At 58.2% G+C, this 56,893-nt stretch carries 51 protein-coding genes, 1 tRNA gene and 4 pseudogenes (1 of these 56 cut by a window edge); 30 read left to right on the top strand and 26 right to left on the bottom strand.

Annotated elements, in window-relative coordinates; translation table 11 throughout:
• The 6 genes from G518_RS0117520 to G518_RS0117495 form a co-directional block, all read left to right on the top strand.
• Positions 1–1,225, top strand: the 3' portion of a protein-coding gene (locus tag G518_RS0117520) for a di-heme oxidoreductase family protein (protein ID WP_084651934.1). 344 nt of this gene lie to the left of the window's left edge; 1,225 of the gene's 1,569 nt are visible here — the last part of the coding sequence; its start codon lies off the left edge, out of view; it ends in the stop codon at positions 1,223–1,225.
• Complete coding sequence (locus G518_RS35640) at positions 1,222–2,418, top strand: imelysin family protein (protein ID WP_051236928.1); 1,197 nt, start codon at positions 1,222–1,224, stop codon at positions 2,416–2,418. Before G518_RS0117520 ends, G518_RS35640 begins: the two co-directional genes overlap by 4 nt.
• Positions 2,402–3,637, top strand: a complete 1,236-nt coding sequence (locus G518_RS35635) for a DUF1513 domain-containing protein (RefSeq protein ID WP_084651933.1) — start codon at positions 2,402–2,404, stop codon at positions 3,635–3,637. The genes G518_RS35640 and G518_RS35635 overlap by 17 nt, the downstream gene beginning before the upstream one ends.
• 361 nt (positions 3,638–3,998) lie before the next feature.
• Positions 3,999–5,360, top strand: coding sequence for an NTP/NDP exchange transporter (locus G518_RS0117505; protein ID WP_028603665.1), 1,362 nt, complete (start codon positions 3,999–4,001; stop codon positions 5,358–5,360).
• 16 nt (positions 5,361–5,376) lie between these two features.
• Positions 5,377–6,324, top strand: coding sequence for an aldo/keto reductase (locus tag G518_RS0117500; protein WP_028603664.1), 948 nt, complete (start codon positions 5,377–5,379; stop codon positions 6,322–6,324).
• A 136-nt stretch (positions 6,325–6,460) separates the two neighbouring features.
• Positions 6,461–7,993, top strand: coding sequence for a vWA domain-containing protein (locus tag G518_RS0117495; protein ID WP_028603663.1), 1,533 nt, complete (start codon positions 6,461–6,463; stop codon positions 7,991–7,993).
• Here the strand turns inward: G518_RS0117495 and G518_RS0117490 are convergent.
• Positions 7,987–8,940 (bottom strand): D-2-hydroxyacid dehydrogenase, encoded by a 954-nt coding sequence (locus G518_RS0117490; RefSeq protein ID WP_036595103.1) that lies wholly within the window; start codon positions 8,938–8,940, stop codon positions 7,987–7,989. The genes G518_RS0117495 and G518_RS0117490 overlap by 7 nt on opposite strands.
• A 409-nt stretch (positions 8,941–9,349) precedes the next feature.
• On the opposite strand from G518_RS0117490, the gene G518_RS0117475 reads away from it, so the two are divergent.
• The 5 genes from G518_RS0117475 to G518_RS0117455 all read left to right on the top strand — a co-directional run bounded on the left by G518_RS0117475 (position 9,350) and on the right by G518_RS0117455 (position 13,862).
• Positions 9,350–10,297, top strand: a complete 948-nt coding sequence (locus G518_RS0117475; protein ID WP_036595129.1) for a Bug family tripartite tricarboxylate transporter substrate binding protein — start codon at positions 9,350–9,352, stop codon at positions 10,295–10,297.
• Between the two features lie 131 nt (positions 10,298–10,428).
• Entirely contained in the window at positions 10,429–11,577 is a 1,149-nt protein-coding gene (locus tag G518_RS35630) for an alpha-hydroxy acid oxidase (protein ID WP_051236923.1), read from the top strand.
• 46 nt (positions 11,578–11,623) lie between these two features.
• Positions 11,624–11,700 (top strand) — tRNA-Met (locus tag G518_RS0117465).
• A gap of 426 nt (positions 11,701–12,126) precedes the next feature.
• A complete protein-coding gene (locus G518_RS0117460; protein WP_028603660.1) occupies positions 12,127–12,561 on the top strand; it encodes a LexA family protein in 435 nt (144 codons plus the stop codon).
• 2 nt (positions 12,562–12,563) lie between these two features.
• Positions 12,564–13,862 (top strand): Y-family DNA polymerase, encoded by a 1,299-nt coding sequence (locus tag G518_RS0117455; protein WP_028603659.1) that lies wholly within the window; start codon positions 12,564–12,566, stop codon positions 13,860–13,862.
• Between the two features lie 225 nt (positions 13,863–14,087).
• Here the strand turns inward: G518_RS0117455 and G518_RS0117445 are convergent, their stop codons facing one another.
• Both G518_RS0117445 and G518_RS0117440 read right to left on the bottom strand, forming a co-directional pair.
• Positions 14,088–14,828 carry a sulfite exporter TauE/SafE family protein gene (locus G518_RS0117445; RefSeq protein ID WP_028603658.1) on the bottom strand — a complete coding sequence of 247 codons (741 nt, stop codon included), beginning with the start codon at positions 14,826–14,828 and terminating at the stop codon, positions 14,088–14,090.
• A gap of 11 nt (positions 14,829–14,839) precedes the next feature.
• Entirely contained in the window at positions 14,840–15,736 is an 897-nt protein-coding gene (locus tag G518_RS0117440; protein ID WP_028603657.1) for an oxidoreductase, read from the bottom strand.
• An 85-nt stretch (positions 15,737–15,821) separates the two neighbouring features.
• Between G518_RS0117440 and G518_RS0117435 the strand changes: the two genes are divergently transcribed.
• Entirely contained in the window at positions 15,822–16,706 is an 885-nt protein-coding gene (locus tag G518_RS0117435) for an SIS domain-containing protein (protein WP_028603656.1), read from the top strand.
• On the top strand, positions 16,706–17,566 hold the full coding sequence (locus G518_RS0117430) for a DMT family transporter (RefSeq protein ID WP_028603655.1): 861 nt from the start codon (positions 16,706–16,708) through the stop codon (positions 17,564–17,566). The genes G518_RS0117435 and G518_RS0117430 overlap by 1 nt, the downstream gene beginning before the upstream one ends.
• A 98-nt stretch (positions 17,567–17,664) precedes the next feature.
• Here the strand turns inward: G518_RS0117430 and G518_RS0117425 are convergent, their stop codons facing one another.
• The gene (locus G518_RS0117425; RefSeq protein ID WP_028603654.1) at positions 17,665–18,630 is read right to left on the bottom strand and encodes a Bug family tripartite tricarboxylate transporter substrate binding protein; all 966 of its coding nucleotides are present in this window, start codon (positions 18,628–18,630) and stop codon (positions 17,665–17,667) included.
• Positions 18,631–18,753: 123 nt separating this feature from the next.
• On the opposite strand from G518_RS0117425, the gene G518_RS0117420 reads away from it, so the two are divergent.
• On the top strand, positions 18,754–20,295 hold the full coding sequence (locus G518_RS0117420; protein ID WP_028603653.1) for a recombinase family protein: 1,542 nt from the start codon (positions 18,754–18,756) through the stop codon (positions 20,293–20,295).
• Between the two features lie 579 nt (positions 20,296–20,874).
• On the opposite strand, the gene G518_RS0117415 is transcribed toward G518_RS0117420, so the two are convergent.
• Both G518_RS0117415 and G518_RS0117410 read right to left on the bottom strand, forming a co-directional pair.
• Positions 20,875–21,321 carry a hypothetical protein gene (locus G518_RS0117415; RefSeq protein WP_028603652.1) on the bottom strand — a complete coding sequence of 149 codons (447 nt, stop codon included), beginning with the start codon at positions 21,319–21,321 and terminating at the stop codon, positions 20,875–20,877.
• A gap of 49 nt (positions 21,322–21,370) precedes the next feature.
• The gene (locus tag G518_RS0117410) at positions 21,371–22,126 is read right to left on the bottom strand and encodes a hypothetical protein (protein ID WP_028603651.1); all 756 of its coding nucleotides are present in this window, start codon (positions 22,124–22,126) and stop codon (positions 21,371–21,373) included.
• Between the two features lie 82 nt (positions 22,127–22,208).
• Between G518_RS0117410 and G518_RS0117405 the strand changes: the two genes are divergently transcribed.
• Complete coding sequence (locus G518_RS0117405; RefSeq protein ID WP_245597999.1) at positions 22,209–22,586, top strand: helix-turn-helix domain-containing protein; 378 nt, start codon at positions 22,209–22,211, stop codon at positions 22,584–22,586.
• A 204-nt stretch (positions 22,587–22,790) separates the two neighbouring features.
• Here G518_RS0117405 and G518_RS0117400 read toward each other — a convergent pair whose 3' ends face one another.
• Positions 22,791–23,249 carry a DUF421 domain-containing protein gene (locus G518_RS0117400; RefSeq protein ID WP_028603649.1) on the bottom strand — a complete coding sequence of 153 codons (459 nt, stop codon included), beginning with the start codon at positions 23,247–23,249 and terminating at the stop codon, positions 22,791–22,793.
• Positions 23,236–23,448 carry an isochorismatase family protein gene (locus G518_RS39400; protein ID WP_425414292.1) on the bottom strand — a complete coding sequence of 71 codons (213 nt, stop codon included), beginning with the start codon at positions 23,446–23,448 and terminating at the stop codon, positions 23,236–23,238. Before G518_RS39400 ends, G518_RS0117400 begins: the two co-directional genes overlap by 14 nt.
• Positions 23,449–23,910: 462 nt before the next feature.
• On the opposite strand from G518_RS39400, the gene G518_RS40030 reads away from it, so the two are divergent.
• Together G518_RS40030 and G518_RS0117385 are read left to right on the top strand one after the other, a co-directional pair.
• Positions 23,911–24,087, top strand: coding sequence for a hypothetical protein (locus tag G518_RS40030; RefSeq protein WP_156909443.1), 177 nt, complete (start codon positions 23,911–23,913; stop codon positions 24,085–24,087).
• A gap of 607 nt (positions 24,088–24,694) precedes the next feature.
• Entirely contained in the window at positions 24,695–26,041 is a 1,347-nt protein-coding gene (locus G518_RS0117385) for a hypothetical protein (protein WP_028603647.1), read from the top strand.
• A gap of 602 nt (positions 26,042–26,643) precedes the next feature.
• Here the strand turns inward: G518_RS0117385 and G518_RS41050 are convergent.
• Positions 26,644–27,076 (bottom strand): annotated as a pseudogene (locus tag G518_RS41050) (transposase family protein); the annotation flags it as partial.
• Positions 27,077–27,232: 156 nt separating this feature from the next.
• Positions 27,233–27,544: a hypothetical protein gene (locus tag G518_RS0117370; RefSeq protein ID WP_156909440.1), complete on the bottom strand. Its 312-nt coding sequence runs from the start codon at positions 27,542–27,544 to the stop codon at positions 27,233–27,235.
• A gap of 429 nt (positions 27,545–27,973) precedes the next feature.
• Between G518_RS0117370 and G518_RS40445 the strand changes: the two genes are divergently transcribed.
• Positions 27,974–28,150 carry a hypothetical protein gene (locus G518_RS40445; protein ID WP_169457961.1) on the top strand — a complete coding sequence of 59 codons (177 nt, stop codon included), beginning with the start codon at positions 27,974–27,976 and terminating at the stop codon, positions 28,148–28,150.
• Between the two features lie 553 nt (positions 28,151–28,703).
• On the opposite strand, the gene G518_RS35625 is transcribed toward G518_RS40445, so the two are convergent.
• From G518_RS35625 to G518_RS0117335, 6 genes are all read right to left on the bottom strand, one after another.
• Positions 28,704–30,245: a YfjI family protein gene (locus G518_RS35625; RefSeq protein ID WP_051236920.1), complete on the bottom strand. Its 1,542-nt coding sequence runs from the start codon at positions 30,243–30,245 to the stop codon at positions 28,704–28,706.
• Positions 30,239–30,685, bottom strand: coding sequence for a hypothetical protein (locus tag G518_RS35620; RefSeq protein ID WP_156909439.1), 447 nt, complete (start codon positions 30,683–30,685; stop codon positions 30,239–30,241). Before G518_RS35620 ends, G518_RS35625 begins: the two co-directional genes overlap by 7 nt.
• Before the next feature lie 382 nt (positions 30,686–31,067).
• Entirely contained in the window at positions 31,068–31,862 is a 795-nt protein-coding gene (locus G518_RS0117350; protein ID WP_028603642.1) for a hypothetical protein, read from the bottom strand.
• A 112-nt stretch (positions 31,863–31,974) separates the two neighbouring features.
• Entirely contained in the window at positions 31,975–33,411 is a 1,437-nt protein-coding gene (locus tag G518_RS0117345; protein WP_028603641.1) for a tyrosine-type recombinase/integrase, read from the bottom strand.
• Between the two features lie 1,212 nt (positions 33,412–34,623).
• A complete protein-coding gene (locus tag G518_RS0117340; protein ID WP_028603640.1) occupies positions 34,624–35,499 on the bottom strand; it encodes a DNA adenine methylase in 876 nt (291 codons plus the stop codon).
• A gap of 25 nt (positions 35,500–35,524) precedes the next feature.
• Positions 35,525–37,198: an AAA family ATPase gene (locus G518_RS0117335; protein ID WP_084651927.1), complete on the bottom strand. Its 1,674-nt coding sequence runs from the start codon at positions 37,196–37,198 to the stop codon at positions 35,525–35,527.
• A 262-nt stretch (positions 37,199–37,460) separates the two neighbouring features.
• Between G518_RS0117335 and G518_RS38580 the strand changes: the two genes are divergently transcribed.
• Both G518_RS38580 and G518_RS0117325 read left to right on the top strand, forming a co-directional pair.
• Positions 37,461–38,255, top strand: coding sequence for a GNAT family N-acetyltransferase (locus G518_RS38580; protein WP_028603638.1), 795 nt, complete (start codon positions 37,461–37,463; stop codon positions 38,253–38,255).
• Positions 38,256–38,504: 249 nt separating this feature from the next.
• Positions 38,505–39,629, top strand: coding sequence for a serine hydrolase domain-containing protein (locus tag G518_RS0117325; protein WP_028603637.1), 1,125 nt, complete (start codon positions 38,505–38,507; stop codon positions 39,627–39,629).
• A 173-nt stretch (positions 39,630–39,802) separates the two neighbouring features.
• Here the strand turns inward: G518_RS0117325 and G518_RS41555 are convergent.
• Positions 39,803–40,150, bottom strand: a pseudogene (locus G518_RS41555) (IclR family transcriptional regulator domain-containing protein); the annotation flags it as partial.
• Positions 40,151–40,475: 325 nt separating this feature from the next.
• On the bottom strand, positions 40,476–40,706 hold the full coding sequence (locus tag G518_RS0117315) for a hypothetical protein (RefSeq protein WP_156909438.1): 231 nt from the start codon (positions 40,704–40,706) through the stop codon (positions 40,476–40,478).
• Here G518_RS0117315 and G518_RS40680 point away from each other — a divergent pair.
• A complete protein-coding gene (locus G518_RS40680) occupies positions 40,687–40,881 on the top strand; it encodes a hypothetical protein (RefSeq protein WP_211231732.1) in 195 nt (64 codons plus the stop codon). The two genes, G518_RS0117315 and G518_RS40680, sit on opposite strands and share 20 nt — an antisense overlap.
• Positions 40,882–40,932: 51 nt before the next feature.
• On the opposite strand, the gene G518_RS0117305 is transcribed toward G518_RS40680, so the two are convergent.
• Positions 40,933–42,030: an AraC family transcriptional regulator gene (locus tag G518_RS0117305; RefSeq protein ID WP_211231731.1), complete on the bottom strand. Its 1,098-nt coding sequence runs from the start codon at positions 42,028–42,030 to the stop codon at positions 40,933–40,935.
• Positions 42,031–42,124: 94 nt separating this feature from the next.
• On the opposite strand from G518_RS0117305, the gene G518_RS0117300 reads away from it, so the two are divergent.
• The 5 genes and pseudogenes from G518_RS0117300 to G518_RS39370 all read left to right on the top strand — a co-directional run.
• Complete coding sequence (locus tag G518_RS0117300) at positions 42,125–42,856, top strand: SDR family oxidoreductase (protein WP_028603634.1); 732 nt, start codon at positions 42,125–42,127, stop codon at positions 42,854–42,856.
• Between the two features lie 11 nt (positions 42,857–42,867).
• On the top strand, positions 42,868–43,203 hold the full coding sequence (locus tag G518_RS0117295; RefSeq protein WP_028603633.1) for a hypothetical protein: 336 nt from the start codon (positions 42,868–42,870) through the stop codon (positions 43,201–43,203).
• A gap of 546 nt (positions 43,204–43,749) precedes the next feature.
• Entirely contained in the window at positions 43,750–44,367 is a 618-nt protein-coding gene (locus tag G518_RS0117290; RefSeq protein WP_028603632.1) for a hypothetical protein, read from the top strand.
• Between the two features lie 30 nt (positions 44,368–44,397).
• Positions 44,398–48,516, top strand: coding sequence for a choice-of-anchor Q domain-containing protein (locus tag G518_RS41315; protein ID WP_051236916.1), 4,119 nt, complete (start codon positions 44,398–44,400; stop codon positions 48,514–48,516).
• 181 nt (positions 48,517–48,697) lie between these two features.
• Positions 48,698–48,928, top strand: a pseudogene (locus tag G518_RS39370) (transposase); the annotation flags it as partial.
• A 10-nt stretch (positions 48,929–48,938) separates the two neighbouring features.
• Here the strand turns inward: G518_RS39370 and G518_RS0117275 are convergent.
• Positions 48,939–49,394, bottom strand: a complete 456-nt coding sequence (locus G518_RS0117275) for an IS5 family transposase (RefSeq protein WP_156909437.1) — start codon at positions 49,392–49,394, stop codon at positions 48,939–48,941.
• A gap of 182 nt (positions 49,395–49,576) precedes the next feature.
• On the opposite strand from G518_RS0117275, the pseudogene G518_RS35605 reads away from it, so the two are divergent.
• A pseudogene (locus G518_RS35605) lies at positions 49,577–49,750 on the top strand (IS5/IS1182 family transposase); the annotation flags it as partial.
• A 351-nt stretch (positions 49,751–50,101) separates the two neighbouring features.
• Here the strand turns inward: G518_RS35605 and G518_RS0117265 are convergent.
• Positions 50,102–50,737 carry a hypothetical protein gene (locus tag G518_RS0117265; RefSeq protein WP_156909435.1) on the bottom strand — a complete coding sequence of 212 codons (636 nt, stop codon included), beginning with the start codon at positions 50,735–50,737 and terminating at the stop codon, positions 50,102–50,104.
• Positions 50,738–50,978: 241 nt separating this feature from the next.
• Here G518_RS0117265 and G518_RS0117260 point away from each other — a divergent pair, with 241 nt between their 5' ends.
• A complete protein-coding gene (locus G518_RS0117260) occupies positions 50,979–51,281 on the top strand; it encodes a hypothetical protein (RefSeq protein WP_028603629.1) in 303 nt (100 codons plus the stop codon).
• Positions 51,282–51,350: 69 nt separating this feature from the next.
• On the top strand, positions 51,351–51,920 hold the full coding sequence (locus G518_RS35600) for an ankyrin repeat domain-containing protein (RefSeq protein ID WP_084651921.1): 570 nt from the start codon (positions 51,351–51,353) through the stop codon (positions 51,918–51,920).
• 84 nt (positions 51,921–52,004) lie between these two features.
• On the opposite strand, the gene G518_RS0117250 is transcribed toward G518_RS35600, so the two are convergent.
• The 5 genes from G518_RS0117250 to G518_RS40005 form a co-directional block, all read right to left on the bottom strand.
• Positions 52,005–52,391: an immunoglobulin domain-containing protein gene (locus G518_RS0117250; protein WP_028603628.1), complete on the bottom strand. Its 387-nt coding sequence runs from the start codon at positions 52,389–52,391 to the stop codon at positions 52,005–52,007.
• Between the two features lie 48 nt (positions 52,392–52,439).
• Positions 52,440–53,162 carry a YwqG family protein gene (locus G518_RS0117245; RefSeq protein ID WP_028603627.1) on the bottom strand — a complete coding sequence of 241 codons (723 nt, stop codon included), beginning with the start codon at positions 53,160–53,162 and terminating at the stop codon, positions 52,440–52,442.
• A gap of 142 nt (positions 53,163–53,304) precedes the next feature.
• The gene (locus tag G518_RS0117235; RefSeq protein ID WP_156909434.1) at positions 53,305–54,063 is read right to left on the bottom strand and encodes a zinc metalloprotease; all 759 of its coding nucleotides are present in this window, start codon (positions 54,061–54,063) and stop codon (positions 53,305–53,307) included.
• A 407-nt stretch (positions 54,064–54,470) separates the two neighbouring features.
• Positions 54,471–54,926, bottom strand: a complete 456-nt coding sequence (locus G518_RS38570) for a hypothetical protein (protein ID WP_245597997.1) — start codon at positions 54,924–54,926, stop codon at positions 54,471–54,473.
• A gap of 199 nt (positions 54,927–55,125) precedes the next feature.
• A complete protein-coding gene (locus tag G518_RS40005) occupies positions 55,126–55,497 on the bottom strand; it encodes a DUF6678 family protein (RefSeq protein ID WP_211231730.1) in 372 nt (123 codons plus the stop codon).
• Positions 55,498–55,964: 467 nt separating this feature from the next.
• Here G518_RS40005 and G518_RS35595 point away from each other — a divergent pair, with 467 nt between their 5' ends.
• Positions 55,965–56,486 carry a hypothetical protein gene (locus G518_RS35595; protein ID WP_051236912.1) on the top strand — a complete coding sequence of 174 codons (522 nt, stop codon included), beginning with the start codon at positions 55,965–55,967 and terminating at the stop codon, positions 56,484–56,486.
• The last annotated feature ends 407 nt before the right edge of the window (positions 56,487–56,893 follow it).

The following is a 56,893-nucleotide window of genomic DNA, read 5'->3' as shown; positions in this document are numbered from 1 at the left end:
CCGAGTACGCGATGGACTAGGGCCCCATTTCATTGCACGCAGTTGCGCAGGCTGCCATGTGCTGGACGGTCGCGGTGAGCCACCTGATTATTCCCGCACGCTCGGCCCGGAGCCCGAGCCCACGGTGGCCCTGCTCATACGCTTGTCTGTTCCCGGAAAGGCTGATCCGCGCGCGGGCGTCGTACCCGAACCCACCTATGGAGACCAATTTGGCAACGCGGCGGTACAAGGCGTGAAGCCCGAAGGCGTGGTGCGTATTCACCAGGAGCCTTTGCGTGGTCGTTTTGCGGATGGCACCAAGTACGAGCTGATCAAACCACTCTACAAGTTGACCGACTTGGCCTACGGCCCCATGGCCAAAGACGTGATGATCAGCCCTCGCATTGCCCCGCAAGTAATAGGCGTGGGCTTGCTCGAAGCCATTCCCGACACCGAAATTCTGGCCAATGTCCGTGAACAGGCTGCGCTGGGCGGCCCCATCAAAGGGCAGGTTAACCGCGTTTGGGACGCCGTCAGCCAGCGCGAGTCGATTGGCCGTTTTGGCTGGAAAGCGAATGCGCCTAGCGTCGCACATCAGACAGCACATGCTTTTTTAGGCGATATCGGCATCACTTCAAGCGTGGCTCCCAACGAAGCCTGCACATCTGCCCAGACCGATTGCCTGGCCGCACCTCATGGAGGCGGCTCTTCCAAGGGACTGACCGCCAAGCAGGCCAGTGCAAAGTCTCCTGAAATAGACGACAAAACTCTGCATGACGTGATCTTCTATCAGGCCACCATAGCACCCCCCGCACGCCGAAATGTGCACGACCTTGCCGTCAAACAAGGGCAAGCGCTGTTTGCCAACGCGCAGTGCGCGGTTTGCCACAAGCCGAGCTATGTCACCCGCGAAGGGCCCTTCCCCCACCTGACGGCCAAGTCCATCGCGGGCGAGCGTATCTGGCCGTATACGGACCTGCTGCTGCACGACATGGGCAAGGATCTGGCTGACGGCCGGCCCGATTTTCTGGCCAGTGGCCAACAGTGGCGCACCCCTCCGTTGTGGGGCATTGGGCTGCTGAAAGACGTCAACGGCCACCAGCGCCTGCTGCACGACGGACGCGCCCGCGGTGTGCTGGAAGCTGTCCTGTGGCATGGCGGCGAAGCCGAAGATGCCAAGCAGCGCGTGCTAAAAATGTCAGCTAAAGAGCGCCAAGCTTTAGTCAAATTTGTGGAGTCGCTATGAAACGCCTTGCCTCCACTTTTGATGCTATTTGCACAAGGGCACGCCCAAGTACACGCATGGGTCACCCGCTGGTGGCGGCACTGTGCCTGGCCGCCAGTGCTTTGACGCACGCTCAGTCTGCAGCCAATGACACCCCTATGCCCTACTACAGCGCTGCACAGGTTTTGCGTGGCCTGTATGGCCAGCACTTGTCTGCGCATGCGGCCAGCTTCGTGCAAGCCAGCCAGGCGCAAGAGCAAACACTTGCGAGCTGGTGCTCGGCTGCGAGCGGCGCTACTCGCCCCACCACAGAAGCCATACGCACAAGCTGGCGCCAAGCGCTGAATGCATGGCTACAGTTGTCTACCCCTAGCGTGGGGCCATTGGTGGTGCGGCGTTCTTTGCGGCAAATTGACTTCACCCCCATACGGCCACAGCTGATTGAACGCGCCGTTATCAAAGCCCCCTCGTCAGCCTCTGACATGGAGTTGGTGGGAACCCCCGCCAAGGGCTTCGGCGCCTTGGATTGGCTGCTGACCAAGGGGCTTAAACCCGCGTCTGCGGAATGCGCCTATGCCGGGCAGGTGGCACAAGCCATCACTCGCGAAGCGCAGGGCATCGCCAACGATCTCAAGGCGATGCAGAGCGCTTCCTGGAACAACGCCCCGCAAGCCGAAGAAAGCGAAATAGATGAGGCGCAAGCTGCCAAGGCAGCCGAGGAAACAGGCGCAGCCATGGCCGAATGGGTCAACCAGTGGCTGGGGGGCCTGGAGCGCCTGCGCTGGGCTCAGATGGAAAAACCGGTCAAAGCGGTGGAAGGCTCCAGCAAGCCGCCCGCCTTCGCCCGTCAAGCGCTCGCCGACAACCTCACAGACTGGCAGACCCAGTGGCAAGCCCTGCAAAACCAAGCCTTACTCAAACCCGCGCAGCGCCAAACACCGCCTGATCCGGACAAAGAGGTGCTGCCCATTGAGGCGCTGCTTTTAGGTAAAGGCCACATCCAGTTGGCCCAGCGTTGGCGCGAAGCTTTAGGCGCTGCCAATGCCGCCATCGGTAGCTTGCGGGCAAGCTCAGGCAACGCCCGAGACACGCGCTTGAATTCATCTGTGCTTGCGGCGGCGGCCCGGCTCAAATCCATCACCGCGCTCTACCAATCTGAAGTCGCGCCGGCGCTCGACATTCCGCTGGGCTTCAGCGATGCAGACGGTGACTAGCGGAGACACGCAGGGCATGCAGCGGCGTACCCTGCTCCGCTGGCTGGCCCTCAGTGGCGGCACTGCCGGACTTCCGGGCTTGGCTGGTCATGCGATGGCTGGCGAGAGTCGAACCATCAGCAGTGCGGGCTCTGCGACCTTGGCCGCCGTGTGGCAAGACAAGTCAGCCGGTGGGGTGCAAGATTGGGCGGGGCTGCTGCACATTGACCCACACGGCCATGGCTTTTCATGGCGTATCGGCGCAAGCTTGAAACTGCCCACGCGCGGCCACGGTGTGCAACGCCTGCCAGACGGCCAACTGCTGTTTGCCGCGCGGCGGCCCGGCGACTGGCTGGTGCGCTGGCAACCATCCAAGGCAGAGGCCCACTGGGCCTGGATGGAAGAAGATCGCTGCTTCAATGGCCATGTCGTCGTCGGCCATTCGTCCACTGTACGGGCCCACACAAAGGCCCACTCAAAAGCAGTTGCTGGTGACATCCTGCTGACCACTGAAACAGACCTGGAAAACAGCCAGGGTTGCATAGGTCTGCGCAGCGCCCAATCGCTGGAGAAGCTGGCCGAATGGTCCACCCATGGCATGGACCCGCACGAGCTGCTGGTGCTGCCGTGCGCTCTCGGCGACTACCCTGCGGGTACTGTGGTCGTGGCCAATGGCGGCATACCCACGCAAAGCGAGACTGGCCGCAGCAAAAAGTGGATTGATCGCATGGAGCCTTCCCTGGTGGCGCTTCATCCTGAGGACGGGCGCCTGTTGGGGCAATGGCGCCTGCCTGATCCACGCCTGTCCATTCGCCACCTGGCCTGGGACGCCAAACGCCAGTTGCTGGGCATTGCGCTGCAAGCCGAGCATGACGACGAGCAACGCACGCGTGCGCCTATCTTTGCAATATGGGATGGCACCGCGCTGAACCTGGCCCAGGGGCAACCCAGCCTGGCAGGCTACGGCGGCAGCGTGGAATGCTCCCCGGGTGCCGACGGGGGGTTCGTCGTGAGCTGCCCCAAGTCCGATTGCACCGCCTGGTTCAGCTCAGAGGGCCGTTTCTTGAGCACCGTAGCGCAGACTGACGTTTGCCCCCTGGCGCTAGATGGTTCACTGCTGTGGAGTGGCGGTGGGCATGAAGTAGGTCGTCACGTGCCCAAGGACAAGCTCTGGCACGCCGCTGACGCCTCAGGTGCTGTTCAAGCACTGCAGTTCGACAACCATTGGCGGCTTTGCTGACCTGCAGCCGTCACATATTAAGAGCACATGCTCAACGCTGAACTCATTTGGTTCCAGGCAAAGGTTCGATGAAATTGAAAGGCCGTCTACCCTCACCCCTGCCCTCTCCCAGGCGTGGGAGAGGGAGAAAAACCAAGCTTCGTGGCGCTCCAGAGCCCATGCTCGCAATTGCGACAAGACACCATTCGAACTTAACCCATTGAAAGCAAACGATAAACACGCCAATTTGTGATCCATGGCGTATCATGAAAAACCTGATCGGTGAGGGCAGCTACTGTGCTCATGTGCCGCCGAATTGGCAGCGTTTTACCACTGCCACACCAAACCGCCCGCCTCTCTGCCATCGTTCCTCAAAGGTCGTATGTCCCATAAGAGCACGCTTTCATCTCGGGTGTCTGGACTATTCAATATCCGGCGCGAAGAGGTCATACCGGTACTCCTGTCGGGGGCATTCTTCTTTTGCGTGCTGACCGCGCTCATGCTGCTGCGCCCGGCGCGCGATGCACTGGGCATGCAGCGCGGCATTGAAGCGGTGCGCTGGCTGTTTGTGGGCACTGCGGTGGTCACGCTGCTGGCCAACCCCGTTTTCGGCTGGCTTGTGAGCCGCTTCCGGCGTGTGCAGTTCATCGCCTGCACCTATGCCTTCTTTGCACTGAGCCTGGTGGGATTTTTCCTATTGTTGGTGGCTGCGCCCAGCGCGGTCGGCACCACCAGCGGTGAAGTGTTCTATATCTGGTTCAGCGTCTTCAATCTGTTTGCCACCATGCTGTTCTGGGCGCTCATGGCCGATCGCTTTGCACTGGAGCAGAGCAAGCGCTTCTTCGCGCTGATTGCGGTCGGTGGAACGCTGGGGGCCATCTTTGGCCCCTGGCTGGCTTCTATGCTCGCTCGCCCACTGGGCACACCGGCGTTGCTGCTGGTGTCCGCTGGCTTTCTGATCTTGGCGATGATCCTCGCCTGGACCGTGGCTCATAGCCAAGGGAGCTCCAAAGGCTCTCAGACCGTAGCGACCAACCCGGAAGATCATTCGGTCATCGGTGGCAGTGCTTGGGAAGGCCTCAAGGCGGTGTTCCGCTCACCCTACCTCCTGGGCATCGCCGGGTATGTGATCTTGATGAGCATCGTGGCCACCTTCTTGTATTTCACCCGCTTGCAGATGGTGGCGGCCCTGGGCCAGGATGTAGACACGCGCACCGCCATGTTCGCACGCATCGACATGCTGACCCAAATCGCCACCCTGGTCTTGCAAGCCGTATTCGCTGGCAAATTGATGAAACGCTTTGGCGTGCACATTACCCTCACGCTGCTGCCTTTGACGGTCGCTCTCGGATTCATAGGCCTCGCCATGGTGGGTACCTTGGCCATGCTGATCAGCTTCGATGCCGCATTCAAGGCCATACAACGGGCCATCACACGCCCTGCCCGTGAAACTCTCTACACCGTAACCAGCCGCGAAGACAAATACAAATCCAAGGCGTTCATCGATACCTTTGGCTATCGCAGCGGCGATGTGGCGGGTGCGCAGGTAGAAGGTGCGCTGGGACGCCTGGGCATGGGCCTGGCCGCACTTACCAGCGTAGCCGTGCCCCTGGCTCTGGTCTGGGCAGCCCTGGGATATTGGCTTGGCCGCAAGCAGCAAAGCATTGCCCGCCAAACGGCCTCAGCCGACGCAGCGCCCGCCTCTCCACCAGACAGGAGCCCCATTTCCGCCGCCACCTTCTGAACACAAGGAGCCCCTCATGATTTCACGACGCGACTACCTGCAACTTGCCGCCTCGGCAGGCGTCACCCTGGCCGCAGCCCCCAAAGCCTTGCTCGCCGCTGAAGGCGGCCAACGCGCCTTGATCACCCGGACCATTCCAGGCACTTCAGAACGCCTGCCCGTGATTGGGCTGGGAAGCTCCGCCTCCTTCGCGCGCATTGCAGGGGCCGGAGAGACCGACGTCATTCAAAAACTGCTGGAGCACCTGGCGAAAATCCCGAACTCGGTGTTTGATACTGCACCCAGTTACGGCGCCTCAGAAGAAGTGGCTGCCGGCGTGGCGCGTACGAGCGGCGTCAATCAGAAATTATTCTGGGCCACCAAAGTGAACGTGGCCGGCTTTGGAGGCAGCCACGCCGACCCCAAGGCGGCACGCGCGCAGCTGGACCGCTCCATTGAACGGCTGGGAAAAACGCCGGTTGACTTGATCCAGGTGCACAACATGGGTGATGTGCCCACCCAGTTAGGCTTGCTCAAGGAATATCAAAAGGCCGGGCGCGTCCGCTACGTGGGGGTAACCACCACTTTCCCGCAACACTACGAACAGCTTGAGCGTGTCATGCGCGAGCATGAACTCAACTTCATCGGTGTGGACTACGCCATCGACAACCGCATCATGGAAGAACGCATTTTTCCTCTGGCGCAGCAGAAAAGCATTGGCGTTCTGGCCTATCAGCCTTTCGGCCGTGACCGCCTGTGGCAAAAAGTAAAAGGGCACACCGTCCCGGAGTGGGCGACCGAATACGACATCGCCACCTGGGGCCAGTTTTTCCTGAAATTCGCGATTTCGCACCCGGCCGTGACCGTGGCCACCCCCGCCACCAGTAATGAACGCAATCTGATCGACAACCTGGGCGCGGGAACCGGACGCCTTCCTGACGAAAAAGGCCGCCAGCGCATGATCGCGCACGTGGAATCGCTCTAGAAGGACCTCGAACTTGGAGCCTAAAAGCGCTCTCAACGCCTTCCAAAATTAGTCGTTAGGAAATTTTTTAAAGTTTTTTAACCCCATCCAGCGCGTTCACCCGTGTCAGTCTTCATCACAACCGATGGAGCACACCATGTCCCGCCCCCTTGCCCGCCGCAGCCTTGCCATGCTGGTTTGCACTCACGTGCTTTTGGCTGCCTGCACCGCTCAGGCATTGAGCCCCATTCCTCAGCCCACCGTCTGGCCTGAACCGCGCCCCCAGCCTTTGCCGCAACCCTCCCGGCCACAGCAACCATCTGCCGTGCACCCGCTGCCTCCGGCGCTCTTCGCTCCAGACTTCCAGGCTCCCAGCGCACAGAACTGCCGCCGCCCTATCCAGACCCGTGAAGTTCCTGGCCGCGAGGCTGGTTGGCGACAAGAATCCGAGGCCAGCGCCCGAAGCGACCGGTCACATGGATACGCCGCGCGAGAAAAGCTTGCATCGCCAGCGCCTGCACCTGCCGCTCCTGTGGCAACTGCACGATCGCCCCGCGCGGAGGCCAAATCCAGCGCTGTCGCTGAAGATAGCTTCAGCCCGGCAGCTGGGTCAGTTGCCATGGAGCCCGCTCGGCAAACCCTCCAGCGCCGTCCGGCCCCTGTGACCGCTGGCATGGTGGACGACAACGCAGACTTTTCAGCCTATCTGGACTTCCGTGGTCGGAATCGGGTGGAGCATCGTGCGCGAGATGTCAGCGAGCGATATCAACTGCTGGTGAAAGACCGGGCGGGCCGGGCCGTGGCCGATGCAGAAGTGGCCGTACGCTCCCCACAAGGCGCGGCGATGTGGGCACGCACCGACACCGGAGGACGCGTGTGGGTTCACCCGAATGCCTTCGACCCCTCACGTAGTTCAGTCTACGAAGTTTCAGTACGCCAAGGCGGCCAGGAAGCGCGCGGCTTCTTGCGCAGAGGGCAAAAAAGCGCTGTGGACATCACCCTTTCTTCTACCCCCTTGCCCGCACGCGCTCAACTGGATCTTGTGTTCCTGATAGACGCCACCGGCTCCATGGCAGACGAGATCGACAAACTCAAAACCAGCCTCGCAGGAATTGCCAATGAAGTGGCCCGCTTACCCAGCCAGCCAGATCTGTGCTTTGGCATGGTGGCTTATCGAGACAAAGGCGATGCCTTTTTACTGCGCAGCCACGATTTCACCAACGACCTGAGTGCTTTCCAGAAGGTGCTGAATGCCCTGCGCGCTGACGGCGGCGGTGACACACCGGAAGCCATGAACGAAGCCCTGAATGAAACCGTACACAACTTGAGCTGGCGTGGCGACGGCACGACGCGTTTGGTCGTGCTGCTGGCAGATGCGCCGCCCCATCTTGATTACGGAGGCCCGCAATACGACAACGACATGTTGGCAGCCCTGGGCAAGGGCATCAAGGTGTTCAGCGTAGGCGCCAGTGGTCTGGATCGCCAGGGCGAATACATTCAGCGCCAGATTGCTCAGTACACAGGCGGACGCTTCGTCTTCCTGACCTATGCCGATGCCAGCAAGCCCAGCAGCGGCCCAGGCCGTGAGACTTCACATGACGTGAGCGGCTACTCAGTGGATACGCTCGATCGATTGATCGTGAAACTGGTGCGTGATGAGTTGGCGCGGCTACCTGTGCACACTCAGTAGCCGACCTTCAAGTCAACAGCATTGTCCAATGGCTCACCTCGCCGGTATCGATCCAGATTCCGCAAGAACAAGTCACAGGCGCGCGGCCCTATCCTTGTTTGCGAGCGGCCAGACAAGTGCATCGAAATGCCGACGTTTTCCATCCGCCACAGCGGATGATCAATTGGCAGTGGTTCCGGATCAGTGACGTCCAGGAAAGCTCCGCCAATGCTTTTCTGGGCCAGCGCGTGTACCAAAGCCGGCTGATCGACCAACGAGCCACGAGAGAAATTCAGAAAAAACGCGGTTGACTTCATGGCGCGGAATTCCGCTACACCAAACATCTTGACCGTTTCAGCTGTGGCTGGCACGGTCAAGATCACCCAGTCGAAGTTCGGAAGTTTCTCTTGCCATTGCCCCGGACCCAGTACATGCAGTTCGTTCGAGGGCGACCTGCGCACCACGGTCACACTTACACCGAAAGCTTGCAGGCGGCTCTCGACGGCGCGGCCAATCGAGCCATACCCAATGATGAGCGCTTTGGTTCCTGACAACTCCAACCTGCCGGGCGCCTGAGTGAGCCAAGTGGCCGTAGTCCTGGCATGCGCGATCTGGTCATAGCCCTTGGCGACCACCAGCATGGACAAAACGATGAACTCGGCTACTGCAACGGAGTTCAGCCCTGCACCGTTGGTGAGAGTGATGTTCCTCTGCGCCATGAGATCCACTGGCAAGCCGTCCATCCCGACCAATACCGTATTGACCCACCTCAGCCCGCTCGATTGATGAACCAAGGCTGACATGTCTTTCTTGTCTGGTAGATCTACCCACCCGATCTCGGCATCGCGAACTGCCTCAAGGCCGTCGTCAAACGAGTAGAACCAGCTCGGTGACAACCAGCTCGGGAGTTTTGATTCCAACAGCTCCTTATGAATACCCGGCAGCGCAACTCTGATAGATCTTTCCATATCACCATGTAAGTGGAGTCAGTTGATGAGAGCAGCAGAGCATGGCCAGCGCTGCGCTGCGATGCGCTCGCCCTCTTCCTCGCAATGGCAGCACCGAACCTCCAAATCAGCTGCTCACGAGCTTCATCATGAATGGCACTGATCGTTAGCACAACGATATGAAAAATGTTCCAACTAATGGAACTTTCAGTTCCAGAATTTGAAACATTGTCCGTGATGTTGCACGAAATTTTATTTGCATTGATGATTCTTTGAGCCTTTCTCATTCCAGCATATGGACCATCAGAAAGCCCTCAATCCCACGGCAGATGAGACACCCACCCAACTCGTCAGCAACTAACGAAGAGAGACAAATATGTTCGCAGGAAGAAAACTCAGAAGGTCCATATGCTGGCTCAGCATCCTTGCCATGCCCGCCCTTGCATCGTTCAACGTCGCGCTGGCTCAGCCGGCAGACTCCGCCTGGCCCTCCAAACCGATCAAGATGTATGTTCCGTTCCCACCCGGAGGTGGGGTGGATAACGTAGCCCGCGTCATTGCTGAGCGTGTGTCCAAGCAGATTGGCCAGCCCATCGTCATCGAAAACCAGGGTGGCGGAGGCGGAACCATTGCATCTGCGATGGTTGCGCGAGCACCTGCTGACGGCTACACCTTTGTCTTCCACTCAGTATCTGGAGCCGTGGTCAACGCCGTGACCATGAAGAACTTGCGCTACGACCCGATCAATGATTTCGCACCGGTCACGTTAGCATCGCGCTTTCCACTGGTGCTTGTCGTCCATCCCGGACTGCCCGCGAAGAACCTGCAAGAGTTCATCGCGTTGACCCGGGAAAACCCAGGCAAATACTCCTACGGGTCTTCCGGAGTTGGCACCAGCATCCACCTGGCGGCGGAGCTCTTCAACAAGCTGGCGAAGACGAACATAGTTCATGTACCGTACAAGGGAACGGTCGCAGTCGTCCCTGACTTGCTGGCGGGAAGAGTCGACATGCTCATCGACGGGCTGCCTCCTCAGGCTCAGCACATCGCCTCAGGCAAGGTTCGAGCACTGGCTGTCACCACCACCTCGCGCTCGCCCAAACTACCGGACGTGCCATCCATGAGTGAGGCCCTTCCCGAATATGACATTCCCTTCTGGACGGGGATATTTGCGCCCGCCAAAACGCCCAAACACATTGTTGAGAGATTTGCGGATGAAGTCCGCAAGGCAGTGAACTCCCCAGAGACAGCCAAACGACTCGCGGACGCAGGGATAGAAGGCGTGGGCTCGACACCGCAAGAGTTTGACAAGTACTGGCGCCAACAACTCACTGTCTACGAAAGGATCGCCAAGGAATCGAACATCAAGCTTGACTAGCTATTTCAAACTGGGTGCTGCGGGAGGTCTGGCATTCATCTCGGGCCCGCATTGGCACGGGCGATGAGCACCATCCATGCAGGCGCTGAGCTGCGCCTGCCATCTGCTTTGAACTGGCGAGTCCAAGTCACATGAAAGAAATCGTCAACCTTGCCGACTTTGAACGCAGGGCTCAACGTGTTTTGCCGCGAACGATATTCGAGTTCATCGCCGGCGTAGCAGAAGACGGCGTCACCGCCAGTGCCAACCTGGCGGCGTTCGCCTCTTTGCGGCTCATTCCTCACATGGAGCAAAAGTCAGCGGAGCGATCGAGCGCTTTTCATCTATGGGGTGAAACCTGGTCTGCGCCGTTCGGCATTGCCCCAATGGGCGCGGCCGCAGCTTTCGCCATGGATGCCGATGTGAAGCTTGCCAGAGCAGCCGCCGCAGAGAACGTTCCCTTTGTGCTGAGTGGCGCATCGGTCACACCACTGGAAACGGTGATCCAGGCAAATCCCCGCGCGTGGTTTCAGATGTACGCCAGCACAGCGGAGAAATCACGTGCGCTTGTTCATCGTGCGCAGCGCGCCGGGTTCAAGACTCTGGTGGTCACTGTAGACGTGCCAGTGGGCGGCAAGCGCGAATGCGATATCCGCAATGGCTACAGCTCACCCTTGAGGCCATCATTTCGGCTCGCTTGCTCTTTGATGTCTCGCCCGTCCTGGTTGGTCAAAAACGCGCTGGCATCGTACATCCGGCATGGCCTACCTCACTTCGAGAATCTAGCAGGCGAGCGCTTACCGATGATTGCTTTCAGGCCGCAGCAAGACCTTCAAAGAATCCACCAGACGTGGGAGTCCCTGAAAGCGCTTCGCGACGCCTGGCCTGGCCGCTTCGTGATTAAGGGACTTTTGCATACGGCCGATATACACCGCGCAGCGGCCATAGGGGCCGACGCAGTCGTCGTCTCGAATCACGGCGGACGGCAACTCGACTGCACAATCTCCCCTATAGAGGCTCTGCCCGAGATCAACCGCTCAGAACTAACCGCCGGGTTATTCTGCGACGGCGGCATCAGGCGTGGAAACGATGTCATCAAGGCACTAGGAGTAGGTGCTCACTTAGCTTTCGTGGGGCGGCCGATGATGTACGCAGTCATTTCGGGAGGTCAAGACGGCGTGGTCCATGCCATCCGCCTCCTGCGAGAAGAAATCCTGCGCTCCATGGCCATGCTGGGGATGTCGGCACTGGACGAAGCGAGTACCCACGTGGCATTTCAGCCAGCAATGCGCCATTTTTGAACGGCGCTTGCACACGCCATTTTTTGTGCCCTATAATAGAGGGCTTGGCGCTTTAGCTCAGTCGGTTAGAGCGATGGAATCATAATCCACAGGTCCGCGGTTCGAATCCGTGAAGCGCCACCAAACATAAGCCCTTGTGGCTCTAGGCCCCGTTGCTACAAATACAGTAGTGCGGGGCTTTCTCTTTGGTGCTCTAACTTGGCCAATGTAACGGCGGATGTAAGAGCATTTCGGCGGTCAATAGGTCTGCGCGCGCGGGGCTATGTGGAACCTAATGCGTGAACCAGGCTGCGCGGGAAAATCAATGCCCGCGTTACTGCACAATGGACGAAACCTTACCGCTGCAATTTTCTCGTGAGATCGCTTCGATCCGCGCGAGATGCTTTGCTTCCGAAACGTCCTCTTGAGCTGGCCCAGCTCTCTGCGGAAGTTAGTCTTCTCTTGACTCTGAGGTCAACCCATAATCGCAGCTCGCGTGGCAACACACAAGCAGGCTGACGCTTCAAAAAGTGGGTTACCGGCGTTGCGGCAGTGCCTTATACTGTATGTATGATCAGTGTTTTGCGGTTGCCACCCGAGACCAGGGCTCCGGCGCTTTTGCTGCCGCTGGTCGGTGATCGCGTATGCGCGGGATTCCCATCGCCCGCTGAGGACTTCGCAGTCAAGCGCATTGATCTTACGGCAGAGCTAGTAAAGCACCCCCAAGCTACCTTCTTGATTCGGGTCCGCGGAGAGTCCATGCGTGACGCTGGAATCTTTGATGGAGATACGCTCATAGTTGATCGCGCGCTGAAGCCTCGACACGGTCATATTGTGGTTGCCGTCGTGGATGGGGAATTCACGGTGAAGACTCTGTACCAGCGCGCTGGCCGCATCAAGCTCAAGGCAGCCAACCCGACCTATCCTGACATCTCTCCGGGGAACGATCAGACCATCGAAGTTTGGGGCGTTGTCACCAGCAGCATAAAACGCTTCCAGACTTGACCATGTTTGCGCTGGTGGATGGCAACAACTTCTACGTGAGTTGTGAACGGGTTTTTAGACCCAGCTTGCAGGGTCGTCCCGTGGTTGTGCTGTCAAATAATGACGGTTGTGCAATTGCGCGGAGTAATGAAGCCAAGGAGCTCGGCGTGGCGATGGGCGCCCCGTGGTTTCAGATTCGACACTTGGCCGAAAGTGATGGTTTGGTTGCGCTCTCGGCGAATTTCCCCCTTTATGGCGACATGAGTGACCGGGTGATGTCTCTGGCGGCAGGCTTAGGTCCCCAGCAAGAGATTTACTCCATTGACGAATCGTTCGTCGGCCTTCATGGCGTGCGAGGCGACCTGACTGAAAGGTCTCGTCGCGTTCGAGATCGCATTCTTCAATGGACTGGCATCCCATGCGGTATTGGCATTGGAACAACGAAGACGTTGGCGAAACTCGCCAACCACATTGCCAAAACCGCAGAGCGGAAACCGACCAGCTATCCGGGGGAAATGAGTCAGATATGCAACCTCTCAGCCCTATCCGCTCAAACCCTGGAGGCAACATTAGCCGCCACTGATGTCGGTGAAGTGTGGGGCGTAGGTCGGCGCATCGGCGCTCAATTACGTGATGCAGGAGTTCAAACTGTGTGGGATCTCGCTCGCATGGATCCTGCGACGGTGCGAAGCCGCTGGAGCGTCGTTCTGGAAAGGACGGTTCTCGAGTTGCAGGGCGTTCCGTGCATCGGCTTGGACGACGAGCCATCGCCCAAGAAGGAGATTGCGTCCACTCGGAGCTTCGGACGACCGATCACCGACCTGGCACCCTTGATTGAGGCGGTCTCTGAGTTTGTGGGCAGAGCGGCGGAGAAGCTGCGCAAGCAATCTGGTCTTGCCAGCCAGGTCCTGGTGTTCGCGCACACCTCTCCACACCGCACCGGGCCAAGATTCAACCGCAGTATCACGTTGCCTTTACGCCGACCGACCGCCGACACTGCGTTGCTCGCTCAAGCTGCTTTGTCCGGGGTCCGCCGCATTTACGAACCCGGGTATCAGCTAACAAAGGCCGGGGTGATGCTTCTTGATCTCTTGCCTGACCATGTGCAGCAGGGAGAGTTGAATCTAGACCAAGACACTGGACCAGATAGAAGTCGCCTAATGTCCGCCCTTGATGCACTCAACTTCCGCTACGGGAAGGGCACATTGCATCTGGCCAGTACAGGCGTTCCAGGCGAGTCCCGGCAGTGGGGCATGAGGCAGGAGCGTCGAACTCCTAACTACACGACCAACTTCATGGAGATTCCTGTAGCTCGAGCCTAATGGCCAGTGGCAGCCTTTTCACAGTCTTAAAGAGTGTCGACGCCAAGCTTGATCTTGAGTCGAGTCTTTTAATAGATCGAATGGAGCAGATTGGAGAATAAGGTGACGATGGCTTCCGCCGGTAATGGCATCGCCAGCCATTTTGGCGCTTGCTGAACAAGTGGCGGTTACTTCGGCAACCTTCAGTAGATCGAGAGGCGTGAATCCTTGGGCACGCGCCAACATTCAGTGCATCGCCCAGCAGTTGCATTGAGGCGCAATCATTGATGCCGCCCCAGCGACGAGCACCGCATCAATGAGAAACTCGAAGGTGTGCGTCTGGAGCCGCTGAACCAGACGTTTGGCAATCATCGAACCGACGAGCAGCGCGAGGCCGATGGCGAGGCCGCGTGCAATGACGAGCGGAGTGAGGACGCCAGCCACCCCGAAGGTGCCGAGCTTGCCCGCGTAGAGCAAGACCGCGCTTGCGGCCTCCGACCCGAGGAACGCGCCGCCGCTCATTCCGTACCCCGTGAATATCGGCACGCTGAGCGGCCCGGTGGACAGCACGAATCCAGTCAGGAATCCGACGATTCCTCCGGCGACCGCCATGTGCCAGACTCGAAGGTGGATTTGCGAGCGCCTGAGCAGGCGTCGCAGCGGGATCATCGCCAGGAAGAAGGCGGCCAGGAAGACGTCTACGACGACGGGTGGGACGCTCATCAACGTGTGAGCGCCCAGCATGGCTGCGGGAACACCCGTCAACGAGTAGGCGAGCACCGGCCGCCAGCGGATCTCGTGCCACCAGACGATCACGCGCCCGATGTTGCCGAGCAGGGAGGCGATCGCCATCACGGGAACGGCTATCCGAGGCCCGTACTGAGCGACTAGGACGGGAAGCATGATCAGCGACGAGCCGGTGCCGACGACGCCGCTGAGGACTCCGGCACAAAGGGCGAGAAGGAAGAGGAGTGACAGCGCGATCATAGGTCGCCGGGTTACCCAGGGCCGTCGCTCGCGGCCGCGAGGAGAGGCACCAATATGTCGCTAATGGGCGTGGGGATGCCGTGAGCCCGGCCGCGACGCGAGACTACACCGTTGCGAATATCCCATTCGAGGGCGCGGCCAGCTTCCCGATCCGTGAGTATGGAGGTGCCCATGTCGGCGGGAGATGCCTGGAACTTGTCCAGGATCTCCTGCGGCACCTCGTAGCCAAGTTCAGCTCCCTCGGCGCGGGCCACTGACAAGCATTCCCGCAAATAGGCGAGGGTGAGCCTGGCGATGTCGGGCCGGCCGAACATGCCCGAGCGGCGGTGCGTGAGGACCATAAGTCCAGCCACTGCGTTCTGCAGCAGCTTGCGCCAAGCTAGAGAGCTGAAGTTTGCGGTTAGATCTACGGAGCACCGAGTGCCTTGCAGCGCCTCGGCCACCACCCGCGAGGCCGACGTGTCTGGCAGGCTGAGGCGCGCGTCGCCGCGCAAGAGCACCGAGCCATCGGATTGCGTCTGCGCAGGAAACCATACGACAGCGGGAACGATACGCCCGCGCGGGCAATGCGGAGTGACCATCTCCAACTGTTCGATCCCGTTCTGCAGAACGCATACGACGGTTTCCGGAGCGCTTAACGCCGCGAGCCATTCTGCTGCCGCCTCGATTTGCGTCGCCTTGACCGCAAGAAAGACGAGATCGACCGGACCATCGATCTGTGCGGGATCCGTCCGGACGGGTCCGGGCACGGTGATGAGTTGATCGCCATCCCGCAGCGTCAAGCGCTCGCGGGGTGTGCGGCCACACAGCGACGGCGTTCGGCCGACTTCGTGAAGCGCCGCCGCGACCGTGGTGCCGATAGCACCTGGGCCCACAACAGCGACGGATGTATTGATTTCTGTACTCATGGAATCGGACTCCTTTGGCTGTGTTGCAGACCATCCGCTCACGCGATGGTTGTGTTTTTTTGACGATCCCTGTAATATATTACAAATGAAAGAAGAAATTGGTAATGGAGTTTCAGGCGAGGGCGGGCGGCTTGGCCAATGGATTGGAAGCATTCAGGCCCGCAGCGGCGATCTCGCTGCAAGTGAGGCGAAAGTGGTTGCTCTTCTGCTCGCCGATCCTTTGTTTGTCGGCGCCAGCACGACCGCGCAGGTTGCAGCCCGTGCTGGCGTTTCGCCGCCCAGCGTGATCCGCGCCGCGCGTGCGATCGGGTTCACAGGGTTCACCGAGCTCAAGATCGAGATCGCTCGCGCCCGCGGCACAACTCGATTCTTCGCGCCTCCTGAAGCACTTACCACGGACGCAAATTTGTCGACGGTGCTCGAAACATCCATCCGCGCCGGCACCGACGCACTCACTGCGCTCGGTGGGGCTGTCGAGCTCACCGCGCTCGACAACGCAGTCGGCGTAATCCAACATGCGCGTCAGGTCATCGCATTTGGTGCTGGCACTTCGGCTACTGTCGCCGCCGACGCGGTCTTCCGTCTGCGCGCGGTAGGCGTGACGACGGTCAGTATCCCGGACTATTTGTCTGCGATGATCGCGACCCGGCTCCTTGGACCTGGCGATGTCGTCATCGCCGTCAGTTCGACCGGACGTACCTCAACAACGCTCGCCATCGCCGATGCGGCTTCCTCCGCCGGAGCCTCGCTCATCGCGGTCACCAACCAGTACGGCACACCCCTAGCGACTCTCGCGGACATCGCGCTTGTCGTTGGCGGTGCGCCACTGCCGGCACAGATGGCGGCTGCAGGGAGTCGATTGGCCCAACTCGTTGTCATCGACGCACTGGTCGCCGCGATCGCTTTGCGCGACCCAGAGCGAAGCCGCCGGGCGGAGCGGGCCGGCATCGACCTGCCCGACATCTCCTAATGCAATCAGGCACTGTCGCGATCGTCCTGACTGCGGCAGTAGCCCATGCGGTGTGGAACCTGGCCTCCAAGTACAAGCGGGAAGATACCGTGTTGTTCGTCTGGGCTTACACCTGCGCTTCGGCATTGCTGTGCGTCCCTATTGCAATCGCCCTCGTGGCTAAGGGGCAACAGGCGTTCGATTGGCGCTTCGCGGTGGGCTCTGCCGTTTCAGCCGCGTTGCACCTCGCGTACTCCCTGACTCTGCAGGCTGGCTACGACCGCTCCGAGCTTGGGGTGATTTATCCTGTTGCCCGTGGAACAGGGCCGGTACTAACCATGCTGTTCGCGATGCTCATCCTGGGCGAGCGGCTCACCCCCATCGCGATACTCGGCGCGCTCCTTGTCGTCGCGGGCATCCTCGTCGTTATTGGCAACCCTTTCAAGAGCGGGAGCCGCCGCCCGCTGCAGGGAATGATTTGGGGTACTGCAACGGGTGCCACCATAGCCTGCTATACCCTCTGGGATAGCTACTCGGTCAACTCGTTGCACTTGGCGCCCGTGAGCTACTACGCAGGCACTCTGCTGCTGCAGAGCCTGATGCTGACCCCTATCGCGCTGCGCCGACGGCATCGAATCCAAGCGGCCATGCGTAGTGACGCCGTACCAATCATCATAGTGGCCGTGTTCTCGCCGCTAGCCTATATCCTCGTTCTCACCGCCATGCAGAGCGCGCCCGTGGCGCTCATCGCGCCCCTGCGCGAGTCTTCCATCGTCATTGGCTCTCTCCTCGCGTGGAAGCTCTTTGGAGAGGACCATCTCGCACGCAGGCTTGCCGGGGCGGCGGTCGTGCTTGCCGGGATCGCGGCGATCAGTTTTTGACACGCCAAGCGATGAGTGGCCACTTGTCGCTTTGGATGACATTGCCCCGTGGACAAGAGTTCCGGCCGGCGCAGATTGTGCCGAGCGGCCGCCGGGCTTCAATCTGCGGGCTTGATGCCGACCTCGGGCAGCAGTTTTTTCCACTGCACAAGATCGTCTTGGAGCCGACGTTGGAACGCCTCGGGGGAACTGGCAACCGGCTCCAACCCTTGATCACGCAGTATTTTCACGACGTCAGGCTGGGTGAGAATCTCGCGGATGTCGGCGGCAACTTTCTGGATGATGGGTGCAGGCGTGCCGGCGGGCGCGAGCACCCCGAACCATCCCACGAGATCGGGCATGTTCATGCCCAGCTCGCCCAGCGTCGGCACGTTCGGCAAAACCGGTGAGCGCTTGGTTGAGGCTACGCCCAGCGGGCGCAGACGGCCATCGGTCAGGAAAGGCAAGGCCGTGCCGACAGAGGCGAAGGAGGAGTTAAGCTGTCCGCCCAGCAGATCTGTCGTGGATGGCAGTTCTCCCTTGTAGGGCACGTGGGTCAGGTCAGCACCCATGGATTGCGCGAGTTTCTCGCCATAGATGTGGAATGACGACCCGTTGCCGAAGGAGCCATAGCTCAGCGGCGGTTTGGCGGTTTTAGCGGCTGCGGCGAAGTCCTGCAGGGTCTTGTATGGCGAATCGGCACGCACGAGGAACAGCACGTCCACAGCCACGGTCTGCGTAACCGCCACAAGGTCGCGTTCGGTGTCGTAGGGTACGCGTTTGAACAGCGCCGGCACCTGCACGAGCGAGGTGAAGGTGGATAGCAGCGTGTAGCCGTCGGCGGGCGATTTGGCCACGAAGTCGGTCCCGATGATGGACGTGGCGCCGGCCTTGTTCTCAACGACTGTCGGCTGCCCCCACTTCTTGGATAGCCGCTCGGCCAGCAGCCGCGTGACGCGGTCGGGGCTGCCGCCGGCATTGCTGGGAACGACGAATTTGACCGTACAGTTGGGCCACGCCGGCTGCGCGGCCAGTGGGCCGGCCAACATGGCGAGCAGAAGCCCGGAAATGCCGAGAGCGCGCATGGAACGGTTGATCTGTATAGCGATGTCTCCTTATGGTGGAGCCGACCGAGGAACGAATAAATCCCAACCCCTCGAATTTGGCGGTATGGTTGTACCTTGAGGCTGACCATACTGGAGTGTGATATGACCGCCGTCACGAAGCCGCTGCCGGATCTACGGGCATCCGCGTATCTGCGAATGTCGAGTGACAAGCAAGATCTTTCTCTCAGCACCCAACTGGAGGCGATCCGGTCGTACGCATTTAAGAATGGCCTCACGCTTATCAAGATCTACCAGGACGCAGCAAAAAGCGGCCTCAGAATCGAAAACCGCGATGGAATGAAGGAACTCCTTCGGGATGTTTTAGAGGTGCCACCGCCTTTCGAGGTGGTACTGGTCTATGACGTAAGCCGTTGGGGCCGCTTTCAGGACATCGACGCAGCTGCCTACTACGAGTACACCTGCCGCATGAATGGTGTCCGTGTGGTCTATGTTCAAGAGCCCTTCGGCTCGGATATTGATCCTCTAACCGCATTGCTGAAGACTCTAAAAAGGGCAATGGCGGCGGAGTACGCTCGCGAATTAGGTGTGAAAACACGGGCGGGACAGGACCGGGCAATTCAACTGGGATTTCAGATGGGATCCCTACCACCTTTGGGTTTAAGGCGGGTTGCGATTGATCGATGGGGAAACAGGCGACCGTTGGCACCATTCCAGAGGAAGGGCTTGCAGAACGAACGCATTGCCTGGGTACTTGGGCCGGAAAGCGAGGTCAAGCTCGTGAATCGCATTTTTGAACTGTACGCCGCTGAGGGCGGGACCATTAAAAAGACGGCGAGGACACTTCAAGAAGAAGGCGTTTTGACGCCAAGTGGAAATCAATTTAGGGCGCCTGTTGTTGATCGATTACTAAGGTGTGAGGCGTTCGCTGGAAATTTCGTCTGGGGACGGGTGCACCAAGCGGCGGGCAAAGCCATAAGAAAACGGCCAGCAACCAGGGCGGAAGGCGTTATCGAGCGGGTGGTGCAGAAAGAATTATGGGACCAGGTACAGCGTAAGCTCTGGGAGCGTAGAAGACAGCATCCCGATAAGGAAGAGCTTTTGGAAATCCTGCGGGCCAAGTTGGCCCAGGATCCAAACGTCAGCACACTAGATCTCGAAGCAATTGGCATCAGATCGAGGAAGGCCTATACGAATGCCTTTGGCTCTGTGGCTAAGGCCCTGGAGCTTGCAGGCAGAGATTCGCGAGCAGCGCGCTCGTTGCACGAAAAGCGCAAAGTGGTTGGACGTAATGTCGGAAATCGACTTAGTCACGATATCGCCGCACTCATTGCCTCGGAAGGCATCGCTTGCCATATCCATACCCGGAGCCGCGTCCTGATCATCGAGAGTCGTTGCAGGCTTAGGCTCCAACTAACGTGGCCGCGAAGCGCACTTCTCATCAAACGCTGGCAGTTCCCGAAGAAGTCCCGGTTTCCAGCTGCTGATTGGGTGCTGTTGGCACAGATGCAAGAGGACAAAACTGCTCTCCAATTCTTCCTTTTCACAATGGAAGAATGCCGCAATGCTCCATCATGGTTGGGGGAGGCTCCCCCGCCACCGCTGATAGCACTTCGTTCGGCCAGTGAGTTGAAATGCGCGATCATCGCAGCCGCTCAAAGAAACACCCATTCTCAAGTTGATTGACGTCTTGGGCGATTAAAAAAGACTAGAGCCCCCTGAGCCAAGCTTCACTCGATTGGCGCCGATGTGGGACATAGATACACGTCTGTAAGTTTGATCGAGAAGATGCTGTGCTGGCTGGGGTTCTATGCATCCGGGGTCTGCGCCCACTCCTTATCGTGCGTGCTGGTAGGGTACGTGAGGCTTTCGCAACCAAGGGGATCAAGTCTCACTGGTCGGCGATCAACTCAGTCCTGAAGCTGATGTCAAGTCAAGATAAGTGCGAGGGAAATGCCGACCTGTAGCGCACGGGGGGACACCGACATTCGAGCGAGGTCGATTGCGCCGACCAATATGTGAGAAATCTTCAATATCTTGCTCGTCCAGACTCACATATCGATTGCACATGAGCCATTGTGTAACTGAAATCTCACTCGGGGCATTAGTAAATACGCACGTCGTACGCACTACTTTCAGTGCGTAGTGCGCAGCGAGCTGTTGTGATCCTGCTCGGGTGTACCTCGGCTTTTGTGGCGCTTAGAGCAGTTGGGAGCCGCAGCTTGGGCAGCAACAAACAATGAATTTAGTGCCTCGACCAGCAGGTCATCGGCGCTGCGGCAATGCCTTCGTCAATAGTCCCGCTTCGTGTACGACCCGCTCGTAGACCTTGGTGGCGCGACTTCTGCCAGAGATTAAAAGGGTGCCAGCGTCGTTGACCTCAAAGTAGTACCCGTCCACGGTTTGAGCACCATCTATACCCTTGGCAGGCACCCGCACCGCAGTAATCTGGTGGGAGTCAAACAGAAACCTTATCGTGGTGGTGTAGCCCTTGTTAGGAAACTCAACCCGGGAGATGGGCGAACCTGTGAACTCACTGCCCATGGCTGTAGCCAACACTCTGTCCGCTTGCTCATCGCTGAGTGGGAACATCGTAGGTGCAGCGCCTCCCACAGGCGCCATGGAGTTGGTGCTGGCACAGCCACTGAGGACGCCTGCGATGGCCAGCAAGCCAATCAGGGCCGCAGATCTCAAACAATTCAAACCTTGCATCTAGAGCTTCCTGGTTCGTGAAGTGGATAGGGTCGAGGGGAGACAGAATTTACTGACGAGCAGCCACAAGCGTCAGGCTGGCGCTTTGATTCAGTGCGGTCGCCAGGAGCGTGGATTGCCCACCTGCCGCCCAGGTCACCACAATGCCATCGAGCTTCTGGCCTGGCAGCGAGCATGGGGCTGCGCCGAAGGTCACGCTCAAGTCGAACACGTTCTTTTTGCTGGCGTGAGGCGCCACTGTTCCATTGCTATTGCAACCAGTCGTGCTATCCACAGTCTGGACAGCACCATTGGCGCCGACCAGGATTCGAGTGCTGCCTGAAGTCCACGATCCAGCAAGATCACTGAGGGAGGCCGCGCGGTGGTAGTCGAACGTGGTCTTAGGTATAGGAGTCAGGTTGTATGTGCCTGCCTGCGCACCGTTGAGCGCCAAATTTGCAGAGATTGAGCTGCCCGCCACGTAGGTCCCTTGAAGGGTGCCGGTGAATTGCCGGTTGGATGCGTAATCAACATAGCGGACGTTGTTGGACTGGAATTGGCCTGATCCACCCTGGGTCCTCGCATAGACCTGAACTGCTGGCGCACTCCTTAATGCGCCCACCAACCACAGCTGTCCATCGTCCAATACCACGGCATTCAACAGAGTGCCGTCAGGAGAGGTGCCTTGCCATGCTCCGCTAATGGCGGCCACATTCGTTGGGGTCCCTTGTCCACCGCCAGACCCGGTGTCCCCGTCGTCGCCCCCTCCACCGCAGGCAGCGAGAAATAGAGCCAGGGGCAGGATGGCCAAAGGTTTGAAATACATGATTCTCCTCCGATTGATGTGATTGCTACAAATCTACGTAATACGTAGAGAAATTGTATCGCTAATTTACGAAATTCGAAGGGTGTCAAAATCTCATGCACCCTCATCCAAGGCGATTACGCCCAGTGCCATCTTCGGCCTCAGGATGCGTGCCGCTCGCGAGCGCCTGGGTCTTCCGCAGGACCGTCTTGGAGTGCTGATTGGTATAGACGAGGGCAGCGCTAGTGCGCGCATGAGTCGATACGAGACGGGGGTGCATGCTCCGCCAGTTTCAATCGCACGCCGGATCTCTCAGGAACTGCGAGTGCCACTCGCCTATCTCTACTGTGACGATGACGATCTAGCTGAAGTAATTCTCAAGGCCGCTCAGTTGTCCCCGGTGGACCGGGTGGCCCTTCAGAGTTTCCTCGATGAGCGGGTGTATGGTCCCGTAGGTAGCAGTCACAACAAGGACAAGTGAGCTGAACTTTTCGCCGGAGCTTGTCGCAGTCGGAGGCTATGCTGATCAACTCGCTGCCCTCGGCGGCATCTGAAGCGCTCCTATGACGCCTTCACGGTGCTGAGTTGCCTCGGCTTCTCACCAGCTTTGCGGTCGAGCGCCCTGGGATTTCTAGCAGGAGAGATTGCCGGGCACGGGGTGATGCTATTTGAACCCAAGCTTCTACTAGCTTTTTAGAATGCAAATGCTCCCGTCAGCTTCCAAGAACGCGTACCTCACTTCTTGTCGTTCGCAGTCCGCCCCGCGTAGAGCTTTTTCTATGTCGTTTTGTGAAACTCGGTGTCGCTTGGGCACGGATTCAAAAATTTCGCCATCCCGTCCTAGAAGGATTGCTTCGCCCTCAAGCATTTTTTCTGCAACTCTTGATCTTGCAGTCAAAATGCCGACGAGCATATTGATAGCGATCAAGACCGCGCAGACCAAAAGGCCACCCCACAATGATTGATCCTTGCCAGTCATAGAAGGACCTGCGGCTTCGCTTACGAGCATAACGACAAGTAAATCGAAGGGAGTAAATTGGCCAACGGTGCGCTTGCCACTCAAGCGCATCATTAGAAGCAGCAGCACATAAACAGCCCCTGCTCGATTGATCAGCTCCATCGCTGGCAGCTCAAGATCCAGCACTTGACTTCCTTTCTACCGCTCCTCTTGAGCCTGCGGCTTTTACGTTGCATTTGAACGCTCTCTCGAGCTGCCCAAGCGCTTGCTGCTTTCGAACGGACGATTCCGCGGCTGTGCAATCTCGACGGGTCCAGACCTCGTATCCAGACATCCGCGCATCCATGGCCGTCAACGTCACGCACATGTCAGTTGCAAACCCCACAATGACAATGCGTTAAGCTTTCATCCTCAACGAATATGTGCGCCATGTTCGCCTGCTAGAGGGAGCCGCAGTGGCGCAAGAAAATGATCAATGTCAACTTCTGTAGCTGCGACGTGTTTTCGGATGGTTCCAAACCACCGAGTGGGTCGTAGATCGACATATTCAACCGATCCTGTGCAGGATCGACCTTGATCCCCTCGGCTACCGCTGACACCGCTGCCCGCGCGCCACAGCCCGCCGGCTTCAGCCAGTTGCGCTTCGACCTGCACGGCGCCACACGAACCGTCCGGTAGGCGTCCATGCGCACGGCCCTTCTTCGGTCAGATCTGGGTCGTTGGACAGCCATTCAGCCACATCCTCAACACCCGTTGACGTCACCGGCCGGCGCATCTTCGCCGGCTCCCAACCACCTCCACGAGGCCCGCCTCCGCAGCACCAGGCCTGCCGCTCCAGTACATCGCCATGTCGCACGCGCTCGAGGATCAAACCTTGCGTGCGGCAGCGCTGGCAGACATGCTCAAATTCACTCGTGGGGGCACTCCAGCCCGTGAGGTGACGCTCGCCGGCAAAAATATCCGCGCGCCCTCGGGCAAAGCCCGCCGCACGCGCGCGATCGCCTCCGCCTGGTCCACCACCTGACCCCCGGCTACTCGGTCTGGCCGTTAGCGAGCTGGATCGCAACTCCGGCCTCTTGCGGGCGAAGCTTGATCGGTTTGGTGCCTTTGGCGTTACGGCCGCGCAAAAGCAGCGCGACTGACGATGCTGTTTGCGCTGGGTAATCAGTAGATGAAGCAGAAGCAACTCATGGCCACGCAGGGATGAGAATGTTTAGACGCAGGACTGCTGCGATGTTGTGGTGCTACAACGGCTGAGAGAAATTTCTCTTGAAGTTAAGTTTTGCAAATATTTTTAAAATTAACCAAACTTTCACTTTTTCTTTAGAAGCTATAAATCTAAAGTGCCTAGTTGCTTCACGAATTTTTTCGTTGCATCTTGTTATTTGATCTATCGACTTATTAAGGGGGAGCTTATGAATACACGCCCATTAACCACCAAATCGGGCGATCCGAGACGTGGTAGTCCAAAGTTGCCCCTGCTTTCTATGGCGCTTCTGTGCCTAATGTCGGCAACTAGCGTACAAGCAGCACAACTGACATGTGGGAGCACGCCGTTGCGAGTGAGCACAACGTCGGCATCGGGTTGGACGAGCGATGCCAAGTACGCGACCGATCCAGGAGGTAACCCCATGGCCACAGTGCTGGACAAGCGGTGGACTGGGGCGGGCACCTATTTCGATCCAGTTGGAGTCATGCATGGCTCGGGCGCCGGTACGCTGGCCGGGCAGCCTCTACAGGGTCAATGGCTGTCATTTGGTACGGGGGGGGACGGGGATCCGGTTGTGAACGTTACCGGTGTCACCGCCAATGGGGCCTGGACTGCTGGTCGCGTGATGTTCATCCGTACCGAGCCCATCACCGTCGGGACCAATGTGGACCTGACCACCATCAAGATCGTTGGCACAGGCGGTGCCGACTTTGACGGGCGCTTCGTGGTCAAGCCCTCTACATTGCCCGGCGGTGTCTCCAACACCACCAACTGGTTCAAGAGCACCGCCATGATCAATGGCTGGACTGCACCGCAGGCCATCAATATGGAAGATGGCAACCTGGGCTTTTACTACGGCGACAACACCATTGGCGTTTCCCTGAGCGGCGATGGCACGACCGCGGTCTGGCCCACCGGGATGATGCTCGACGTGGAAATCACGGCGGACTGCCTGACCCCACCGGCACCGCAGCCTACGGCAGCCCTGATTTGCCCTGTTGGCAATACAGCAGGCCAGACAGTTCGCGTTGGCCCGTTCACCACCAACGCGCGTGACTGGAAATGGACCTGGCGCACAAATGCGGCGGGCACGGCTTTGGAGAATGTTGAGCAGCCCTTGTTCGACAACTATAGTTGGGCTGGTGCCTACGTCAATCCAGCAACGCTACCAGCAGGCGAGGAAACCAACGCTCGTTGGATTAGCCCTGGTACAACAAATCCGGGCGCAAGCGATGTTCCCGGGCTGCCTTATCCAGCGGCGACTGGACAGGCAAAGGCGGGTTACCACGCTTCCGTATTTGTGATGAATCAACCCATCACCGTGGGCAACAACGTGGATCTGGCGTCCATCAAGTTGGATGGTCGATTTGCGTTTGACGACTATGGCAATACCGTTTTTGTGCAGCCTGCGGGCGGAGCACCGGTCTTCGACAACTCGGGTCTCTATCTGCCTAACGGATATGATTCATTCGACATTGCCACGACGCCTAATATCCCGGGTTTCGCGCGTGGCCAGAACACTATTGGTCTGATGCTGGATGGTCTGCAAGCTACTAACGACTGCCCGAGTGGAGTATGTGCTATGGCTGCCATGGCAGACTTCTATGTGACAGCTGCGTGTACTGGAGTGGATCCTGTCGTGACGCCGCCTGCTGTAGCACCTACCCCCACTGCGGTGCCTGTTCTGGGCCTGGGTGGCCTGGGCCTGCTGGGCTTGCTGAGCGCTGGCTTGGGCGGCTTGGCGCTGCGCCGCCGTCAGCGGCCTTGATGTAATAGGGCTTAGCGAAAAAGGGGGAGTTGCACGAGCGTGCAATTCCCCTTTTTTTTTGGGCACAACGGTTCTAGTGCCAGAACATAGCCGCCAAGAAATTTCTCCATTTGTCCCTTTCCTTATCATGCGTAATAGAGGACGTTCTCCGGCTTGGCTGGTCTCTGTGTTTCAGTGAGAACTTCTCATTAAAATTACGGATTGCCCAATCACCATGGGCATGGCGCCTCACACGCAGATGGCCCGGCAGATGCAGAGGTGATGCAGGACTTGGATGACGCCGATAGCGTGCTGCGCAAGCACCTGGCCAACTGTCCCAAGAATCTGCAATGGTTTGCCCAGCTGGGCGGACAGTCGCGGCTGACCTATGATGGCGACCAGTGGCGCTTCCGCGCAGGGCTGTCGCAGCCGTCATTCAACCGTTACGGCCATGACCGCGGCGACGCCATCAGCGCCAGGCAGGCGCGCCGGATGGCCGGCCTTCTTGCCACCGACACCAAGGTGCCGCTGCTGGATGAGGATGCGATTCATGACAGCATCCTTTCTACCTTCACGGAGATGTTCCTGGACGTGGAGCTCGACAGGATACCCATGGCGCATGCCTCCCAGCCGGCTCCGTCGACCGAGTCGCGCCGGTTGCCCGTCACGCGGTGGCTGGACCGCACGATGCGCCCGAGCTTCCTGGTGTGGATGTGCAGCAATTCGCCTGCAACCTCGTGTTCGTAGCGACCACAGGCTCGGCAGGTTTCAGATCGCTCAGGCTGGACAGACCCGCGCGCCTGAGTACCCGGCTGACGGTGGACTCGCTCACGCTGCTGGCGGGGCAAGATTGCAGCATCCGGCGGCGGCGCATTTCCACGATCAAGAATGCCTTGGCCGCATCGATGCAACGCGGTGAGCGCCACGGTCATGAGGAGGTATCGGCCAAGGATTGCTCGCCATCGGCCAGATAGCGGCCCAGCCACCTCCTGGCCGTCGGCGGGGTACGCCGTGCAACGCGGCTGATTCGCAAGCGCCCAAACCTTCCTCGGTCATCTGTCGGCCTAGCTGGAGGCGAGGGGCATAGGTAAGTCAGGCATGCTTGTGAGTGTTCATCTGGAGCGGCTCTTTGAGAATTTGGTGTTTGGCAACTACCAGTCTCTCAAACCCGATCTGGATGACACCCCTCTACAACCCATTGAGGCTTCACAGCTAGTCCTTATGGCAAATATCTGCAGAGAGTGCCTTTGCAAATCTCATTGCACTCTTGGAGGTCTTGTCCGCACAGCTCCCTTCAACCTGCATACTCGATTCAGATATATGCTCGTGCAGCAAATGCGAAAGGCGATTAAATTCCTCCTTTTTTTTTGGTTTGGAAACCATTGAGCGGAGATCTTTAATATCACAATCAGCTTGATTGAGTTGCCTTATTAAAATGCGCTGCCATGACTCGTCTTGAGGTAAAATTTCAAGAAGAGCCTGAATTATATCTTCCAACTGCTCTATTAATGCGTTGGTATTCAAATATGAAAGCTTATAATTGGCGCCAACGGATGTTGGCTTGAATAATCCATTCATATTAATCCAAGTGAATTTGATAGAATGGCTTTTGCAACATAAGAAGTGGTTTAATTATTTTTAAAGTGGATAATTCTATTACTTATATAAGCACTTATCAAATTGAATGTAATTTGCAAGCCGTTCTGCGAGGATATTAAGGATTTAAGTGAAGCGGACAAGCCAAAGGTCGCATGAGGTGCAACGGGTTACTTGATCAACGTACGCAAGTGTATTTTTACCTATTTTTAATTCTTTTGTATTTGATTTTTTGCGAGAAAATTTGCTATGTTGACTGCTTCTAATCTAGACACATTCCAGCATTAGAGGGGCTAACACGACTGCTCAATAAAACCGTGAACAGATGATCGCAGATGCTAGCAACAGTAGCGTTTGATGAGTCTCCAGCTGAGGCTCGAAGCGGATCGCGAGATCATTGAACAGGCGCTGCATGGATATCGCTTGACCCACCAGCATAGCCTCGATTCCACGAAGATCTCCTCTGCAGACTGCTTCGGCTTGACGGTCAATGCTTTCCATGAGTTCGCGAAGACCTATGGAGGTAACTCCTAGATAACTCTCCGTGATAGAAGCATTCATAAGCCGGCCGCTGGTGAGCAGGTCAGCATTCGATGCGCGAGCAGTATTGGAGTTAGTTTCTGGTAATTTTTGAGGCATTGGATTGCAGCTCAAAGGTTGACTCTGCGGGTGGATTCGAAACTGGTCAAAGGAGTTCACCCGTTGGTTCTATAAGAAAGCTGACGCTGGAGCACACGGAATTGAGGGAACTGCTAACTCGGGTACATGCGATGGAAGTATTCGAGGAGGTCGGCTCGCACGGTCGTAGAAAGCTCGAGGCACTCTCGTCGCATCTGCTCCCGTGCTGCAGAGTTATCGCCGTGAAAGTCGCATGCCCGCATCGCGGCTTCCAACAGTTCTTCAGGTGAGACGTTCTTTTCAGTAACGTATGCGGCCCCTGCTGACGATACTGACGAAACTTCATGTTGGATCTCATAGACTCCTCCGGAAGGCACTGCCAAAACTGACGAAACCTGGCTTTCGTCAGTTCTGTCAGTGGGGCATTGACCATTGGTTTGAAAATGCGCTTTTGCACGCGCAAGCCAGCTCATATGGCCTCCCGATACCGAGGATTGATATGGAACCGGGTGGTCGGTCGTCCGCTGGCAGGTTCCGTTGGCACGCCTACGATCCATCCGTGCTCTTCCAAGCTGGCGAGCGCGCCTTCCGCCTGTAGGGTGGTCGTGAGGCCAGTCCATTGCTTTCTCACCACATCCCGCACCGTGAAGCCGTCTTCGAGTTTGCCCTCTGCAATCTTTCGCCCGACAGTGCACGCCGTGCCTACCTTCGCTGCCTCTACCAGCCCGTACACCCGGCGAGCATGCCCAGCAAGATACTCGCACCAAACCGCAGCTCGAAGAGCGCTATCTGCTCCCACCGGTCCCCAGTGGCCATCAACCAAATGCAAGATCAACGCAAGGGCACAGAAAAGCTTCTCATACTTTCCGTAGTGCTGGCGCAGCATGAGACTAGATTCATCAGGGATCAATTTCGTATTCAATGTCAGGCACCACTCCACAAACACACTTTGTGCAGCGTCATCGAAGTGGAAATGAGGTAGTTTCACGAAGTCATCCGCAGGAATTGCTCCGCTTTTCACTGGGTCAAGGTGAGCCAAACGTTCGAACAGATCACGTACGGCCTCTCGAGCACCCTCGGCAGGTTTGCGGTCACGCCAGTGCCACGCTACGGGCTCCGGATACACGAGCACCTGGAACCTCTGAATCCTTCCATCGTTATCAAGACTGCTCGCCATAGCGGACAAGTACCGCTCTAACAATTCGGGCTGAATGCCACCAAACACACTCAAACACAAGTTAGGAATGTGCAAGCTGCCTCTGGTGATACGGTCAATATTGAAGCTACCTGTTCCATTCCATCCTTCCAGGTAGAAAGATCGATCTCCTTCGCGCCCATCCTTCTCCCAGCTTGATAACAAGCCAACCAACTCATCACGCAAGACCAGGAGCCCTTGAGGATTGGTGGAGAGCAGGTCGCCCAGTTTTTCGACCGTGCTGTCGTTAGACTTAAAGCGGCGCACGCGGGGCTCTTCAGGAGCGATAAGTGCTTGCATGTCAGCTAATGCCGAGGCCATCTTGCGACCATCTCCGTTGCTGATGGCTGCCTTCTTCATGCTAGCTTTCACTACCGCTTGCTGGGCTTCAAACGCAGCTGCTTCCGCTTGAAATATCTTTTGATCCTTCGCCAGTGATTCGGCTTCCTTAGCCTCTAGCCGATCCAAATACCTTGTCACCGTACTCAGGGCCGGCGATTTCTTGCTGCTGGGATCACCCACGATGCCTCCGAAAAGGTTCGGCGTGACGATCCAGTCATCTCGTCGCTTGGGCTTAATAGCGCAGAGCGCACCGATCACAGACCCCAGGGACACGATCAAAGCGGCTGCGATGTAGTCCGGTGCGCAAGGCATCCTGTCCGCTTCGTCCAATACGAAACTGGCAAGAACGGGTGGCAACATAAGTTCGGCTTCAAACACCGGGGCTGGTGGCAGGTCATTTTTGATCTCCCGAGGAATGGGCCAAGTGCTCTCAAGGGCATTCCAAACATCCGTCTCTTGAATACTTGTCAGCATCCAAACCTCCTGGCCATGGCTATTCGCTGACTTGCGAGCGTGGCACGGGCTTCGTCATTAACGTTCACTGGCTTGTTCGCATGGCGGTCTGCATTGACGATGAACAGAATTCCCCGTTCGATTTCTGCTGCCTCGCGCAGACGCGATCGCGTGACGCCGGGAATAGGAATCGGTCTCCGCAGTTTTGGGTCGTCAGGGAAGAGATCGCCCACAGTCATTCCGATCGAGCTGGTCACCGCTTCAGCGGTACATCCTGCGTGGCAGTAAATCAGGATGCGTCCCCCGTCGCCCTCTCGGAGACTCAAGGACGGAGAGCGATCTTGATGGGCGGGGCAACGTGCCGCAAAGCCACACCCTTGTTTCCGCACCCCCTCCAGGCGGGAAAGAATTGTTTCGATCTTGACGTCAAAGTTGGACTGGACAAGCAAAGATCGTTTCACCGTAGCCTCCGAAACTCCGTGAGGTTGAAGTCAGGCTCTCCTCGACTGTGATTTCCTGAAAAGATTGACGACATCACCATCAGGCAACTCCCAACAGGCGACGAATGTCTGCGGTGGGCCACATCAGTCGTCCATGAACGCGAAGCGCCCTAAGGCCTGATGGAAAGTTTTCGGCAGATGCCCAACCTCGAAGAGTTTGCGGCTGACGATTTAGATAGTACGCCGCTGCTGCTGTGTTGACCGTGGGGCTGGTAACGTGCTCCAGCAGTGGGAACTGTGTGTTACAGGAAATGGCGGGTTGATTGGCTTGGGGAATCACTGGCATACATCCTTGAAAATTTGGATGTATTCACTATCCCTTTAAAGCGCCGATCTCCAATGCTTATCGGCTCTGTCGTCCGCTTGTTGGCTCTGACGTCCGCTTAGGGTCCGTCATGCGGCCGATGGCCTTCCGAATTGCATCCAGATCCGCGGGTTTCGTGTTGCCTTTGGCATCGTAGTAATCAATGGAGTTCGGCAGCACCATTGCGATGTCAATCGGTTTGTCCAATTGCCAGATATCCAAGACTTCACGAGCCGTGGGGCGATGCCCTCCTGCCTGGCGCACGTTAAAAAGCGTCTTGTACAGCGCGTTACCGTAGCCAACAAATCGTTCTGGTTTGTGTAGCTCCCATCCTGGCTCGGGAAGTCTTGCCGTCGCAGGTTTGTCAGTGAACACCTGCCGATCGCGACGACTTCCATTGTCAGAGGTGATTCTGAGCGCCTCTATATACTTATCAATCCACGGGTCGTACCGCCATCCGTGTCTTTTGGCGATTTGCAGCCATTCGAGTAGAGCCCTCTCACTGCCCTCTCCCAGGAATCCGCGCAGGAGTCGTCTTCTATTCTCAGGATCCATGAGGGCGATGCCGCCTACGTTCTCCTTCCAGCTAGTGGCATTCAGCCAGTCATCTGTGGTCTTCGCATTGACGGGGTTCTCGGCGCACAAGAGTTGCGCAGCCTCGAGTCCCGTTACGGTGGGTAGCCCCAACCAATACGACGCCCCTATGGTCGCGTCGTACCACCCAATCAACTGTTCCTGCTCCTCACAATGGGTTGCTCTGATCTCGTGACCAGCATCCGCCTCTCCTGCCACGGATTGTGGGATCGGCCCTTCAGAGGGTTGCTTTCTTTGCATCTGCCTAAGTGTACGGTTGCCAGATCAACAAAATCGATTGAAAGGTTGTGGCCGCAGCGGGTCTAGAAGACCGAAGCGAGACCTCTGCAGTCGCGTCTCCTCTGTTGACCTTTCATGCCCCGACGACTCGCAGAGTGGGATGCGCCTGCGCTGATTCGAAATCAACTCCAGCTTCCTTGAGCATCCAAGCCTCTATACGCACATGGTGCACCCTCAGCAAGTCCACCGGCCGTACTGTGTAATGCTTCTCCGCAGTGGCACTGGGCTTGTGACCTTGGATCTGTGCAACGATGCCAGCTGGAATTTCCAACCACTCCGTCAAGCTCTTGAAGCTACGACGCAGGCCATGAAGGCTTAGATCCTCGATGCCTGCGGTCTGACAAGCGCACGCGTGGTGACTGCGTGGCTCAGAGATATGACCGGTAGCGCTGGCCTGTACCACCTCTTCCACTGCTGCCAGTTCACCCTTAGCGGATGCCCGCCGCTCGCGCCGAGCCATATTCTTTTCATCCATACTCACAGTACGTGTGCTGGCAAACACCCATTCGTTTCGCCGAGGCAGTCCCCCTAGCAGGTACTTCACGTAGGGCGTCAAGGGGATCACCCGCGCCCCCTCCACCTTGTCTCTAATGGTCAAGCGCTGCCATTGGAGATCCACATCAGACCACCGCATGGGCAGAACTTCTCCCGGTCGTGCTCCGGTGAGAAGCATGACTTGCAGGGCCGCTGATATCACCGGGTTGTTGATCTTGCGCACTGCCGAGAACCAGTTTGGTAGCTGCTCGCGCAAGAGGTTATCTGTCTTGACTCTAGGCTTACCAAGCGCCTCGCGGGTCTTTCGTGTTGCAGCGGCTTTTGCCGAGGGCAACAACTGGGCGTACTCGGTCTGCTCACTACACCAGTTAAGAAACACCTTCAGAAGGCGCCACGCGAGACGGGCACTAGTTGGACGGGTTTGAGCCTCCTTGGCCGCCCATGCCTCAATCTTTGGGGCATCGAGGCTGCGCAGCGGCAGGCTCATAAGGCTATGCAAAGGCATGGCTATGGTGAGCTTATTGCCCTTGACACCGCGCTTGGCGACTTCTCCTCCTGCGCGCGCCAGTTTGATGTGGTCGCGGTAATGCAACTCACCCCAATGAGGGCGGCGAGCATTCAAGTACACGGCCCACACTTCACCAACGGTCAATGTCGCTGCGGCTGCATCTCGAACGGCCTGCTCGGCGGCAGTAACTTCCGCCGCTCTTTTCTTCTCCTGAGCAACTTGAGCCTCTCGCCGGACTTCTCTTGGATCGAAGCCCTCATCGATTTGTCGTTGCAGCTCTCGAGCCTTGGCTTGCGCGTCGGGGATCGTCCAGGCATCCGGACTACCGATGGTGATCCTAATGGTCTTCCCCTGCCAAAGACCCTGGAAAACGTACGACGGTCTGCCATCGGGCGTGATTCGAAGGCCCAGACCGCGGGCAGTGGCATCCCAGAGGAATGCCTGAGCCTTGTCAGGCGGACATTTGAATTTGGCCACCCTGGGCGCAGTGAAGGCTACTTTTGGCATGCTCGATGTAACGGCGGATGTAAGAGTTTTTCCTCGGAAACGAGGAATACCAATCAACACGTCGGCCAACCAAAATTAACACAACCTATTGATTTATATGAATTCTATCTACATAAATCGACATAGGCAAATACCCAAATTCAGGGAATCATAATCCACAGGTCCGCGGTTCGAATCCGTGAAGCGCCACCAATATAAACAACGACCTAGCCCAGCCTAACCCGCTGGGCTTTGTTGTTTCTGGGGTGCGTGTAGCTGCTGCGTAGCCATCGGGACAGTGTTCTTGACGGCCAGCAGTTGCCTATGCTAGATCGCAATTTCTGCAAGGTAAGACCAAGTCCACCGCATTGAATTTGCGAGCCCTACTGCTTTACACGGGCAACTTCAGCGCCTTCACAACGTGCGCCCCAACACGTTTCTGCGGTAAAAGCAGCGTGCTCATGCTGACTTACAGCCGCTTTAGGCTGACTGCGGACGCTCGCTTCGTTCGCGCGAATGCGCACTATCGACCATGAACAGTCCTTCAATGCAGAGAGTCGAGAGACGGCATCGGGCTGCCGTCCTTCGGTTCGTTCCGGCTTTGATACTGCTTCATGCGGGGTTGCAAACAAAGTTCTGGGAGTTGCGACGGTGGCGGGTAAGCGCGTAAGTGTCCAGAGAACGCGTGTTCTCTCATCTACGTCGGACAAAGAAAAACACCTCCAATCGGAGGTGCTTTTGAATGGCGGGGGAGTCTCTCTCGCCCTCATGTTGCTGATCGTCCCGAAACCCTCTTTTCCATCACGGTGGACTAAACGCCTTAACCCCCAGAGACTTGGCGCCGTTCACAGTGCATTTCACCTGGATCTTTTCAATCTTCATTTGCGTTTCCCTTTCTTGGCGTTGGCTTTGAATGAGAGGCTCGCCTGAACCTTCACGGAACAAGCGATAAAGGCGATTAGTCCACCGAGGAAATCTCCGGTCCCACCTACGTACAGCAGAGCAGGCAAGCTTTTTAACTGCGAGAATTATAGCGTCCCCTCTCTGCCGGACTATGAGTCTCGGCTTGTGGACTTGGCTGCGAAGCGTTCGTTTTCCGAGTCGATTCGAATGACGCGTATGCCTATGGGCCCACAACAGCCGGTCGAAGTTCAAATCAGGGTGTGCGATATCCGTCGTTCTGTGCATCAGCAAGCCACACGTTGACTGGACATGCCGCGCCGGCTTACGCGCTTAGGCAACCTCTTTGGACTGTGGAATGCTTTTCTCGTCGATAGCCAAATCACGGCTGAAGAACATCACTTCACTGCCTATGTAGCGTTTCTGCGCCGTGTAGTTCAGGGCATAGGTCAGTCTTTCGCTCATCTGATACATGGCGCAAATCTCCTCCACATTATCATACGAGACGACCCAAAGCCTTGAAAACTCCTGCGATTGCAATAGCTTAGCGATGGCCAAGTGGTCCTCGTGCATGTAGAAATTTCGGTAAAGCCCTCGGCCTTTTACATAGTAAGGCGGGTCAAGGTAGATCAGCGATGCGGTAGGAAGGAAGTCGCTGCATCTAGTCAGCAAGGCGTGCGCATCTTCGCAGTAGACAGAAATGTCATCGGCGCGATCAGCGATACGCTCAATGCGCGCGCTTAGCGTTGGCTTGTCGAGCCGGGCATCGAGTTTATATTCGCCCGTTTGGGCCATGCCCCCGATCACTCCAGCCTTTAGTATCCCGGAGCGGTTAGTCCGGTTCATGAACAGGGTTGCAAACCCCCTTTCGACCAGCGTAGCCTCGGTCTCGCCGCGCAGAACCCTCCTCCACCGAAACCACTGATCCATGTCGATGGGAGTGTCGTATAGCAGCCGAAGAAGCTGCTCCGGGTGGCGCGTCGCGCTGATCCAGAACGCGTTGATCGCCGGGTCGAGGTCGTTGATGTGGACGTGACATGCGTGCCCGTGAAAGAGCAGCTCCAACGCAACACCAGCGCCGCCCGCATACGGCTCCAGATAGTGCCCACCATCCAAGCCGTTGGCCTGCATCGTCTCGGCAATAAAGGGCGCGAAGCGTGCCTTGCCGCCGGGATAGCGTAGTGGCGTATATAGCTTGTTTGAATACATCGTCAGGTCATTCTGAGTATTAACCTCATTGGATGCTCGGCAGGCCCACCTGCTGATTGATCCTGTTGATTCGTTCAACGAACCTCAAGCGAAATTCGTCCTTCAAGGTCGAATGATCGCAGTAATCAGTGATGCAGCGCTTGAACTTGGCCTTGTCGGTATCTGCCCACGCCTTACATCGTTCGATCGGAGTCTTGGACTCGTCCATCACGTCAGCGATCTTTAGGGACTTGACTCCAGCGGCCTTGAATTCGGCCAGGAAGGAGTCCCGCTCCTGGTCAAACTTCTTAAAAAACTGATCGTCGTTGCCCAGGCCGAGAATGTGGACCATTATCCTGCGCTCAATGGCTATCGAGTCGCCATCGGGCAAAGTCAGGTAAAGAGCCGGGTCTTTAATCTTGGCCAGTTGAGACGCTTTGACATCGGCGTCGAACAACGCAAGAGAGCCCTGCAGTAGAAGCGGAAACTGTACGCAGAGCGAGCGCAGGGCCGACCAGCTTGTGCCGGGGTTGTCACCACCCGGATTCAGTGAACTGTGGAACTCCACCACCTGCAAAACGGCTTGTGATTTAATCAGCCGCTTGGCGAAATGGATGGCGTATTCATCCTCACAGAAGACCTTGACCTTGCGCGCTGCGGCGACCTTGGCAGGACTGGTGAGAGTCAACTCCTTATATGCAAGATCGTAGGGTGGGTTCTGGAGGATCGGGAAGTTGCCTTCGGTGGCGTCGGACTTGCTGATGAAGTTGACGACAATCCGTCCCGCCGAGAGATTAGGCGCGTGCTTCAAGTACAGGTGCTGGATCAGATGCAGCGAATGAGTCGAAATGACTACTTGCACCCTGTACCGCGCGCTCCATCGGTAGAGATAGTCCAGGAGGCGTAGTTGAGCCACGGGGTGTAGGCTGCTTTCGAACTCGTCGATGCAGAGGATTCCGTTGCCAGTCGTCTGCTCATTGACGAAGGCCCTTTGAAAGCCGAGGAGACGGTTGAAGATTGCCCCGAGGTTATCTTCCCCAGAGGAGATTGCCTGCCAGTTGTACTTCGCACCTGCTCCAGCCAAAGCGAAAGTCGTCTTGACCTTCTTCTGGTGAACCGGAACGAAGGCCTCGTAGTCGGAGCTTGGGAAGACGGTCTCGTAGAAGTCCTTGAGGTCGGCCGCCTCGGAGGTAGACAGGTCGAACGATCCGTCCGTCGCAGGGGCCGCATTGGTGTCGACCAGGGGGAATAAACGTTTGAGGTTCAGAAACGATGTGTTGTAGGCAAAGTTACCGTCACCCTTCTCCGCCCCTGAGACGACAACCCTATGGCGATTCGTTTTCTCTTGCACGCGGTAGATAGAAACCGGCTCGCTCAGGGTTTTGCCAGTCCCGGTGCGCAGCACAAGGTCGTATAGATAGTTTTCCTTGTCAAATTCCGGGGAGAGCTTGAACACTTCGTGCAAAGTCGTTTTCAAGTCCGCCCCGAACGCGTCCTTCGCCTCGCTCGAAAACGGATGCGCGAGGAGGCCCATCAGCGAGGTCTTCATCGTCCCGTTGCGGCCAGACAGGACGGTGACGTGCTCACCCATTACCAGGGAGCGCTCTCGAAATGAGCGGAAGCGCTCGATTCTGATCCCCAGGATTGACTTGATGGGGATGTCCTTGTTGTCCGAGTGACCTAGTTCCGTCTTGCGCTTGCCTGCGAGCATTGTGTTCATCAGATGTCAGTGTTTGTCTTGGATGGGCCTTCGGCGTGAGGCCGGCGTGCGGCCGATCCCCGCGCATTGCTCGGATACTCCTATTTTCGCAGAGAGGAGGAAAGGATCTTGCAGGCCGGTGGGGCAGAACAAGCGCAGTACGGCCGAAACCCAAGCTGCTCAACAGACGCACCTGAACGCTAGACTTCGGCTGTCGGCCAGGAGAAGGCCGCCGGTCCATGGGGTTTAATTTCTCGAAGGCGATTCATCACCGTAGGACGATATGCTTGAACTAGCGACAGAAGACTATGGCTCTGTGACCCATCTATTTAGGGCCGAGCACGTCGGCGCAGAGGTCGCGGGTATGGTTCTCGCGGGCAACTCGCAGGGCAAAGTGTTCGTCAGCGCTCAGGACGAAGACCAGGTGGCCTTCATCTATGACAACGGCTTTTGTGTACTAGCGGGCTCGATCCCGAATCCTGAGTTTGCAAGAGCGTGTCTTCAATGGCTCTACGACTATCGGCATCAGGATTTTTTCATCCTCTATCCGAGTCACGATTGTTGGCTGCCAATTCTCGAAGAAGCCAAGAGCGCTATAACGCAAAAAGTTCGGCGCGTTGCCTTTCAACTTGATAGGGAAAAATTTGAGGCATTGCGCTCGGATCCGCATCTTCCAGCGGACATTCGAGTGACCCCGATCAATGCGGCTTTGATGCGAAAAGTCGAGGCGACTGTGTACCCTTGGATGGGCGGCACTTGGAGGTCTGCAGTCGCCTTCGAGGAGCGCGGCATTGGGGTTTGCGCATCGACAGACGAAGGGGTTGTTAGTCTCTGCTATTCAGTCTTCGTCTCTCACGGCAGCTACGCCATTGACATACTGACGATTGAGAAGTTCAGACGGTTTGGGCTGGCAAGGGCTGTCGCTCAGATGTTCGTCGCCGAATGCATTCAGCGCGGGGTGCAACCAACCTGGGATTGCTACGAGAGCAATTTGTCGTCCATGCGCCTTGCGCAAGCGCTGGGTTTCCGGCGAACGCGCGAGTTTCTTGTTTATTCATGGAATCGGCAGGAGCGATGATTGGTTAGCCCACATCTAAATATACGAGCGGCCCCTTCGGGGCGAGGTGTAGAGCCGCTATGGGCCCCCTGCCGCCAGACCACATCGGGCAGAATTCGGCCAAGAGCGAAAGTTCGCCCGGCGTTGCTGCTTGCATTCAGCAGGCCGACGGCCCACGCAAGGCACCCGCCGGTCTCGGGAGAATGGCGGGTGCATGCCTCAACTGAATCCTCACACACACTCCCTCAAATTTAACGCCAACTGCTCGAAATGAAGCTTGCTAAGCCAATCCGCTCCAGGTGGGAGTGGCTACTGTGCCGATCGCGTGTCTTCGCGCTGCTGCTCCCATTCGGATGCGCTACCGCAGCGCCTGCTGCGCCGCTTGTCTTCCCGGAATCATCTTGGGCAGCAGCGCCCGAGACTGAACCAGGCAGCGGCTGTGGCCGCGACCTGGACGCCGCCCGCGGCTACATACGCACGCTGGACACGACAGCTCTCATCGCGGTGCAAGACGGCCGAGTGTTTTTCAGTGAAGGCCCGGTCCAGGCCGTGAGCATCGTGTTCTCGGTGCGCAAGAGCGTGCTCTCGATGATGTACGGCAAGTACGTGGCCAACGGCACCATCGACCTCGACCGCACGCTGGCCGACCTGGACATCGACGACTTGCGTGGCTTGCTGCCCATCGAGCGACAGGCGAGGCTGCGCGACCTGCTCGCCGCGCGCTCTGGGGTCTACCACCCAGCATCCAATGGCGGCGACGATGCGGCGGCAGCGCCCCCACGCGGCTCGCATCTACCAGGCAGCTACTTCTTGTACAACAACTGGGATTTCAACGCTGCGGGAACTGCCTTCGAACGTCTGACCAAGCGAAACATTTACCAGGCTTTCGCCGAGGATTTGGCAACACCTCTGCAGCTCGAGGATTTCAACTTGGCCCGCCATGCACACAGTGGCGATGCGCGGCGCTCGCAGCATTTGGCTTATCCCTTCTACCTTTCCACGCGCGACATGGCACGTCTGGGTTATTTGATGTTGCGCCAGGGAAATTGGCGCGGCCAACAGCTCGTGCCGGCTGACTGGGTCAAACAAATGACGAGCCAAACCACGGCCGCTGCACAGATGCATCCGCCGCACACGGCACGGCGTGGCTTCGGGTACGGCTACCTGTGGTGGTTGCTCGAAGAACCGCAGGACTCGCCCCTGAGCGGTGCATACATGGCGTGGGGCGTGCATGGACAGTACATCCTGGTCTTACCGAAACGCGATATGGTGATCGCGCACAAGCGCGAGGTGCCAGTAGCGGGTAACTGGAACGTCAGCTGGGTCGGGCCCGTGGCGTTCCTCCGCGCCGCGCGAATGCTGGCTGCAGCACGCTGCCGAGCGGAGGAGCAATGAGTCTGCTGCGCGTATGACGAATGGCGACTGATCCACCTTTCCGGCGACAAGCGAATGAGGCGGCCTCCTGAGCCGCTGGGATGCCTTCGAAATGGACATTCCCATCGGCTCAGCCCATCGGGACGTGTGACCAAGTTCATACTCCCCAGCAGCTTCCTGCCGTGGTGGATGAGGACAGCCCAGGCTTGCGTACCGTGGCTGATTTCGTTGCAGGTGAAACACGCGCCAGAAGCACGCACCCCCGCCATTGCGCTACCCAAGGCTCCTCGCGAAGTCGGAAGGTTCGCTGCGCATAGCTCTTGCCCATGCTGCTGGGCGAGCTTTTCCAACTGGTCTAGGCTTAGGTGGGCCATGATTGCTTTTGAGGTCGCGCCTTGGAACAGCGGCATCGCACGTCCGCGCTCGTAGCAGGCAGCTGCCGGCGCCGATGGCCCTCGCACCTCGCGAATGCAAACGACCTTGAGCCCATGCAGCCGCGACAGCAGAACCGTTGCGCCGGTGCGTGCGGATAGGCTGTCCATAATCTCGCCTGCTGCGCACGGCGTACTGACAACACACCCGAGAACAAAGAAGCCCGCATCAGCGGGCTTCTTCCATTGGGAGCCGTAGGCCTCAGACCCTCACGCTACCACCCCCAGCGATGCGAATACTGTCCAGCAACGGCAGCCCATAGAACCACAGTTCAAACACCGCCAAGAACGCCCCGAACCCGGCACTCAAGTACGTCCTACAAGAAGTTGTTCAGCTTCCTGCCCATCATCACGTTGGTGACGTGCGCTCGCCAATCTGAATCAGCGAATACTTCGCCCTCGGGTTGGTCTTCAAGCAGTTTCATCACCTCTTTCTTCAGTCTTTGATTTGCTTGACCACCACAGATGCTTTCATGGACGCGGACCAGCCGCCACTCAACGGGGCATCGCTGACATTTGCACAGAAGGACCGCGGATTTCCACCGACTGGCAAATAAGAAGTACCTTGGCGGAACACCAGGCCACGGGTGATCGTGGTTTCGTCGGCATTGGCAAGGCTGGTGCGGTCAAAGACGGTGAAGCCGAGCTTGGCTTCAATCGCATCCATTGCAGGCACGGCCCGGGCCTCGCCATTGGTCTTGACGGGAATGGGCAAACGCCAGCGTTTCACCCGCCCGTCCGAATCCTTCTATCTCTACTACCCCAACCGGGCGCAGATGCCCGGCAAGCTGCGGGCGCTCTTCCAGTTCATGCAGGCCGTGAACTGGACCGAGCCGCCATGAGACCTCACGCTCGCGCCAGTCTCGGTTGCGATGGCCAAGCGTGCTGCCGCGTCAGGTCTCGGGTTTGGCGACTCTCGCCAGCTGGCGGGACTCCGCGAGATGCCTGAACGGCGGCGCGCCGAAGTGCCTGCTGTACTCTCGGCTGAAATGCGACTGGCTCTGGTAGCCCACGGCAAACCCCGCGCTCCCGACGTCCAGCCGCTCGACGAGCATGAGGCGGTGAGCCTCATGCAGCCGGACCTGCTTCTGGTACTGCAGCGGCGTCATCGCCGTCATCTCCTTGAAACGGTGATGCAGCGAGGACACACTCATACCCACGAACCTGGCCAACTCCTGCATCCGCAGCGGACGCATGTAGTTTTCCTGCAGCCAGGAGACTGCCCGGTAGATGCGGTTGCCTGGCGATTCGGACAAGGCGATGTCCAGCAGTTGCGGTCCCGCCGGCCCCTGTAGGACGCGATAGAGGATTTCCTGCTCCATCAGCGGCGCCAGTGCCGCGATGTCGTCAGGCGAATCGATCAGGTGCAAGAGCCTGAGGACGGCATCGAGCAGTTCCTGGCTGGCCTGATGAACCGAGACGCTGCGCAACGGGCTTCGCTGGCGCACCCCTGCGAGCCCGGGCATACGTCCCATGACTTCCTTGACGCGGACCGGGTTGATGGCCATGCCCAATCCGAGATAGGGCGAGGACGGGCTCGCCTTGGTCACGGCAGAGACCACTGGCAGGTCAAGCGACACAATCAGGTAGTCGCCCACGCCATAGAAGTAGACCTCGTCCCCGATCCCGACGCTCTTCTGGCCTTGCACGACCATCGCCAGGCAAGGCCACTGCGAAAGCTGCATGGGCGATGTCGGCGAAGCGCCCCAGCCGAAGTGCAGCCCGTCGATCGCACAGTTGCTCGGCCCATGTGTCCTTCCAGCGTGTCGCGATACGAGCGCTGCCAACTCACCGAAGGTGTCGTCCGCCTTGTTCATGCCCATGTCTGGAGTATCGCAGCTCGATTGCTCGCCGAGCAGGATTGAGCATGTAGAGATTATCTCGAATTTTATAAGAACCCCTGCAGAGCCAGAAAACAAGGGGATATTTAGCGGATCGGTACGGAGCCATTTTCCTCCGTCTTTGAAGATTTGCAGGATCGGGCAAAACATCTGCAGGATGCTTGTAACGCCAAGACCTCGCGACATTGCACAGTAGTCTCCTTCTCGGGCCGCAGCCCGACACACCACAGGATCGGAGCCTTTGATGCCCTCGGAACAGAAAGTCATTCTCGTCACTGGCGCAAGCAGCGGCATCGGCGAGGCCACCGCACGCTTGCTGGCCTCTCAAGGCCACACGGTCGTCCTCGGCTCTCGCAGATTGGATCGCATTGACCGTATCGCGGCAGAAATTCGGGGTTGCGGCCATGCAGCGAGCGCCCAGCAACTCGACGTTACCGACCGCGCTGACGTCGATTCGTTCGTCAAGTTCGCACATACCCGGCACGGCCGCATCGATGTGCTGGTTAACAACGCGGGCGTCATGCCCCTCTCGCGTCTTGACGAGCTCAAGGTGGACGAATGGGAGCGAATGATCGATGTCAACCTGCGCGGCGTCCTCTACGGCATCGCCGCAGTGTTGCCCATCATGACGGCCCAGAAGTCGGGGCACGTGATCAACATTGCCTCTGTTGCTGCCCGCAGTGCTGGCCCCACCACTTCGGTCTACAGCGCGACCAAATACGCCGTTCGGGCCATCACCGAGTCCTTGCGCACCGAGACGCCAATCCTGCGCGCGACGCTGGTCAGCCCGGGCATTACTCAGACGGAGCTCTTCGATAGCATCAGCTCTGCCGCCACCCGGGACATGTTCCAGGGGCTGACCCAGATCGCCATTCCCGCGCTCGCTATCGCCGAAGCCATCGCCTTTGCCGTTGCTCAACCGGCGAGCGTCGACATCAACGAGCTCGTTGTCCGCCCCACTGCACTGCAGCTCTGAAATCGCCAGCCATGACCGAGGCACTTGAGATAGCCACCTTCCGGCTCAAGAAGAAGCACTCTCTTGAGGAGTTCGTCGCTGCAAACAAAGTCATTGATGCTTGGCTCGCCACCCGTGCTGGGTTCCGGTTTCGGCGGCTAGCCGTGAAGGGGAACGGTACTCTGGTGGACGTGATGCTCTGGGCTTCAGTTGCCGATGCCCGAGGTGCCATGGATCACCTGACACAGGCACTCGCCGCGGGCAAAGTCCTGGACATGCTCGACATGCGCACCCTGGATTGGGAGCTCATCGAGATCGGTCACGGCGTTACAGGCCAAGGGGCGTCGAGCATCAACACGCAGTGTTGAGAAAGGAAGTTCAGCGCTTTCACAATTGCGCCCCCAACAAGATCCTGCGGTTAAGAGCAGCGTAGCCATGCGGATTTCCTGCCGCTTTAGGCTGATCTGAGTCATTCACGGTCCGTTGCCTGTGCGGCAGCAACAATCAACACCAGTCGTTGAGCGTTGCCTGTCCTAGACGGCCGCTTCAGCATCGGGACCGGACGCTTGATTGTGCGGTTCGCCACGTACCAGCTCGAAGGACTGCTACTGCGTGCCGCGATAGGCTCGTGTCGACCCAAAGCGGGTGTAGGCGTCGCGAGATTCAACGCCGCGAAGCGGACATTCATAGCGTCAAGCATGCCTCGACCTACACAATCGTTGGGGGCGCCTCATCAACGCCAAAGCTGGTCGGTGGCACTCTCAACCTCAGGGAGGCGGAGCGGGATCAAACGACGCTCTGCCCCCCCTTGGCCATGGCTCGACACTACGGTCAGAGTAGGTGGTGCCAATTGAATCGAGTTATGCAATCCCGAAGGTAGACAAAGGGTTCAAGGTTTCAATCAGGTTTCAATCGTGGCAGTGCATGTTGAGCCCGAAGTAGCACTTGAGCGAACTAACTCCCGCTATCTGGATCGAAACAATGGGCGCGGGGCATCCATCAATGTGATGGCTGACATACAGGGAAAGTTGCCCGAGGGCTTGCGTCAGATACATGACCGCTTCGGACACAGAGTAAGCTTGGCGGTGTTGGACAACAACCCCGGCAAGCAATCGTTTCACACCGGAGGGGGTTCACTCCCCACACTTGAGAAAGAAGGCAACCGTGACCGTATCCACGAAAGACTCTCCACAGCGCTTGAAACCGGCTACCGTGAAGGGCGCTATTCACCGGGCTTCTACGCTCAAGCCGCAGGCCGAGCGCTAGGACGAAGCCTGGCTGCAGGCGATGGGCGCGAAGATGGTAGATGCCAGCAAAAAGATGGAAACCGACCCGGCCTACCGCGATCAAATGCGGGCTCTGACACGCTGACACCCTACGCCCAAGGGCTTCAGCAAAGCGCTTCGCCAAAGCCTCCGGCCCTCAAACCGGGTGCGAATCAGGCGGGGGCGATCCGTCGCAGGATAAGCGCGGGCGCAGTCGTTGAGGTTCGCGGATGGAGCAGAATCTACTTACTGCGCTCTATGCTTTAATGAGGCCAATCATGCAGGGAGTGATTGAATATGCGTTGTCGTCATGTTACGCCGCATCCATGCCTTGAAACAGTTGCCGGTCGCTTCGCAAGCGCAGCTCGCATAGGCATCCACACACTGTCCGTTTTAACCAATAACGCTTGGATTCGCGCAGCGCAGATACTGCGCGCAACAGTGCTTGGGTTGATCGGTCTGCTCGTCTGCACGGTCGCCCAGACTGCTTGGGGTGCTATCACCGTCACAGACGACATGTCCGTCACGCCAAGCAACAGCACCTGCACCCTGAACCAAGCCATCGCCGCGGCCAATGCGGCCAACTTGAACGGTGGGCTGACGGCGGCCACCATCTTCTCCAACACCACCAATCTGGGCAGTTGCAGCGGGGCGGTGCTTGGCACCAACACCATTGTCTTCGCGGGCGCGGTTTCAAAAACCCAAACTTTCACTGTTGCTGACAACTGGTGGTATGGGCCCAATGCCCTGCCGCCGATTGCCAGCAGTATCGTCATAGACGGCGGCACGCGCGGCATTGATCTGGTGGCCACCCAAGCAGCAGGTAACTTCCGCTTTTTTTATGTCTCTGGTGGGCTCTCTGGCTTACGCAACGGTAGCCTGAATCTTAAAAATCTGAGTTTGAGTGGTGGCATCGCCAAGGGCGGCAATGCCCCTGGCGGTGGTGGCGGTGGTGGTGGCGCTGGCATGGGCGGCGCCATCTTCAATCAGGGTGAGCTAGAACTGAATGCCGTAACCCTCAACAACAACAGCGCTGTCGGAGGTAGCGGTGCTGCCTGTTGTTTCTCCGGCGGTGTTCCGGGTCCAGGGGGGGGCATGGGCAGCGACGGAAGCGGCGGCTTTGGTGGCACCTTTGGCAGCGGCTTCGGCGGCGCGGGTAGTGGCGGTGTAATAAGCAACGGCGGCGGCGGCGGGGGCGGCTTTCTGGTAACGGCAGACGCATCTGGCCTAAACGGGGGCGGTTCAGGGGCTCTAGGTGCTTCAGGCGCTTTCGGCGGAAGCGGCGGTGACGGTGGCGGCGGCGGCATCGGTTATCTAGGAAACGGCGGCGGTGGCAGTTTCGGCTTCGGCGGCGGCAGCGCTTACGGCAACATAGCGAACGGGGGCGGAGGTGGTGGCGGCGGAGTGGGTGGCGGAGGTGGCGGTAGCGCGAGTGGCGGCGGTGGCGGCGGCTTCGGCGGTGGCGGGGGGGCAGCGGACGGAAACGGCGGCTTTGGAGGCGGCGGTGGCGCGAGCCGTGGTGGTGGCACCAGCGGCGGTAGCGGCGGCTTTGGAGGCGCCAGGGCGAATGGCACCCTAAGCGGCGGCGGTGGCGCTGGCATGGGCGGGGCGATATTCAATCATCGCGGCGACGTGAGGCTCACCAATGTCACCGCGACCGGGAATGTGGCCAACGGTGCCAGCGGTCTCGGTGCAGTGCTTTTCAATCTGAACGGCATGGTAAGCATTTCGTTCTCGACCTTGGCAAACAATACCGTCATTGGTAGCAATGGCACCACGAGTACATCGGGCATGGGCAACGCCTCGGTTTATTCTCTCGCTTATGGCAACCGAATTGAGGACGGCAACGCCAACGCTGTACTACTTAGTATCAGAAACAGCATCATCTTCGGCACCGTGGGTAGCAATGGTGCGGGCAGCCAAGATGTCGTCAACAATGCCGTGGCCGGCAACAACGCGGCCAATACCGGCAATAGCGCGACCCTGAATTACGCCCAAAATAACCTGATCGGATCAAGCCAATCCGTTTTCAGTGGTGCGGGTGCCACCGCCTGGCAGTACAACCCGCCGACGAGTACCAGCAATCCTATGCTTGATGGATTGGCTGACAACGGGGGCCCCACTCTGACCATGATGCCAGCCGCCGGCAGTCCGGCCATTGATGCCGCTGGCGTTTGCACGTCCTCGGGTGGATTCGATCAACGCGGTATCCCTCGCCCGCATGGCTTCATCTGTGACCTCGGGGCGGTGGAAGCAGCGCCCATTAATGGCGCTTGCGGCACTGCTAACGGTATTGCAGCGCTCAGCGCACCGAGCGCGAATCTATGCAGCAGCGGTAGCGCTGGCAGCGTCACCACCGGCAGCACCGCTTTTGGCTGGAGTTGCACCGGTGCCAACACCGGCAGCACGGCCACGTGCAGCGCCCCGCGGCAATACACAGTCACTCCCGCCATCGTGACCGGCGGCACCGTCGTGTGCACCAGCCCGGTTACCGCTGGCAGCACCACGACCTGCATCGTCACGCCCGACAGCGGCTATCTGCTCACCAGCATCAACGGTGATGCCAATTGCGCCGCCGCGGCAGCGGGCACCACGAGTCCCTTCACCACCGGCGCAGTCACCGCGAACTGCACCGTCACTGCGACCTTGACGCCCATCGTCAACGGCGCTTGCGGCACAGCGGCGGGCGTCGCAGTTCTAAATGCACCGAACACCAATCTATGTAGCAGCGGCACCGCCAGCAGCGTGAACACTGGCAGCACCGCTTATGGCTGGAGCTGCACCGGTGCCAACACCGGCAGCACGGCCACGTGCAGCGCCCCGCGGCAATACACGGTCACTGCCGCCATCGTGGCCGGCGGCAGCGTCAGCTGCACCAACACCACGGTGAACAGCGGCGGCAGCAGCACCTGCACGGTCACGACAACCAACGCTGGCTACCGCTTCACCGGCTGGAGCGGCGATCCGCAATGCACGGGCGCCACCTGCGTCATGACCAACATTACGGCCAACAAGAACGTGGTGGCCAACTTTGCCCAGCCCAGCCTGACACTGGCCATGAGTGCCGCCACGGTGCCGGCCACCAGTCCCACCAGCGTGGCCAAGGGGGGCGCATTCGGTTACGCTATCATGGTAGCCAACAGCGGTGTCGTGACGAGTGGCGACAATACTCAGGTCACCGACACCGTAGCGGCGGGCGTGACCATCACTCAGATCAGTGCGGGATCTGGCTGGTCGTGCAATCCGACGGGCGCTGGCTCGTGGGCGGGTGTAACCACCATCACATGTACGCGAGCGGCGGGCGTGCCAGCCAACACCACGGAAACCGTGATGACGCTGCAAGCCACCAAAACGAGCATCGCCGACATCACCAACACAGCGAACATCACCAGCGGCGATCTCGCCTGCCCAGCGGCTGACCGCTGCGTGAGCAGCGCTGCGGTGAAGGACGCCAGCCAGCCCAGCCTCACGCTGTCCAAGGCTGCGGCCACAAGCCCACCCACCAGCCCTACCAGCGCGGCCAAGGACGGCACCTTCTCCTATGCCGTCACGGTGAGCAACAGCGGTCCGGTGGTCAGCGCCGCCAACACGGTGGTTACCGACATCGTGCCGGCCGGCGTGACCATTACCCAGATCGCCGCGGACTCCAGCGACTGGTCGTGCAACCCGACGGGCGCGGGTTCGTGGGCCAGCGCAACCACCATTACTTGCACACGCGCCGTGGGCGTGCCAGCGGCAGTGGACGACACCCACCCCACCACCGAGACGGTGATGACGCTGCAAGCCACCAAGACCAGCGTCGCCGACGTGACCAACACTGCCACCATCACCAGCGGTGACACGGCTTGCCCAGCGGCTGGGCGTTGCGTCAGCAGCGCCACGGTCAAGGACGCCAGCCAACCCAGCCTGACGTTGAGCAAGACCGCCGATAGAGCCAGCGCCGGACGGTCCACCGACGTGACCTATACCTTGTCGGTCAACAACAGCGGGCCGGTGGCCAGTGCGGCCAATACGGTGGTCACCGACACCGTGCCCTCGGGCCTCACGGTGAAGAGCATTGCCAACGGAGCCGGCTGGTCGTGCACGCCCACCACGGGCGCAGGGCCGGTCACCATCACCTGCACCAAGGCGGCGGGTGTGAGCGCGGACACCAGTGAGCAGGTGGCGACCATCGTGGCCACCAAAACCATCGATGCCGCCGTCACGAACACCGCCAGCGTGACCAGCGGCGACCCGGGCTGTGCCGGCGGTGCCCCCGCCGCGCGCTGCAACAGCAGCGCCGAGGTCAGCGCGGCGGTAGCCGGCCCCGTGACCCCGGTGCCTGCGCTCAGCCAGTGGGTACTGATGCTGCTGGCCACGTTGCTGGCGGGGCTGACGTGGGTGGTGCAGCGCCGCTACCTGCGCGACACCGCATAGCCATCAGGGCGCCGCGAGCACCCGATGCTCGAAGGACCTGCCTGAATGGGCAGGCCCTTTTCTTTTGTGCGCCCAGCACATTGAATGCGGACAGCAAATCCCTCGACATCACTCCCCGCACCTGTCTACTGCAATGGCGTTGTTGCATAAATGTTGTCGGTTGCTGCGGTAGGCTCTCTGCATGAGTGAACCGAGCTGGGGTCGCAGGCGCTACCGCACCACAAACTGGAAGGCGTACAACGCTGCTTTGAAAGCGCGAGGCGACTTGACCGTCTGGCTGGACAAAGACATGCGGTGGTTGGCTGCGCCAAGTGGCAAGCGCGGTCGCAACTGCACGTTCTCGGACGCGGCCATTCAGTTCTGCCTCACTATCAAATGCTTGTTCGGTTTGCCCTTGCGCCAACCCTTAGGGCCTGTTCACGTTACCGAAGCAACTCAAAGATCAAAGCCATCGAGAAAAACGCGGCATACATGGCATCCAACTTGTCGTAGCGGGTAAAAACTCGCCGATAGGCCTTGATCCGTCGAAATAACCGTTCAACTTCATTGCGTTGGCGATATTTTTGCTTATCTAGTGGCATGGGGTTCTTGCGTCGTGGATGCGCAGGGACAACCGGGATAAGGTTTCGATCCTCAGCTGCTGCACGCAAGTCATCGCTGTCATAGGCGCTGTCCATGAGCAAATACACAGCTGAATCTTGCACGTCAATCGCCTCGACGAGTTTGCGGCCTTCCGGGCTGTCTCCGGCTTGTCCGGGCGTCAAACTCCAGATCAATGCATCCTTGCAACTGGCTGCGACCATGTGAATCTTGCAGCTCCATCCACCTCGACTCTTGCCTATGGCTTGTGGTCCGTTTTTTCTGAGCCCCGTAGCCATCAGGGTGAACTTTGACGATGGTGGAGTCCAGGCTCAACGCTTGAACAGCCCACTGGCTAAGTGCCTGTTGCTGCAGATGGTTAAGAACTTCGGCAAGTACGCCGCTATGGGCCCAGCGATACAGCCGCATGTACACGGTGTGCCAGGGCCCGAAACTACGCAAAGGGTTGGCATTCATGCATCGCAATGAAGCGGTCAAGGCATGCCGCCGCTTGGGCCGGGATATCTGGAAACGCTGGAGTGGCTACCACCGTAGATCACTGGTGGAGACGAAGATGAATTGCTTCAAGCGCTTGGGCGAAAATGTGATGGCCAGAACGTTTGAACGGCAGGTAACTGAACTCAACATTCGGGCAACTCCAGCCGGGATTGCCAAGAACGATGCGACAAATGCTGGCGTTCCGATTGCTGCGATGAAGTTGATTTCCATACCGAAAAGGTGGCACCCGGATACAGGACCGCTCGAACCTCCGCCTGCGCCGATGATCTTGATGCCCAAGTTCCCGCTGTGCCGATCGGAGGGCCTGTCGACCGACACCCATCCGGTTCCGTCAAATACTGCTCCGCACGCGGAGCAAGTGGCTGCACCAGAGGCAACGGGTCGCGAGCAATTCGGACAGTAGCTCATGCCGTCTAACGCCGGCGCTGAGTCGACTGCGAAGGCTCGCCGTAGCGGGTCGCATTGAGCAACCAGTTGTACGGCGACTTCATCGTCCGGCGGGTAAGAGTACTGGAGCAGCCTTAAGCTCCGGCCGCATCGTTATGAGGATTTTGTTGTCCTCCTCAAATTCATCGAGCAGTCGAACGCTCATGCGCGCCGGCACCTGCATGCTCAGCGCCGGAATGATTTCACCGATCACATTCGGCGCGGTCGTCATATTGACTTCGACAACTCCCAGATAGGTAACCTTCCCGGCTTCCACTCCGAATCGATAGGGGCGAGGAAATTGAACCTTTCCGCTGTAAGTCGCTGGATAACTAGGTATGTATAAATGGACGGCGCTGATGGAATAGTCCCCTGGCGCGACAGAATAGGCGAGCAACACGCGGCGACCTCCGGCGGGCCCAGGTCTTACCGCCTCCTTTGCGTCCCAGGCACCATAGACCAGCATATTTGCGGTCGTAGTGATTCTGAAGTCTGCAGGCTTGCCATCAGCCTGCGTTGTGACACCATCAATGGCCGGCATGGACATCGTGCCTGAACCCAAAGAAACGACTACCAGACCGTGCTCCCTGTCGATCAGGGGTTCCTTTTTGGAAATGAGATGGGAATGTGGTGTCGCGCAACCCGTCAAAAATGCAAGCAGGAACGTGAAGACTACTGTCAAGTATCTATTGCCCATGTTTCCCTCCAACTGTAGGTGCTCGATGCTCAATCGACGGTGTTTGCACCGCGACAAGCCGTATAACGTTAAATAGACCGCACAACCCGATTGATACATCCGGACCGTGACGATACATCTTTTGAAAAAAAGTCCTGCAGTCCGCTGGACCGCTGTGAAGACCAAGGCCCACCGACGGCTCAGGTCCCGCTGGAGGCCATCAGCATGAGGCAGAATCCGGCCAGAACCAGACATTTACGTTATGACTCCACATTCACCGTTTCCAGAGCACATCATTCGCGTGAACGCTGTGGGGCGGCGACCAGCGTATTGGCGAGTTGCGGAGCATCTATGGGGGGAAAACTGCAACGTTGACTCCGATGGAGATAGCCGCTCTCAGGACGATGAAGAGTGGACCGAACTGACTCTGTCGCTACGCGGTCAATCGGACCAGCGTGTTGATGTGGACCCGGTTGCGGGCCAACCTTCATTTCTCGCAGTGCGCTCCACGAATCAGGCGTTGGCCGAAAAAGTGGCAGCATTCATCAGTGGCGCCGGTCAGTAACCTATAGCTGTATTCGGCCAGGAGCGGCCCTTTAAGCGTTCGCACAAAATAGCAAGGCGCATTAAACAGATGAGATTGATTTATGCGGTCAGCGGTGACCCCGCTTCAAATTTTCTTGTGAGTGCGGCATCCGCTGGTGACCTATCTCGGGTGCGCGCACTTCTAACCGATGACCTGAGCGTTGACGCACGTGACAGCCACTACCAGCGGACCGCACTTCACGTTGCAGCTGAAGAAGGGCACAGAGATGTCGTTGAATTCCTTGTTGCCTCCGGCGCCAATCTGAACCTACTCGACGATACTGGACTGACGCCGTTGATGACGGCTTGTTCCGGTGGTCGCAGCGCAGTGGCTCTTTTTCTCATTCGTTCTGGAGCAGATGTACTGCATCTGCGTCCTGGAGACGGTATGAGCGCGTTGAAGTTTGCGTTGTGGGGGCGATGCGCGAGACCAGTTTTGAAGGAGCTTTTGGTCAGAGGCGCGACACCACCCGAAGACGGCTTCAAAGTCGTTCACCTCGTGGACCCAGCCTCAAGAGGCGGCGCGCTTAGACGATGGGCACTGGGGCTCTTTGTCATCTTCGGCTTTGCTGCGCTATTGTTTGTCTTCCTCGAAATCCGCAAAGCCACTGGCGGCTAGTAGGCGCCCTCAATGGCCGCTTTGAAACACGAGGAATGTCTCTTGTGGGCCCGTAGCGGACGACCAGACACCCATAATCCCCGCTTAGGTGCGGGTGTCCGTGAACGGCTCGGCTGCTATTTGGTACTCGTCCTCATACACGACATAGCCAGGGCGATTCGTGCGAAGGACTTCAACCGCAACTTCGTGCGATTTCAAGACTTCTGCCATGCCGTACATCTGACGAATGTGTTCACTGGCTGTGTCTTTGAACCAGCTCAGCGCAACCTTCTTTGCATGCGGTCGCGATGCGCGGGCAAAGCTGTCTGGCGTCTTCAGGTTGACTCGAAACCAGTCCCGGGCTGCGAAATATGCTTGCTTGTCAGCACCATTCAGTTGGCCGCTCAAATTCAGGGTGTCCAACGCCTGGAATAAGCCCTGCCGACGGCCTGAATCAACATCAAGGTTGTGGACCACAAATCGAATGAACATTGGAAAAAGATCGTATCGTCAATGACCGCTACTGGCCGATACGCGTCTTCAACGGTTAATAATCATCGAGAACACCGGAGGTGACTGAGAGCAGTCTATGAAAATATAGGCTATTCCGTCTGAGCAAAAGTTTGCGACTTCGTCGGACAAGCTTTCATCGTCCATGATTACCCAGCTATCAATTTGCAGCAGTAAGCGCCCCGGGGGAAGGTCGGGCTGACCTTGCGCGCCGTTTGGCGTCCAGTAAGGAACTCCGCCGAACTTAGTATTAAATTGATCAGCCCAACCCTGCGGGTGGGCGATGTCACGGGGCAACTCGCTGTGCCGCCCATAGTCATAGAAATCGTCTTCCACGTCGGCGGGCACGCCATCCTCTTGCACTATCCAACGGGTTACACCCAGTTCAGGTAAAACCTTTAGCTCTTCCCCGTTTTCTTGCGCATCGATGGTGGGCGGATGTGTGGGCGCGTCTCCTAGCTCTTTTCTCGGCACACTAAGTACTTGGTTTGAACCCTCGGAATGCTCCCAGAAGAAGCACCCGCTATCCCATTCACATTTGAAGAGAAATAGCACTTCATCTGGCGCGTGCGGCAGCGCGGGCGCGTCTAACTCGGTGGAATGAGTTGGGAACTGCCCCAAATGGCTCATTGGGCGTTCGCAATCAGCACACAGGGGCCATAGATGCGCAGGCAACCCCCAAGGCAGGCCTCCGATCTTGTGAACAAGACCAGTCGATGCGCCTTCATGAAATCGAGGGTAGTGGTTCAGCATAGAGAGATCAGGTTGGACTTATTGTGTGGGACCTATTCCGCGATATGGCTTTGGAGCATGTCAACCTTCCAAGAAGCAATGTCGGGGCAAGGAATCCCGCGCTGTTTGAGCTGGCCTTCAATCAGTTTCATCACCTCTTTCTTCAGTCTTTGATTTGCTTGACCACTACGGATGCTTTGGGCGTACCGATGGGGTTTGCATAGAGAGTCGCCAGCACGGGCCAGAACTCAGGTCCGATGGCGCCATCGTCATCTTCGCCACCGAAGCCTTTGAAGTGGGTGGCAAGGCCCATGGCATGCCCGATTTCGTGAATGACGATCTCGGCATCTGCCACGCACTGCGGGTTGTCCAGATTCACATAGATGCGTCCCGTCAGTTCGCCCGGCGAAACCATGGATGCGGACCAGCCGCCACTCAACGGGGCATCGCTGACATTTGCACAGAAGGACCGCGGATTTCCACCGACTGGCAAATAAGAAGTACCTTGGCGGAACACCAGGCCACGGGTGATCGTGGTTTCGTCGGCATTGGCAAGGCTGGTGCGGTCAAAGACGGTGAAGCCGAGCTTGGCTTCAATCGCATCCATTGCAGGCACGGCCCGGGCCTCGCCATTGGTCTTGACGGGAATGGGCAAACGCCAGCGTTTCACCATGCCTGCAAAGCGACCGTTCCATGGGTAGCTGGTGCCGGCCAAGTTGGTGGCATCGGCAAGGGCGAGGATTTCGGCAGCGGTTGTGCCTGCGGGTGCCACTGGGGTCGCCGGCTCGGGCGGGGGAAGACCCCCGGGTGTCGTGGGTGTGGTTGGTGTCGGTGCTACCGGCTCCGCTGAACCTCCATCCCCACCTCCGCCACACGCAGCCAGCACCAGAGCCGCACTCAAGAGAACCATCCTGCACTTCATTTCAATACTTCCGTTGTTGTTGGAGAGCGCTCGGCTTCTTGCCGGCGCGGAAGGATCGTAATTCAAAAAGATACGCATAGACCCCTCGAAACCGAACTGGAATTTGATCGATGGAACGAATCAACCTGGGAGCATGAAGGCGGCGTCTATGCAAGAGCGTCGATAGGCCATGTTTCCACAGGAATGACGGTTGGCACGCCGTATTCGTTCTATGACGATGGCAATGCGCCTCTATGCTCAGTCGGCACTGTGCTGCCTGCCGGAGGACATTGCTACATAGCTGTTCGGACTCGTGCTTATGAATGATGGGCGCACAGCCTGACGCGGGTCAGGCAGCCGTTGCCACACCAACTTCAGGCGCTGGCCTAGCATCTAAGCGATGACGCCCCATCCAGCCTCGCCGCGAATCAGTTCGCTAAGGTTCTGGGTTGAGCATTGAAGAACATGACCAGGTCAGTGACGGAGTGCACTTTCCCGTAGTAAGGATTCGCCTCAGTGTCGTTGAGCGACCGCCCCGCTCGCCGTCCGACCTCGGGGGCGACTGCCATGTCCAGGTCGTCCGGATCGCAAAAGAGTTCTTGAAGCGTGTCGGACGCCCGCAAAGGAAACGCTGAGTGGGCATACGCCAGCTCGTGCTGGAGCGTCTCGTAGACCGCTCGGATAACCCATGTATCTACAGAGCCTGTGTCGAAGCTGCGGGCGAACTGGCATATGGATTCATCCGGTCTCGTGGCTGCCAATTGTGCGAGCTGCGTCCGTTGCTTGCCAAGCGTCCAGCGCCCTATGATCCAGACGGCCGCAACGGCAATGCCCACCAGCAACGCGATCCCAATGGACGCGACCCAGAGGAAGCTCAGAAGCAAGGCAGCAAGAATCGCGCAGGAGCTCCACAGAGCAAGCCTGGATGGCGTTCTACGCGGCGGCATTGTGCGAGAAGGGGTTCGCATGGCTAAGTTAAAACTGGCTTGAGTGGTTAAAGCCCATACACAAGGCTATCACCTTCGATCCGCTTGATCTGATGTGCTGCCCCGCTTTCGAGCTTTTCCTGAACTCACCGCCAGCTCAAGACCAGGTAGGTTGCTTTCCAGGCCGTGTGTAGCCCCAGACGCGAACAACACCAGACTCAATAGAAAACGGGATGCTGTGTCGTCTTAGTGCAGTTCGCAGCCACTCATCTGAAGCGGCTTTTAGCTCGATCCATTCAATTACGTCTACTGGGTGCAAGTGATAGTAAAACTCACCTTCCCAATCCGCCCGAAAGCCCTCGGGAGAGAACACTCCACGTACCCTAAAGCGTGGTGACTGCTCGGCCGAGGCCCCCAACATTTCTGTACGTAGCTCTGCCCATTTGGTGCGGTTCAGTACGGGAATTAGCTGCCCTGACTGAATCATGCGCGCTAGCCGCTTGCTCTCAGCCGGGTTGGGGCGAGGCATGCTTTGTGACGACCAATCGGGAATCTGCTCATTCGTCATGCTAGTTGCGAAGTCTTAGGTTCGAGTCTATATCGACTCCCAGCAGAATGCTGACAGCCATACGAACTTACATAACCAACTTCTCCTACTGCGGAGCGGCAGGCTCATGGGCCATGAAAGGGTATGGCGCATAGCCCGAGAGACAGCTGTATCCGTTGGGCTTGGTTGCTTCAGGGCTGCGTGTAGTGATCGTATAGCAAAGGGTTTTCGCCAAGACGCCGACATATAGCAATGGAGTCTTTGCAAAAGCAATAGTCTGCCTAAACCCGGATCGGTAAACTCACAAACACCGAGGCCGTGCTGATCGGCGAGCCCATCTGGACGTTTCCCCGCTCTGTTTGATTCCGTCCAGTCATCTCAGGGAACTTGAGCATGTATGCACGGACCGAGGGCATTAGCATGGCTGCAATACACCAAGAGGAGAAAGCATGTCCCAAGCGATTCATAGAAGAGCTCTGTTGCTGATGGCCGCTTCCGTGCCGATCGGCGCTTGTGCGCAAAAGCCTTCGGCACCTCCGCCGGGACCGGGTATGACCGCTTCCGTCACCTACCTGAATCTGCTGGCCAAGGTGCCTTTCTTCAAGGCACTCTCCCGTGAGCAACTGCAATGGGTGATTGACCACTCGCGCGAATGGGCGACTGCGCCCGGTGCTGTGATCGCCAGCAGCGCACGGGGGGGTGACAGCTTCTGGGTATTACTCGATGGTGGCTGGCAGATCGAACATGCAGGCAAAACCTATAAGGCAGGGCATGCCGACCCCGCCAAGTGGTACGGTGGGCGCGATATGAAGGCGTTGGGTGTGGGAGACACACGCGTGGTGGGTACTGCCAAAAGCTATGTGATAGAGATTCAGCAAGCAGAGCTGGACCAGATGATCCAGCGTGGGTTCGCATTTGGACCGCATCTGCAGTCTGGGTTGGCTTTTTATAGTTCGCTGCGTAAATCCTGAATGTGACTTTTGGGGGCTGCGCCTGTCGTAGCGTTGCGCAAGGCTTCGACCCTTCGACGGGCTTGTATGGTTTGGTTTCCATCAACCAACCATGAAGAAAGGGCGAGGAGCCGGGATGGAGGGACATCGACGGGCATCGGCCATTGCATTAGACCCAATGGACCGACTTACTGAGTCAGCACCCCATCCCTGCGCCGAGCGACGATAAGGAACCTGGCGACGTCACCTGCATGATGCAGTCTCGATCTCCAATTCTTGCAAGCTCACGCCGACAGCAGGGCCCACCCCGGCACTCGTATTTTGTACGATGAAGATCCAACAAGCTACCCAATTTGTTGGCGTAGATGTAGCAAGCGCCCATCTGGATGTCGCTGTGCATGGGCAAACCAACGTGCGCCGATATGCCA

It is taken from the genome of Ottowia thiooxydans DSM 14619 (genome assembly GCF_000422885.1).
GTDB classification, from domain to species: domain Bacteria; phylum Pseudomonadota; class Gammaproteobacteria; order Burkholderiales; family Burkholderiaceae_C; genus Ottowia; species Ottowia thiooxydans.
This window is presented reverse-complemented; position numbering and strand designations above follow the sequence as displayed.

What these genes read in the sequence shown, in the direction of transcription:
- G518_RS0117445 (WP_028603658.1), bottom strand. Translation starts at nt 14,828, where the DNA reads ATGATCGCGCTGTCACTCCTCTTCCTTCTCGCCCTTTGTGCCGGAGTC.
- G518_RS0117385 (WP_028603647.1), top strand. Translation starts at nt 24,695, where the DNA reads ATGGCCACAGTGCTGGACAAGCGGTGGACTGGGGCGGGCACCTATTTC.
- G518_RS40030 (WP_156909443.1), top strand. Translation starts at nt 23,911, where the DNA reads ATGTCGCACGCGCTCGAGGATCAAACCTTGCGTGCGGCAGCGCTGGCA.
- G518_RS0117425 (WP_028603654.1), bottom strand. Translation starts at nt 18,630, where the DNA reads ATGCGCGCTCTCGGCATTTCCGGGCTTCTGCTCGCCATGTTGGCCGGC.
- G518_RS0117340 (WP_028603640.1), bottom strand. Translation starts at nt 35,499, where the DNA reads ATGTATTCAAACAAGCTATATACGCCACTACGCTATCCCGGCGGCAAG.
- G518_RS0117305 (WP_211231731.1), bottom strand. Translation starts at nt 42,030, where the DNA reads ATGTTTTGCCCGATCCTGCAAATCTTCAAAGACGGAGGAAAATGGCTC.
- G518_RS0117245 (WP_028603627.1), bottom strand. Translation starts at nt 53,162, where the DNA reads ATGCTGAACCACTACCCTCGATTTCATGAAGGCGCATCGACTGGTCTT.
- G518_RS40005 (WP_211231730.1), bottom strand. Translation starts at nt 55,497, where the DNA reads ATGCCTCGCCCCAACCCGGCTGAGAGCAAGCGGCTAGCGCGCATGATT.
- G518_RS0117460 (WP_028603660.1), top strand. Translation starts at nt 12,127, where the DNA reads ATGATCAGTGTTTTGCGGTTGCCACCCGAGACCAGGGCTCCGGCGCTT.
- G518_RS0117430 (WP_028603655.1), top strand. Translation starts at nt 16,706, where the DNA reads ATGCAATCAGGCACTGTCGCGATCGTCCTGACTGCGGCAGTAGCCCAT.
- G518_RS0117475 (WP_036595129.1), top strand. Translation starts at nt 9,350, where the DNA reads ATGCCCGCCCTTGCATCGTTCAACGTCGCGCTGGCTCAGCCGGCAGAC.
- G518_RS35600 (WP_084651921.1), top strand. Translation starts at nt 51,351, where the DNA reads ATGAGATTGATTTATGCGGTCAGCGGTGACCCCGCTTCAAATTTTCTT.
- G518_RS0117260 (WP_028603629.1), top strand. Translation starts at nt 50,979, where the DNA reads ATGACTCCACATTCACCGTTTCCAGAGCACATCATTCGCGTGAACGCT.
- G518_RS35630 (WP_051236923.1), top strand. Translation starts at nt 10,429, where the DNA reads ATGAAAGAAATCGTCAACCTTGCCGACTTTGAACGCAGGGCTCAACGT.
- G518_RS0117335 (WP_084651927.1), bottom strand. Translation starts at nt 37,198, where the DNA reads ATGAACACAATGCTCGCAGGCAAGCGCAAGACGGAACTAGGTCACTCG.
- G518_RS0117275 (WP_156909437.1), bottom strand. Translation starts at nt 49,394, where the DNA reads ATGGCTACGGGGCTCAGAAAAAACGGACCACAAGCCATAGGCAAGAGT.
- G518_RS0117325 (WP_028603637.1), top strand. Translation starts at nt 38,505, where the DNA reads ATGAAGCTTGCTAAGCCAATCCGCTCCAGGTGGGAGTGGCTACTGTGC.
- G518_RS40445 (WP_169457961.1), top strand. Translation starts at nt 27,974, where the DNA reads ATGAGTCTCCAGCTGAGGCTCGAAGCGGATCGCGAGATCATTGAACAG.
- G518_RS0117455 (WP_028603659.1), top strand. Translation starts at nt 12,564, where the DNA reads ATGTTTGCGCTGGTGGATGGCAACAACTTCTACGTGAGTTGTGAACGG.
- G518_RS0117505 (WP_028603665.1), top strand. Translation starts at nt 3,999, where the DNA reads ATGTCCCATAAGAGCACGCTTTCATCTCGGGTGTCTGGACTATTCAAT.
- G518_RS0117495 (WP_028603663.1), top strand. Translation starts at nt 6,461, where the DNA reads ATGTCCCGCCCCCTTGCCCGCCGCAGCCTTGCCATGCTGGTTTGCACT.
- G518_RS0117415 (WP_028603652.1), bottom strand. Translation starts at nt 21,321, where the DNA reads ATGCAAGGTTTGAATTGTTTGAGATCTGCGGCCCTGATTGGCTTGCTG.
- G518_RS0117235 (WP_156909434.1), bottom strand. Translation starts at nt 54,063, where the DNA reads ATGAAGTGCAGGATGGTTCTCTTGAGTGCGGCTCTGGTGCTGGCTGCG.
- G518_RS38580 (WP_028603638.1), top strand. Translation starts at nt 37,461, where the DNA reads ATGCTTGAACTAGCGACAGAAGACTATGGCTCTGTGACCCATCTATTT.
- G518_RS0117345 (WP_028603641.1), bottom strand. Translation starts at nt 33,411, where the DNA reads ATGCCAAAAGTAGCCTTCACTGCGCCCAGGGTGGCCAAATTCAAATGT.
- G518_RS0117440 (WP_028603657.1), bottom strand. Translation starts at nt 15,736, where the DNA reads ATGAGTACAGAAATCAATACATCCGTCGCTGTTGTGGGCCCAGGTGCT.
- G518_RS35640 (WP_051236928.1), top strand. Translation starts at nt 1,222, where the DNA reads ATGAAACGCCTTGCCTCCACTTTTGATGCTATTTGCACAAGGGCACGC.
- G518_RS0117350 (WP_028603642.1), bottom strand. Translation starts at nt 31,862, where the DNA reads ATGCAAAGAAAGCAACCCTCTGAAGGGCCGATCCCACAATCCGTGGCA.
- G518_RS0117420 (WP_028603653.1), top strand. Translation starts at nt 18,754, where the DNA reads ATGACCGCCGTCACGAAGCCGCTGCCGGATCTACGGGCATCCGCGTAT.
- G518_RS0117500 (WP_028603664.1), top strand. Translation starts at nt 5,377, where the DNA reads ATGATTTCACGACGCGACTACCTGCAACTTGCCGCCTCGGCAGGCGTC.
- G518_RS0117490 (WP_036595103.1), bottom strand. Translation starts at nt 8,940, where the DNA reads ATGGAAAGATCTATCAGAGTTGCGCTGCCGGGTATTCATAAGGAGCTG.
- G518_RS35595 (WP_051236912.1), top strand. Translation starts at nt 55,965, where the DNA reads ATGTCCCAAGCGATTCATAGAAGAGCTCTGTTGCTGATGGCCGCTTCC.
- G518_RS0117265 (WP_156909435.1), bottom strand. Translation starts at nt 50,737, where the DNA reads ATGGGCAATAGATACTTGACAGTAGTCTTCACGTTCCTGCTTGCATTT.
- G518_RS0117250 (WP_028603628.1), bottom strand. Translation starts at nt 52,391, where the DNA reads ATGTTCATTCGATTTGTGGTCCACAACCTTGATGTTGATTCAGGCCGT.
- G518_RS41315 (WP_051236916.1), top strand. Translation starts at nt 44,398, where the DNA reads ATGCGTTGTCGTCATGTTACGCCGCATCCATGCCTTGAAACAGTTGCC.
- G518_RS0117410 (WP_028603651.1), bottom strand. Translation starts at nt 22,126, where the DNA reads ATGTATTTCAAACCTTTGGCCATCCTGCCCCTGGCTCTATTTCTCGCT.
- G518_RS35635 (WP_084651933.1), top strand. Translation starts at nt 2,402, where the DNA reads ATGCAGACGGTGACTAGCGGAGACACGCAGGGCATGCAGCGGCGTACC.
- G518_RS0117300 (WP_028603634.1), top strand. Translation starts at nt 42,125, where the DNA reads ATGCCCTCGGAACAGAAAGTCATTCTCGTCACTGGCGCAAGCAGCGGC.
- G518_RS0117315 (WP_156909438.1), bottom strand. Translation starts at nt 40,706, where the DNA reads ATGGATGCGATTGAAGCCAAGCTCGGCTTCACCGTCTTTGACCGCACC.
- G518_RS35625 (WP_051236920.1), bottom strand. Translation starts at nt 30,245, where the DNA reads ATGCTGACAAGTATTCAAGAGACGGATGTTTGGAATGCCCTTGAGAGC.
- G518_RS0117435 (WP_028603656.1), top strand. Translation starts at nt 15,822, where the DNA reads ATGAAAGAAGAAATTGGTAATGGAGTTTCAGGCGAGGGCGGGCGGCTT.
- G518_RS0117295 (WP_028603633.1), top strand. Translation starts at nt 42,868, where the DNA reads ATGACCGAGGCACTTGAGATAGCCACCTTCCGGCTCAAGAAGAAGCAC.